Annotated in this window: 46 protein-coding genes (1 of these 46 running past the window's edge); 16 read left to right on the top strand and 30 right to left on the bottom strand. The window is 60.1% G+C overall.

What is annotated here, in order from left to right; genetic code table 11:
* The 3 genes from acnD to prpB all read right to left on the bottom strand — a co-directional run.
* On the bottom strand, positions 1-1504 hold the 5' portion of the coding sequence (gene acnD / locus LIG30_RS04820; RefSeq protein WP_152986014.1) for a Fe/S-dependent 2-methylisocitrate dehydratase AcnD. The gene continues 1094 nt to the left of window position 1, outside the view; the window shows 1504 of its 2598 coding nt (coding positions 1-1504); its start codon is at positions 1502-1504; the stop codon falls past the left edge of the window.
* 71 nt (positions 1505-1575) lie between these two features.
* Entirely contained in the window at positions 1576-2742 is a 1167-nt protein-coding gene (gene prpC / locus LIG30_RS04815; RefSeq protein WP_038710105.1) for a bifunctional 2-methylcitrate synthase/citrate synthase, read from the bottom strand.
* Positions 2743-2792: 50 nt separating this feature from the next.
* Positions 2793-3686 (bottom strand): methylisocitrate lyase, encoded by an 894-nt coding sequence (gene prpB / locus LIG30_RS04810; RefSeq protein ID WP_038710104.1) that lies wholly within the window; start codon positions 3684-3686, stop codon positions 2793-2795.
* Between the two features lie 171 nt (positions 3687-3857).
* Between prpB and prpR the strand changes: the two genes are divergently transcribed.
* Entirely contained in the window at positions 3858-5888 is a 2031-nt protein-coding gene (gene prpR / locus LIG30_RS04805; protein ID WP_038710102.1) for a propionate catabolism operon regulatory protein PrpR, read from the top strand.
* A 71-nt stretch (positions 5889-5959) separates the two neighbouring features.
* Here the strand turns inward: prpR and LIG30_RS04800 are convergent, their stop codons facing one another.
* A complete protein-coding gene (locus tag LIG30_RS04800) occupies positions 5960-6193 on the bottom strand; it encodes a flagellar transcriptional regulator FlhD (RefSeq protein ID WP_038710101.1) in 234 nt (77 codons plus the stop codon).
* A gap of 323 nt (positions 6194-6516) precedes the next feature.
* Here LIG30_RS04800 and LIG30_RS27430 point away from each other — a divergent pair, with 323 nt between their 5' ends.
* The 6 genes from LIG30_RS27430 to LIG30_RS04775 all read left to right on the top strand — a co-directional run bounded on the left by LIG30_RS27430 (position 6517) and on the right by LIG30_RS04775 (position 12438).
* Entirely contained in the window at positions 6517-6648 is a 132-nt protein-coding gene (locus LIG30_RS27430; RefSeq protein WP_268760683.1) for a hypothetical protein, read from the top strand.
* Between the two features lie 252 nt (positions 6649-6900).
* Entirely contained in the window at positions 6901-7785 is an 885-nt protein-coding gene (gene galU, locus LIG30_RS04795; RefSeq protein WP_038710100.1) for a UTP--glucose-1-phosphate uridylyltransferase GalU, read from the top strand.
* 8 nt (positions 7786-7793) lie between these two features.
* Positions 7794-8375, top strand: a complete 582-nt coding sequence (locus LIG30_RS04790; protein ID WP_038710197.1) for a phosphatase PAP2 family protein — start codon at positions 7794-7796, stop codon at positions 8373-8375.
* A gap of 101 nt (positions 8376-8476) precedes the next feature.
* Positions 8477-9742 (top strand): glycosyltransferase WbuB, encoded by a 1266-nt coding sequence (locus LIG30_RS04785; RefSeq protein WP_038710099.1) that lies wholly within the window; start codon positions 8477-8479, stop codon positions 9740-9742.
* A 31-nt stretch (positions 9743-9773) separates the two neighbouring features.
* Positions 9774-11183, top strand: a complete 1410-nt coding sequence (locus tag LIG30_RS04780) for a UDP-glucose dehydrogenase family protein (RefSeq protein ID WP_038710092.1) — start codon at positions 9774-9776, stop codon at positions 11181-11183.
* 259 nt (positions 11184-11442) lie between these two features.
* Positions 11443-12438, top strand: a complete 996-nt coding sequence (locus LIG30_RS04775; protein WP_160326679.1) for an acyltransferase family protein — start codon at positions 11443-11445, stop codon at positions 12436-12438.
* Positions 12439-12530: 92 nt separating this feature from the next.
* Here LIG30_RS04775 and LIG30_RS26770 read toward each other — a convergent pair whose 3' ends face one another.
* Entirely contained in the window at positions 12531-14849 is a 2319-nt protein-coding gene (locus LIG30_RS26770; RefSeq protein ID WP_038710089.1) for a hypothetical protein, read from the bottom strand.
* Positions 14850-14893: 44 nt separating this feature from the next.
* Positions 14894-16909, bottom strand: coding sequence for an acyltransferase family protein (locus LIG30_RS04765; RefSeq protein ID WP_051994870.1), 2016 nt, complete (start codon positions 16907-16909; stop codon positions 14894-14896).
* A 282-nt stretch (positions 16910-17191) separates the two neighbouring features.
* On the opposite strand from LIG30_RS04765, the gene LIG30_RS04760 reads away from it, so the two are divergent.
* On the top strand, positions 17192-18235 hold the full coding sequence (locus LIG30_RS04760) for an acyltransferase family protein (protein ID WP_038710088.1): 1044 nt from the start codon (positions 17192-17194) through the stop codon (positions 18233-18235).
* A 61-nt stretch (positions 18236-18296) separates the two neighbouring features.
* Complete coding sequence (locus tag LIG30_RS04755) at positions 18297-19466, top strand: glycosyltransferase (protein ID WP_038710087.1); 1170 nt, start codon at positions 18297-18299, stop codon at positions 19464-19466.
* A gap of 317 nt (positions 19467-19783) precedes the next feature.
* On the opposite strand, the gene LIG30_RS04750 is transcribed toward LIG30_RS04755, so the two are convergent.
* Positions 19784-20902: an acyltransferase family protein gene (locus LIG30_RS04750; protein WP_083493904.1), complete on the bottom strand. Its 1119-nt coding sequence runs from the start codon at positions 20900-20902 to the stop codon at positions 19784-19786.
* A gap of 225 nt (positions 20903-21127) precedes the next feature.
* Entirely contained in the window at positions 21128-21334 is a 207-nt protein-coding gene (locus tag LIG30_RS26010) for a hypothetical protein (protein ID WP_152986011.1), read from the bottom strand.
* Positions 21335-21427: 93 nt separating this feature from the next.
* Here LIG30_RS26010 and LIG30_RS04745 point away from each other — a divergent pair, with 93 nt between their 5' ends.
* A complete protein-coding gene (locus LIG30_RS04745; RefSeq protein WP_038710084.1) occupies positions 21428-21982 on the top strand; it encodes an acyltransferase in 555 nt (184 codons plus the stop codon).
* A gap of 734 nt (positions 21983-22716) precedes the next feature.
* Here LIG30_RS04745 and LIG30_RS25005 read toward each other — a convergent pair.
* From LIG30_RS25005 to LIG30_RS04670, 17 genes are all read right to left on the bottom strand, one after another.
* Entirely contained in the window at positions 22717-23835 is a 1119-nt protein-coding gene (locus LIG30_RS25005) for an acyltransferase family protein (protein ID WP_083493903.1), read from the bottom strand.
* A gap of 384 nt (positions 23836-24219) precedes the next feature.
* Entirely contained in the window at positions 24220-25356 is a 1137-nt protein-coding gene (locus LIG30_RS26005) for a glycosyltransferase family 4 protein (RefSeq protein WP_038710083.1), read from the bottom strand.
* 53 nt (positions 25357-25409) lie between these two features.
* A complete protein-coding gene (locus LIG30_RS04735; protein WP_152986009.1) occupies positions 25410-26912 on the bottom strand; it encodes an oligosaccharide flippase family protein in 1503 nt (500 codons plus the stop codon).
* Between the two features lie 144 nt (positions 26913-27056).
* Positions 27057-28208 carry a glycosyltransferase family 4 protein gene (locus LIG30_RS04730; RefSeq protein ID WP_038710080.1) on the bottom strand — a complete coding sequence of 384 codons (1152 nt, stop codon included), beginning with the start codon at positions 28206-28208 and terminating at the stop codon, positions 27057-27059.
* Positions 28205-29383 (bottom strand): glycosyltransferase family 4 protein, encoded by a 1179-nt coding sequence (locus LIG30_RS04725; protein ID WP_038710079.1) that lies wholly within the window; start codon positions 29381-29383, stop codon positions 28205-28207. Before LIG30_RS04725 ends, LIG30_RS04730 begins: the two co-directional genes overlap by 4 nt.
* Positions 29380-30834, bottom strand: coding sequence for a hypothetical protein (locus LIG30_RS04720; protein WP_038710078.1), 1455 nt, complete (start codon positions 30832-30834; stop codon positions 29380-29382). The genes LIG30_RS04725 and LIG30_RS04720 overlap by 4 nt, the downstream gene beginning before the upstream one ends.
* Before the next feature lie 222 nt (positions 30835-31056).
* Positions 31057-32136, bottom strand: coding sequence for an acyltransferase family protein (locus LIG30_RS04715; protein ID WP_038710077.1), 1080 nt, complete (start codon positions 32134-32136; stop codon positions 31057-31059).
* Positions 32137-32286: 150 nt separating this feature from the next.
* Positions 32287-33411, bottom strand: coding sequence for a glycosyltransferase family 4 protein (locus LIG30_RS04710; protein ID WP_038710074.1), 1125 nt, complete (start codon positions 33409-33411; stop codon positions 32287-32289).
* A complete protein-coding gene (locus tag LIG30_RS04705) occupies positions 33408-34565 on the bottom strand; it encodes a glycosyltransferase family 4 protein (RefSeq protein WP_051994868.1) in 1158 nt (385 codons plus the stop codon). Before LIG30_RS04705 ends, LIG30_RS04710 begins: the two co-directional genes overlap by 4 nt.
* Positions 34566-34571: 6 nt before the next feature.
* Positions 34572-35558 carry a glycosyltransferase family 4 protein gene (locus tag LIG30_RS04700; RefSeq protein WP_200929634.1) on the bottom strand — a complete coding sequence of 329 codons (987 nt, stop codon included), beginning with the start codon at positions 35556-35558 and terminating at the stop codon, positions 34572-34574.
* Between the two features lie 174 nt (positions 35559-35732).
* Positions 35733-38066, bottom strand: a complete 2334-nt coding sequence (locus tag LIG30_RS04695; RefSeq protein ID WP_160326678.1) for a polysaccharide biosynthesis tyrosine autokinase — start codon at positions 38064-38066, stop codon at positions 35733-35735.
* A 113-nt stretch (positions 38067-38179) separates the two neighbouring features.
* A complete protein-coding gene (locus LIG30_RS04690) occupies positions 38180-39367 on the bottom strand; it encodes a glycosyltransferase (protein WP_051994865.1) in 1188 nt (395 codons plus the stop codon).
* Positions 39367-40560, bottom strand: coding sequence for a polysaccharide biosynthesis/export family protein (locus LIG30_RS04685; protein ID WP_160326677.1), 1194 nt, complete (start codon positions 40558-40560; stop codon positions 39367-39369). The genes LIG30_RS04690 and LIG30_RS04685 overlap by 1 nt, the downstream gene beginning before the upstream one ends.
* Entirely contained in the window at positions 40557-41033 is a 477-nt protein-coding gene (locus LIG30_RS24995; protein ID WP_160326676.1) for a low molecular weight protein-tyrosine-phosphatase, read from the bottom strand. Before LIG30_RS24995 ends, LIG30_RS04685 begins: the two co-directional genes overlap by 4 nt.
* A gap of 116 nt (positions 41034-41149) precedes the next feature.
* Complete coding sequence (locus tag LIG30_RS04680; protein WP_038710071.1) at positions 41150-42529, bottom strand: undecaprenyl-phosphate glucose phosphotransferase; 1380 nt, start codon at positions 42527-42529, stop codon at positions 41150-41152.
* Between the two features lie 53 nt (positions 42530-42582).
* Positions 42583-44118 (bottom strand): mannose-1-phosphate guanylyltransferase/mannose-6-phosphate isomerase, encoded by a 1536-nt coding sequence (locus tag LIG30_RS04675; RefSeq protein ID WP_083493899.1) that lies wholly within the window; start codon positions 44116-44118, stop codon positions 42583-42585.
* A gap of 84 nt (positions 44119-44202) precedes the next feature.
* Entirely contained in the window at positions 44203-45456 is a 1254-nt protein-coding gene (locus LIG30_RS04670) for a GlxA family transcriptional regulator (RefSeq protein ID WP_235510191.1), read from the bottom strand.
* Between the two features lie 98 nt (positions 45457-45554).
* On the opposite strand from LIG30_RS04670, the gene LIG30_RS26000 reads away from it, so the two are divergent.
* The 3 genes from LIG30_RS26000 to LIG30_RS04660 all read left to right on the top strand — a co-directional run bounded on the left by LIG30_RS26000 (position 45555) and on the right by LIG30_RS04660 (position 46734).
* Entirely contained in the window at positions 45555-45794 is a 240-nt protein-coding gene (locus LIG30_RS26000; protein WP_152986008.1) for a hypothetical protein, read from the top strand.
* A gap of 299 nt (positions 45795-46093) precedes the next feature.
* Positions 46094-46495 carry a helix-turn-helix domain-containing protein gene (locus tag LIG30_RS27600; protein ID WP_442856840.1) on the top strand — a complete coding sequence of 134 codons (402 nt, stop codon included), beginning with the start codon at positions 46094-46096 and terminating at the stop codon, positions 46493-46495.
* On the top strand, positions 46492-46734 hold the full coding sequence (locus LIG30_RS04660) for a DUF6429 family protein (RefSeq protein ID WP_038710068.1): 243 nt from the start codon (positions 46492-46494) through the stop codon (positions 46732-46734). The genes LIG30_RS27600 and LIG30_RS04660 overlap by 4 nt, the downstream gene beginning before the upstream one ends.
* Before the next feature lie 1305 nt (positions 46735-48039).
* On the opposite strand, the gene LIG30_RS26765 is transcribed toward LIG30_RS04660, so the two are convergent.
* A complete protein-coding gene (locus tag LIG30_RS26765; protein ID WP_160326675.1) occupies positions 48040-48204 on the bottom strand; it encodes a hypothetical protein in 165 nt (54 codons plus the stop codon).
* Here LIG30_RS26765 and LIG30_RS04650 point away from each other — a divergent pair.
* Positions 48203-48703: a GDP-mannose mannosyl hydrolase gene (locus LIG30_RS04650; RefSeq protein WP_051994864.1), complete on the top strand. Its 501-nt coding sequence runs from the start codon at positions 48203-48205 to the stop codon at positions 48701-48703. The genes LIG30_RS26765 and LIG30_RS04650 overlap by 2 nt on opposite strands.
* A 21-nt stretch (positions 48704-48724) precedes the next feature.
* Here the strand turns inward: LIG30_RS04650 and LIG30_RS04645 are convergent, their stop codons facing one another.
* Entirely contained in the window at positions 48725-49783 is a 1059-nt protein-coding gene (locus tag LIG30_RS04645; protein WP_200929632.1) for a helix-turn-helix domain-containing protein, read from the bottom strand.
* Positions 49784-51379: 1596 nt separating this feature from the next.
* Complete coding sequence (locus LIG30_RS04640) at positions 51380-52228, bottom strand: ureidoglycolate lyase (protein ID WP_038710181.1); 849 nt, start codon at positions 52226-52228, stop codon at positions 51380-51382.
* A 385-nt stretch (positions 52229-52613) separates the two neighbouring features.
* On the opposite strand from LIG30_RS04640, the gene LIG30_RS04635 reads away from it, so the two are divergent.
* Positions 52614-53435 carry an IclR family transcriptional regulator gene (locus tag LIG30_RS04635; protein ID WP_038710065.1) on the top strand — a complete coding sequence of 274 codons (822 nt, stop codon included), beginning with the start codon at positions 52614-52616 and terminating at the stop codon, positions 53433-53435.
* 174 nt (positions 53436-53609) lie between these two features.
* Positions 53610-54161: a hypothetical protein gene (locus tag LIG30_RS04630; RefSeq protein WP_038710064.1), complete on the top strand. Its 552-nt coding sequence runs from the start codon at positions 53610-53612 to the stop codon at positions 54159-54161.
* Between the two features lie 714 nt (positions 54162-54875).
* Here LIG30_RS04630 and LIG30_RS04625 read toward each other — a convergent pair.
* On the bottom strand, positions 54876-57236 hold the full coding sequence (locus tag LIG30_RS04625; RefSeq protein ID WP_038710061.1) for a bifunctional acetate--CoA ligase family protein/GNAT family N-acetyltransferase: 2361 nt from the start codon (positions 57234-57236) through the stop codon (positions 54876-54878).
* Positions 57217-57671: hypothetical protein (locus LIG30_RS27115; RefSeq protein ID WP_235510187.1), on the bottom strand; the 455-nt coding region annotated here is incomplete at its 5' end. The genes LIG30_RS04625 and LIG30_RS27115, both read right to left, overlap by 20 nt.

Raw genomic sequence — 57671 nt, 5'->3', positions numbered from 1 at the left:
ACAGCACGGCGGTCGCGTACAGGTCGCGATCGACGATTTCCTGCTGGATCTTCGGATCGAGCGCGCCGGACATGCCGTTACAGGTCGTGCACGCGAACGCGACGATGCCAAAGCCGAGCTTCTCCAGATCCGGCAGCAGGTTCGCTTCCTTCAGGTACAGCTCGACCGCCTTCGAGCCGGGCGCGAGCGAGCTCTTCACCCACGGCTTGCGCGTCAGGCCGCGCGCGTTCGCGTTGCGCGCGAGCAGCGCGGCGGCGATCACGTTGCGCGGGTTGCTGGTGTTCGTGCAGCTCGTGATTGCCGCGATGATCACCGCGCCGTCGGGCATCTGGCCCGGCGACTCTTCCCACTTGCCGGCGATGCCGCGCGCCGCCAGATCCGACGTCGGCAGGCGCTTGTGCGGGTTCGACGGGCCGGCCATGTTGCGCACGACCGACGACAGGTCGAACGTCAGCGTGCGCTCGTATTGCGCGTGCTTCAGCGTGTCCGCCCACAGGCCCGCTTCCTTCGCGTAGGTCTCGACGAGCTTCACCTGCTCGTCGCTGCGGCCCGTCAGGCGCAGGTAGTCGATCGTCTGGCCGTCGATGAAGAACATCGCGGCCGTCGCGCCGTATTCGGGCGCCATGTTCGAGATCGTCGCGCGGTCGCCGAGCGTGAGGCTCGCCGCACCTTCGCCCCGGAATTCCAGATATGCGCCGACGACCTTTTCCTTGCGCAGGAACTCGGTCAGCGCGAGCACCACGTCGGTCGCGGTGATGCCGGGCTGGCGCTTGCCGGTCAGCTCGACGCCGATGATGTCCGGCAGGCGCATCCACGACGCGCGGCCGAGCATCACGTTCTCGGCCTCGAGGCCGCCGACGCCGATCGCGATCACGCCGAGCGCGTCGACGTGCGGCGTGTGGCTGTCGGTGCCGACGCAGGTGTCCGGATACGCGACGCCGCCCTGCGACTGGATCACCGGCGACATCTTCTCCAGGTTGATCTGGTGCATGATGCCGTTGCCCGGCGGGATCACGTCGACGTTCTCGAACGATTTCTTCGTCCAGTTGATGAAGTCGAAGCGGTCCTCGTTGCGGCGATCCTCGATCGCGCGGTTCTTCGCGAACGCGTCCGGATCGAAGCCGCCGCACTCGACGGCCAGCGAGTGGTCGACGATCAGCTGCACCGGCACGACCGGATTCACCTTCGCCGGATCGCCACCGCGCTCCGCGATCGCGTCGCGCAGGCCGGCGAGATCGACGAGCGCAGTCTGGCCGAGGATGTCGTGGCAGACGACGCGCGCCGGGAACCACGGGAAATCGCGCTCGCGCTTGCGCTCGATGAGCTGTTTCAGCGAATCGGCAAGGATCGCCGGATCGCAGCGGCGCACCAGGTTCTCGGCGAGCACGCGCGACGTGTACGGCAGCGTGTCGAAGGCGCCCGGCTTGATCGCGTCGACGGCGGCACGCGCGTCGAAGAAGTCGAGCTGCGTGCCGGGAAGGGGTTTGCGGTAGGCGGTATTCATCATGTGGGGGAAACCTAAGGTTTGACGATCGGGGAAGGCCGACCGCACGATCGGCCTCCCCCGGCGCCCGATCAGCGCTTCTCGATCGGGAGGAACGCCAGATCTTCCGGACCGGTGTAGTTCGCGCTCGGACGGATGATCTTGTTGTCGATGCGCTGCTCGATGATGTGCGCGCTCCAGCCGGACATGCGCGAGATCACGAACAGCGGCGTGAACATCGCGGTCGGCACGCCCATCATGTGGTACGACACGGCGCTGAACCAGTCGAGGTTCGGGAACATCTTCTTCGCTTCCCACATCACCGATTCGAGACGCTCGGCGATGCTGAACAGCTTCATGTCGCCCGCTTCCTTCGACAGCTTCAGCGCGACTTCCTTGATCACCTTGTTGCGCGGGTCGGAGATCGTGTAGACCGGGTGGCCGAAGCCGATCACCACTTCCTTGTTCTCGACGCGGCGGCGGATGTCGATCTCGGCCTCGTCCGGCGTGCGGTAGCGGTTCTGGATCTCATACGCGACTTCGTTCGCGCCGCCGTGCTTCGGGCCGCGCAGCGCGCCGATCGCGCCGGTGACCGCCGAGTACATGTCCGAGCCCGTGCCCGCGATCACGCGGCCGGTGAACGTCGATGCGTTGAACTCGTGCTCCGCGTACAGGATCAGCGACGTGTGCATCGCCTCGACCCACGACTTCGACGGCGCCTTGCCGTGCAGCAGGTGCAGGAAGTGGCCACCGATCGAGTCGTCGTCGGTTTCGGTCTCGATGCGGCGGCCGTTGTGCGAGAAGTGGTACCAGTACAGCAGCATCGAGCCGAGCGATGCCATCAGGCGGTCGGCGATGTCGCGCGCGCCCGGCACGTTGTGGTCGTCCTTCTCCGGCAGCACCGTGCCGAGCACCGACACGCCCGTGCGCATCACGTCCATCGGGTGCGCGGACGCCGGCACGCATTCCAGCGCGGCCTTGACGGCGGAGGGCAGGCCGCGCAGCGCGCGCAGCTTCGTCTTGTATGCGGCCAGCTCGGTCAGCGTCGGCAGCGTCTCGTGGACCAGCAGGTGCGCGATTTCTTCGAATTCGCACGCCGCCGCGACGTCCAGGATGTCGTACCCGCGATAGTGCAGGTCGTTGCCGGTCTTGCCGACCGTGCACAGGGCCGTGTTGCCCGCCGTCACGCCCGACAGGGCAACCGACTTCTTCGGCTTGAAGGTGCCGGCCGGTGCTGCTGCGTCTTTCGTCTCGCTCATGCTCGTGTTCTCCTGTGTTCCAGATTCGTATCGTGGGTGCGCGGGCCGGCTTACTTCTTGCCCTGCGCGAACAGCTGGTCCAGCTTGTCTTCGTAGGTGTGGTAGCCGAGGAACTCGTACAGTTCGGCGCGCGTCTGCATCGTCGGCACGGCCGCCTTCTGCGTGCCGTCGCGACGCACCGTCTCGTAGAAATTCAGCGCCGCCTTGTTCATCGCGCGATACGCGCCGCAGCAGTACAGCGCGATATCGACGTTGGCTTCGCGCAGTTCGTCGAGCGTGAACAGCGGCGTCGAGCCGAACTCGGTCAGGTTCGCCAGGATCGGCACCTTCACGGCCGCCTTGAAACGGCGGTAGTCGTCGAGCGACTTCATCGCTTCCGGGAAGATCATGTCCGCGCCGGCCTCGACGTACGCGACGGCCCGCTCGATCGCCGAATCGATGCCCTCGGCGGCGGCCGCATCGGTACGCGCCATGATCACGAACTGGTCGTCCGTGCGCGCGTCGACGGCGGCCTTCACGCGGTCGACCATTTCGCCGAGCGGCACGCATTCCTTGCCCGGACGGTGGCCGCAGCGCTTCTGGCCGACCTGGTCCTCGAGGTGGACGGCCGCGACGCCGGCCTTGATGAACGACTTGACCGTGCGCCCGATGTTGAACGCGCCGCCCCAGCCCGTGTCGATGTCGACGAGCAGCGGCAGGTTGGTCGCGTTGGTGATGCGGTTCGCGTCGGTCAGCACGTCTTCCATCGTGCTGATGCCGAGGTCGGGAATGCCCAGCGAGTTCGCGGCCACGCCGCCACCCGACAGGTAGACGGCCTTGAAGCCGACTGCCTCGGCCATCTTGGCCGCGTACGCGGTGATCGCGCCGACGACCTGCAGCGGCTGCTCTGCCGCGACTGCCGCGCGGAATTTCGCGCCTGCGCTTTGAAGTTGCTGATTGCTCATGAACGGCCTCCTGAGGGAATGCACGTTGAACAGCAATTACCGGGCCAGCCTGCGCACCGGCGCTAACTCACTGATTTTTAAGCGACTTGCATTGCGCGCCGTTCGCCTGATGATTTCATTTTGGAAATTCCATATTCCAAAAGTGAAATTGGACGTGCATAATCCGTGGACATGGACATCACTTCGATCAAGTTCGGCGGCCCCGCCGAACGCACGATCCGGCCCCGCATCTGGGCGGTCGGCATCAGCCGCCTGCTGACCCTGTTTCGCGACATCGCCGGCGAATACGATGACCGTGCCGACCTGCGGATCGTCGCGCGCGCGTACGAGGAAGCGATCGCCGCGATTGCCTCCGCCGGCGCCGCGCGGCCCGACGTGATCGTCGCGGGGGGCTCGAACGGCGGCTACCTGAAGGCGCGTGTGAACGTGCCGGTCGTGCTCATCACGCCGACCGGCTTCGACGTGATGCAGGCCCTCGCCCGCGCGCGGCGCGACGCGCAGCGCATTGCGCTCGTCAGCGTCGGCGACACGCCGCCCGAGGTGCGCCGCTTCGTGGCCGCGTATGGGCTCGACGTGGAGTTTGCGTCATATCAGTCCGCTCAGGAAGCGGAAAATTGCGTGCACGAACTGCGCGACCGCGGCATCGAAATGGTGGTCGGCCCCGGCCTCGTCACCGATCTCGCGGCCAGCGCGGGCATGGGCGCCGTGTTCCTCTATTCGCACGCGTCGGCGCGGGCCGCCGTCGACACCGCGCTCGAGGTCGCCTACGCGACGCACGCCGAGGCGCTGCGCCGCCAGCGCCTCGACAACCTGCTCCAGCACCTGCGCGACGGCGTGGTCGCGCTCGATGCGCAGGGGCGCGTCGAGGCGATCAACGAGCGACTCTCGCAGGCGTTCGGGGTCGAACCCGCGGTGGCGGTTGGCCGTGCGCTCGTCGATCTCACCCCCGAGCTGCGCTCGCTGCGCGCCGACGACGGCGATACGCTCGCGACCGTGCGCGGCGTGCGCTACGTCGTGCATCGCGGCCCGCTCGTCGATCGCGGGGTCACGTCGGGCAGCGTGCTGACGTTCCAGGAATCGCGCGCGGTCGAACGGCTCGACCGGGCATTGCGCTCGCAGCCGCATACGCAGCAGTTCTCGGCGCGCTACACGCTCGACGACGTGATCGGCGCGTCGGCAGCGATGACGCGGGTGCGCGACCTGGTGCGCCGCTACGCGAAATCCGATGCGACCGTGCTCGTGCTCGGCGAGAGCGGCACCGGCAAGGAAATGATCGCGCAAAGCCTGCACGCGCTGAGCGCGCGCCACAAGTATCCGTTCGTCGCGATCAACTGCGGCGCGTTTCCGGAGGCGCTGCTCGAAAGCGAACTGTTCGGCTACGAGGAAGGCGCGTTCACGGGCGCGCGGCGCGGCGGCAAGACCGGCCTGTTCGAGGCCGCGCATCGCGGCACGCTGTTTCTCGACGAGATCGGCGAAATGCCGCCTTCGCTGCAAAGCCGCCTGCTGCGCGTGCTGCAGGAGCGCGAGGTGATCCGTCTCGGCTCGACCGAGCCGATCCGCATCGACGTGCGCGTGATCGCCGCGACGCACCGCCCGCTGCTCGCCGCCGTCGAGGCCGGCACGTTCCGCGCCGATCTCTACTACCGGCTCAACATCCTGAACATCGGCCTGCCGCCGCTGCGCGAGCGGCCGGCCGACATCCCCGCGCTCGCGGCGGCGCTGCTGACCCAGTCGGCGCGGCGCGAGCCGCGGCTCGCCGACCGCCTGCGCGACAGCGGCGACGCCGCGCGCGTGCTTGCCGACGCGCAGGCGGTGCTGATGCGCTACCGGTGGCCCGGCAATGTGCGGGAACTGCAGAACATGATCGAACGGGTGGCGGTGGAACTGGCGGAGGAAGCCGGGGACGACGCCCTGGCCGGCGCAAGTGGCTCTTACGGCTCGAGCGGCTCAAGCGGCGCGTGTGGCGTGCTCGATCCCGATACGCTGCTCGCGATCGCGCCGGAGCTGTGTGCGGCGCAGGCCGAAGCGGGCGCGGGGGCGGACGATGCGCCGACGCTGCAGGCGCGCCGCCGGCGCGCGGAAGCGGACGAGATCCGCGCGGCACTCGATGCGTGTGGCGGCGACCGCGATCGCGCATGCGCGATGCTCGGGATCAGCAAGACGACGCTGTGGCGGAAATTGTCGGCGGCCGAGCGAGGTTGAGTGCGGTTGTGCCGGGTGGTGCGGGGGTACGCGGAGTTGCGCGTATTGCGTATTGAATACGGCCGAGCGCGTTACGCGCGCCCCGGTGCGGCTTCCAGTTGAAACGCGCAGAGCATGTCCGCCCGATCCGACAGTGCGCCGATCTGAGCGGGTGTAAGCGCGGCGATGCTGGCCGCCTTGTCGTCCGCGAGGCCGAACAGTTGCTTGCCGTACTCGGAATCGCTGCGGAGCACCCGCTGCGCGAACGCGAGATAGGCGTGGTTGAATTCTGCGATCGCGTCGAAGATGTCGTCTTGTTCGACCATGGCTGCTCCTGACCGGGTGGCGGCTGACGGCGGCTCCGTAGAAAATGGCTCCTGCCGATGACACCCGCATTGCGATCTTTGATCCTACGACATCGGGGTATGCCCTCTCCGCCAAAGTCTTGACGCATTCCGCCATCGGCGCTGTCGCCCCGCATCAGGCCATCCGTCGCCAGCGCCGATGCCATGTGCGTGCGCGGCCATCCCTTCCGGCAGGACCTGACCTTCTACAACTATCCCGACGATTACGCGCGCAGCCACGTCATCGGCAATCTGGGCGCGACTTATATTCCATCGAAAATATTCCATCGAAAGGCAATGTCGAAATGCAGGCCTACGTGCGCAATGTCACCGACGCGCGCGTGCTCGTCGCGGGCGAAGAGCATCGCTTCGACAATGCGTACCGTTACGCGTTCGCCGCGCCGCGGACGTTCGGGGTAGTCGCCAAGGTGTACTAGTAGAACAGCATTTTGACGGCTTGATCGAGATCATTCGCACATCGATCGGTATGTGCGATTCGCCGTTCTCGCGCTGAATGTCGGATCCTGACTAGATTCAGTCGCAGCCTTTCTTTTTCCTCCCCCTAGGATTTCACCTGATTGCACGCGCACCGGGCACAGGCGACGAAATGCGCCACGATGCGTGCGGACGAGTGCTGCCACACCGCGTGCAGCGCTTGCCTTCCTTTTCGAACCAATGGAACGCCCGCTATGTTGAAAGTGACGAAAGCCGTCTTTCCGGTCGCTGGTCTGGGGACCCGGTTTCTGCCCGCTACCAAGGCCAGCCCGAAGGAAATGCTCCCGGTGGTGGACAAGCCGCTGATCCAGTACGCGGTGGAAGAGGCGATCGAGGCAGGCATCACGGAAATGATCTTCGTCACCGGCCGCAGCAAGCGCGCGATCGAGGATCACTTCGACAAGTCGTACGAGATCGAGGCCGAGCTCGAGGCGCGCGGCAAGGAGAAGCTGCTGTCGCTCGTGCGCAGCATCAAGCCGAGCCACGTCGACTGCTTCTACGTCCGCCAGGCCGAAGCGCTCGGCCTTGGCCACGCAGTGCTGTGCGCCGAGAAGCTCGTCGGCGACAACCCGTTTGCGGTGATCCTCGCCGACGACTTGCTCGACGGCCCGACGCCCGTGCTGCGGCAGATGATTCGCATGTTCGACCACTATCACACGTCGGTGATCGGCGTGGAGCAGATCGCGCCGGAAGAGTCGAAGTCGTATGGCGTGATCGAAGGCAAGCAGTGGGAAGACAACCTGTTCAAGATGTCGGGCATCGTCGAGAAGCCGGAACCGTCGAAGGCGCCGTCGAACCTGGGCGTAGTCGGCCGTTATGTGCTGAAGCCGAAGATCTTCGAACATCTGCGCGGGCTGCGGCCGGGCGCGGGTGGCGAACTGCAGTTGACGGATGCGATCCAGGCGCTGCTGAAGGACGAGCAGGTGCTCGCGTATCGCTATGACGGCGTGCGGTATGACTGCGGGAGCAAGCTTGGGTATCTGAAGGCGACGGTGGAGTTTGCGCTGCAGCATCCGGAAGTGGCGAAGGATTTCGAGCAGTATCTGCAGATGCGGATGGCGGAGACGGTGGTGGCGTGACGCACGGCATGTGGGCCGCAATCAGCGACCTCGGCGACGCGGCGCTGACGCTGCCGCTCGCCGTCGTCTGTTTCGCGTGGCTCACGCGCTCGCTGCACGGCTGGCGCATCGGCGTGTCGTGGCTCACGCTGCTCGCCGCCGGGATGCTGATCGTCGGTACGACCAAGATTCTCCATGCCGGCTGCGGAATGGAAATCCATGCGATCAACTTCCGCGTCGTCAGTGGCCACACGATGCTCGCCACCACGGTCTGGCCGATGGCGTGCCTGCTGATACGGCACGACGGGTGGCGCGTTCGCACCCGCGCCGCCCTGCTGCCCGGACTCGTACTTGCGACCGCGATCGGCATCGCACGCGTACTCGCCGAGGTGCACACCGTCTCCGAAGTCATTGCCGGCTGGATGCTCGGCGTGCTCGTCACCGTGCTGTTGCTGCGGAAGTGGAAGCAGGCGCCGGTCCTGCCGCCGTGGCTGCGCCCTGTCGCGGCCGGTTCCGTGCTCGTCGTATCGGGCGTCGCATACGGACACCATGCGCCGATACAGGCTGCCATCGAGACTTATTCGCCGTTTCTGTGCACGCGCTTCGGATGATTGGCGGAAGCGGCCAGCATTCTGTCCGACCGTCACTAAGCGTATTCCCCACAATGCGCTTACACGCACTGCAACACCATTTGAATTCTCGCTGGGGCCCGATGAAGATCCTCGTCCACGGCATCAACTATGCGCCAGAGCTAACCGGTATCGGCAAATACACCGCGGAGATGGCGGAGATGCTGGCCGGCAAAGGTCATTCCGTGCACGTGGTGTCTGCACCGCCGTACTACCCGGAATGGCGCATCGCCAACGGGTACTCAGGCCGCCGCTACTCGATCGAGAACCGGAATGGCGTCAGGCTGTGGCGCGCGCCCCTCTGGGTACCGTCGCGGCCGAAGGGCGTCAAGCGAATCGCACACCTCGCCAGCTTCGCGCTCTCCAGCCTTCCGGTGATGTTGCGTCACGTGCTGTGGCGGCCCGATATCGTGATCTGCATCGCGCCCAGCCTGCTCAACGCGCCGGCCGGATGGCTCGTCGCCCGCCTGACCGGCGCTCACGCATGGCTCCACATCCAGGACTACGAAGTCGACGCGGCATTCAGCCCCTGCATGCTGAAGGGCTCGCTACTCAAGCGCACCGCGCACGCGCTCGAGCGCGTGCTGATGAAGCGCTTCGATACCGTGTCGACGATCTCCGGGAAGATGGTCGAACACGCGCTGCGCAAAGGCATCGATCCGCGCCGGGTCGTGCATTTCTCGAACTGGGCCGATACCGATTCGATTTATCCGCTCAAACGCGCGAGCGGGCTGCGCGCGACGCTCAACATTCCGGACGCCGCGAAGGTGATTCTCTATTCCGGGAACATGGGCGCGAAGCAGGGTCTCGACGTACTGGGGGCCGCCGCGAAGCGGCTTGGGCCACGCGACGACCTGGTATTCGTGTTCTGTGGCAACGGCCCCGCGCGCGACGAACTCATCGCGCTCTGCTGCGACCTGCGCTATTGCCGGTTCATCGACCGTCAGCCTGTCGAGCGGCTCAACGAACTGCTCAACCTCGCGGACATCCACGTCCTGCCGCAGCGCGCCGACGCGGCCGATCTCGTGATGCCGTCGAAGCTGACCGGCATGTTTGCGAGCGGGCAGCCGGTCATTGCGATGGCGAACCCCGGAACGGAGTTGCACGACGCCGTGTCCCGGCGCGGCGTAGTGGTTCCGCCGGGCGATCCGGCCGCGCTGGCGGCCGCGATCGGCGAGTTGGCGAGCAACGCCTCCGAACGTGCGCGCCTCGGAAAGGCCGGCCGTGAATTCGCGCAGGCCGTGCTGTCGCGCGAGGCCGTGTTGCGCGACTTCGAGGCCAGGCTGTGCGCGCTGAGCACCGTTTCGTCCAACAGCCAGGCGTCCGTCGCGCGACGTCCGGATTTCTGATAACGCAAGCGATTTCTCTACATAACGCAATATGAAGATCACCGTCATCGGTACCGGTTACGTGGGCCTCGTCACGGGCGCCTGTCTCGCCGAAATCGGCAACGACGTTTTTTGCGTCGACGTCGATCAACGCAAGATCGATATTCTGAACAACGGCGGGGTGCCGATTCACGAACCCGGCCTGAAGGAACTGATCGATCGCAATCGCGCGAGCCGGCGCCTGCAGTTCTCCACCGATATCGAGGCGAGCGTCGCACACGGCGACATCCAGTTCATTGCGGTCGGCACACCGCCCGACGAGGACGGCTCCGCCGACCTGCAGTACGTGCTCGCTGCTGCACGCAATATCGGCCGGTACATGGATGGCCCGAAGGTCGTCGTCGACAAGTCGACCGTGCCGGTCGGTACCGCGCGGCACGTCCACGACGCCATCGCGACCGAGCTGACCAAGCGCGGGCTGCGCCACGAATTCTCGGTCGTGTCGAATCCGGAGTTTCTGAAGGAAGGCGCGGCCGTCGACGATTTCATGCGGCCGGACCGAATCGTGATCGGCACGGACGACGACGAGGCCGGCGAGCACGCGCGCGAGCAGATGAAGCGGCTTTACGCGCCGTTCAACCGCAACCATGAACGCACGCGCTACATGGACGTGCGGTCCGCGGAGTTCACCAAATATGCGGCGAACGCGATGCTTGCCACGCGGATCTCCTTCATGAACGAGCTCGCGAATCTCGCGGACCAGGTTGGCGCCGATATCGAATCGGTACGCCGTGGCATCGGCTCGGACCCGCGAATCGGCTACGACTTCCTTTACGCGGGCGCAGGATACGGCGGCTCTTGCTTCCCGAAGGACGTGCGCGCGCTGGTGCGCACCGCTGCGGAATATGGCCGCTCGCTGCGGATTCTCGAAGCAGTCGAGGAAGTGAACGACGCACAGAAGAAAGTGCTGCTCGGCAAGATTACCGGGCGCTATGGCGACGATCTGTCGGGGCTCACGTTCGGGCTGTGGGGGCTGGCGTTCAAGCCGAACACCGACGACATGCGGGAAGCGCCGAGCCGCGACCTGGTGGCTGGGCTCCTGAAGCGTGGCGCCAGCGTGCGTGCGTATGACCCGGTGGCGACCGACGAGGCGCGGCGCGTGCTGGCACTCGACCTCAGTGACGATCCTGAGGCTCATTCGCGGCTCGCGTTCGTGGCGTCGCCGGAAGACGCTGCGGCCGGCGCCGACGCGCTTGTGATCGTTACCGAGTGGAAAGTGTTCAAGAGCCCGAATTTCAACGCGCTGGTCGAGCTGCTGACCGAACCGGTGATCTTCGACGGCCGGAATCTGTACGAGCCGGAGACGATGGTCGAGCTGGAGATCGAGTATTACAGCATTGGGCGGCCTTACGTCGAGGGCGTGCCGGGAACGGCGAGGACGTTGCGGGTAGCGAGGGGGTAAGGCGATTCGACGCGGCACGCGTTCTGCACCGACATCCTGCTGCTACCACGACGCGGAGCAAATTGGATATCGGTGCAGTCCGTGCGCAATGCAAGCAGAGATGTGTCGGCGCAAGGTCACCAGGAAGTCAGCCGCATGGCGCTGCAACCGCTAGGGAGCCGCGTGAGACATAGTCCGGAGCGAACCGCATACAGTGACGGAGGCTCTGCACCGACTCGCGGTGGAATAACCGGGATCATGTGGAATTATGAGAGAGGAAATGCGTACACGAATTGAATGGATCGACTCGCTAAAAGGAATCGGAATTATTAGCGTGGTGGCGGGCCATACAATCCAGAACGGTTCAGTCGCAACGCTTTTCTTTCTCTTCCACATGCCTCTCTTCTTCGCGCTGAGCGGCCATCTATTCAATCCAAATACGAATCTCCGACAGTACCTCTCGAAGGGCGTCCGGCACCTTCTGATTCCATACGCGTGCTTCCTCGCGATCCTCTTCCTCCCAACACTTCTCAATTCCGGAACGCCGATCAACTTTCACAGCGTCTCGCACCTTGTAGCGCGGTTCATGTATGGGGGTGCTGCATTGGTCGAGTTTGAAGGGCCATTCTGGTTCGTTACATGTCTGTTTTTTACACAGCAGATATGCAACTTTCTTATCGTGAAGTGGAGGCCGCAATCAGTCTCACTCATCATGATTGCAGCATTGATATCTGGCTATGCGAACCAATATGCAGCTGCTAATTTGCGGTTTCCTCTCGCAATCAATGTCTGCCTCGTTGCAATGCCTTTCTTTTACTTGGCGTACAGAATACGCTCACTTGACGATAACAGAACGTTGGTGGCTATATCGTCCGCAATCTGCATAGCCTCAATTGCAGCAATGCGACACTTTCCGATCGCCTATGACATGAAGAACACGAACTATGGCATCCCCCTCGCCTCCTTCGTCGTTGCATATGCGTGGTTCATCACATTGCGTGCCGTCGCTCGGGCGACGACGAGGATCCCCGGCATCTCGAAGGTGATTAGTTCGTTCGGCGCAATGTCGATGGGCATCATGTTCACCCATCAATTTATTCAGATATCCCTGTACAAGCACGGTGTACACAATGATCTCGTGCGCTTCGCCATTGCCCTATGCGCAACATACGCCGTCTCGAGATGCATCGAATCGAACCATCTGGCGGCGCGCCTTTTGCTCGGCATTCAGCGCGGCAACCGCCTGCCATTAACTCCGAGCCACGAATCTGCATAGACAGTAGCTCCACCAGCATGTACGGGCAACGTTGCGAGCCAGTACTTGGCCGGGGCACTGCTTTGCCCTTGCACCACGCATAGCCGGTAGGACTAACGCTGAAGCGGTCCGGCGGTGTCGTCTCCACCGATACCGCGACACCATGCCCGCGTCGATGCTATACCATCCTTCACGCCCGGGCGACTATTGAATTTCTCATTCGCGATTTGGATCCAGTCGACCTTCGGATACAGATTCTCCAGCCAGTCGACGATCTTCCGCTCGGTCTGATGCAGGTCGTTATGGCAAGTCATCCGTGGCAGCATCACGCGGATTTGATCGATCAAATCCTGATTGCTGTGGTTGTACCCAAACCGCTTCTCGGTCAGGCTGTTGACGACCTGCTCGGTCGTGACGAGCGGACTGAGGCTGGCGTCCGTGATGACATCGCGCTTCGGCTCCGCGGCCGCATACCACTCCTCATTCGAAAACGACCTGTTCTTGACCAGCCATGCATTGAACTTCGCATTCTCGATTGCCTCGACAACCGGCCGTGCCAGATAGCGCGGCGGTGTAGCGATGGCAACCTCGTCGCCGAGCCTGAAGACGTTCCAGCCGCTGCGGCTGCCATAGACATAGGACAAGCCGTTATCGCGCCCCTGCATCGCCTTGAGCGTCATCGCCAACGCGCGCAGATATTGTGATTCGCCGGTCACCGCCTCCGTCTCGCGCAGCGCCCCCGGAAAGTAGCCCCAGTCGAGCGGATTGTTGCCGAATTCGTGTCCCATACCGGGGTTCAGGATGAGCTGCAGCCAGTACCAGACGTCGCGCAGATACTGCTCGCCGAGCTCGTTGCCGGTCACCGCGCAGCCCGAATGCCCAGGCGGCGCGCACGGATTAGCGATCGTCTTGTCGATCCCAAAACCGAAGCCCGGGGAAGTCGAGAATAACCCCGTGTACGCCCATCCTCTCGGTTCGATGCGCGAATTCGCGAGAGTCGACGGAGCATTCTGGTTGTTCTCGTAGATCGCCCTCATCTTGTCGTCGAGATGAAACCCCTGCTGCAACTGCCAGGTCCTCACGTTCTTCCACAACGCGATCGAATACAGTGCTTGCGCGACCGTCCTGGCGTTCTGTTTCTTGACCCAATCCGGACTCAGCACGGGATTGCTGAATCGTCTCGCCAATTGATCCATCAGACTCTTGTAGCCGTTGTCTGTCAGCGCAATTTGCTTGCCCTGATCGTCGACGACTGCCACGACCTTGGTCAGCTTCGCCACGTTCCCGTTCTGACTGCTCAGCAGGCGAAACGCCCCGTCGAAGGCGACCGCCATCCCGGAACGTTCGAATTGCGCATCGCCGCCTACCGCCTCACGCAGCGAAATGGATGGCAGCCAATGGTTCCAGTCGGGCAATGGCAAGTCGATCGGCAATTCGCGGATATTGGTGCTTGCGAAGATGAGTTTGTCCGGCGTCCCATGCGGGTTGTCGGGGTTCAAAAAAGCCGACGGCAAGATCGGCGTCTTACGTGCATCCACGAAACCTGGAAACAAGTACCGCATCATCTGTGCCTGATCGTCCAGCACGGCTCCTTCCATCCCACCACCGGCTGCCCATTCGTCAACCGGCACCCGGTCAAGCCCAGCCGCCGGCTGGTATGGAGGAAGCCATGGCCGGCCGTTCTTCGACTGATAGGTGGCCAGATTCCTGATGTACGACGCCAACTGCTCACCCTGATTTTCGGACAAGCCGTGAAACAGCGATCGACTGATAATGCTCTGGTTCGAATAGTTGAAATACTTGAGATCGCTACCGTCGGTCGCATGGCAATCCGCGCAGTGCATCCGCATGGCGCCGCTGCTCAGCGGACTGCGCACCAGGTCTTGCTCCGTGAAAAGCCGTTTGCCCTCTGCGATGTCGCGCGCGTTGTTCAGCGGGGCAGTCCATCGCTCCGGTCGGTCATCCGCAACGGAATGGGCGGCGAGAACTGATTTTCCGTCAGCGCCGAGGAGATCCAGCTTGACCACGCGAAATCCGCTGACACGCGAATCGATCCGCAACAGCGTGAATGTCAGATTGACGTCTCCCGCGTTAACGGAAACGGGAATGATCACCTTGTAATAGGAAACGTCGGAGCTTCCAATCGGAAAGGATCTCGCCAAGCCGGGCCCGACAATTTTTACCGTATCGTTTTTGATGACGATCGGCGGCTGATCATTCACCTTCACCGCCGCCTGCCCCTCGATCTCGATGCCATGCAAGGAGAGCGCCAGGAACCTCGCCGGCGCCAGTGTTTGCACGGCAACCTGCACGGCGCTCCCGACGGGATACATCACCTCGAGCGGAAGAATGACCGGCTGCCGCGCCCAGCCAACGGCCGGGCATAGCAACAACAAAAAAGGCAGCAGCAAGCGTGTAATGACGGTGTTCATTTTCCGCGCCCGATTGTCGCTGGCAGCGCGACATTGCGCTCCCATCAATGATAGGAAACGTTCATATTGCCGACGCCATCACCTGACGACCTTGCGTCGAACAATTCGCCGCGAATCCGTTCGGCCAGCACTCTGGCACCCGCCGATGTGAGGTGATTGTCGTCGAAGTACATCGGCGTGTGCTTGTCGGCCCAGAGCGTGCATTGCTCGCGACACAGCGCCTGATACGTGGAAACGTACGGAATACTATCCTGCACAAGCCTGCGGGAGAACATCGCGTCCATTTCCCCTCGCTCCCGGCGCTCGTGTCGAGCGACAAGCGTGTCGTCATTCGCATAGATGCTACGCGCCAACAGCCGCGGCAACATCTGGTCAAACGCAGGGGTCGGCCCCAGCACGACGACACGCTCGGCGTACTGCCCAAGATACCTCGCCGTCGCAACGACGTCGTTGATGTCCTGATTCGCCCAGTTCCCCGACAACACGATCATGTCGGGCTTCCGTGCCGGCACGAAATCCGTCAACACATATCGAATCAACTGCGTGCAGCGCTTCGGGCCTGTGGTGTTCAGCAGAGGCTTGCATCCGGATGCGGTGGCCTGCAGAAAATTGACACCGGAATAGACCGATGAAAATCCCGCCCAGAGATCGGCGGCATGACTGTCACCAACAAGCAATACATTCTTCTTGGTGGAACTCGTCTTCAGGCACGTCCCGGTGTCGAACGGCAGATTCCTTCCGTGATCCGGGATCATGAAACAGGTTCCCGCACGCATCTCGCGATCTGCGTCGTAGTTCAGGTACGCCAGAGTCGACTGCACACTTTCGGGAATCGTACGCAGCGCAGCGTTTGCCGCCGATGCCGAAATTGTGACAATGCAGACCGACGCCATCGCGGTTGCGCCCCACGCAAGAACCTTCCTGTTGCCGTCGGCACGCGCGCGCCGAAACGGCGTCTCGACAAATCTCCACGACGCCCACGAAGCGAGCACGCAGACGGCCAACAGTGCCAGTCTCGCGGTCGTGCCAGGCATCGGAAACGAATCGGTATAGAAAACAAACAGGGGCCAGTGCCACAGGTACATCGAATAGGAGATCAATCCCACCCATCTAAACGGGGGACTGGCAAGCAGTCTCGCTACCGCGGTACGCGCATCAGAACCGGAATAGATGATCAACGCCGCGCCAAGTGTCGGCGGAATCGCAGTCAAACCGGGGAATGGAGTTTGTGGCGTGAGCAGCTTGATGCTTGCGAAAATCAGCGCCAGACCTGCGACGCCAAGCAGTTCCGCCAGCCAGCGATTCCGCAGTTTCGGCAAACTGCCCATTGCGACCAAGGCGCCGAGCATCAATTCCCAAGCGCGCGACGGCAGTAGATAAAATGCAGCGCTCGGGTCGACCTGAACCGTACGCACCGCCTCCGCAAAGCTCACGACGGCAACCACCAGGACAATGAGCACCTGCAGCCGCCGGCTCTTCTTGCGCAACGCAAACAGAACCAGCGGGAATACGACGTAGAACTGCTCCTCTACTGACAAAGACCAGGTGTGCAGCAGCGGATTGTGTGCCATGCCGGCATCGAAATATCCACTCGACGAATAAAATATAACATTTGAAACAAAAAATATCACCGAGACGATATAGCGCGACAGATCGTGCACGTCCGCCGGGAAGCCCTTGATCAGGGTAATGCTCAAACAGAACGCCAGTACCACAAAAAGTGCCGGAAAAATACGGCGCACTCGACGACTATAAAATCCCGCGATACTGTATGTCCCACCATCCATTTCCCGTACAAGTATCTGCGTAATGAGGTAGCCGGAGATAACAAAGAAAATATCTACCCCGACAAATCCTCCGGTACCGAATTTCAGGAAATGAAAATGGAACAAAATCACCGGAATAACAGCGATTGCGCGCAACCCGTCGATATCCGCGCGATAACCGTTTGCTGCATGAGCAACGCCGTAGCCGCCTCCGAGGGGGGACTTCTGTGTAAGCACTGGCAACCTCACGAATTCGCAGGCGCACAGCCACGAGCGCCGCATGTTGAAGGCCATCGCAGGCTAGCCGCGCATCGGGCGAACCGGAAGACAAAACCCTGGGCGAATCCGCCACGCACGTTGCACGATTCATGCGGGGATGAAATCATCGGTTGTCGCATTGCCGCACTCGTCCAGATGAGCACTTGGTGCGGCCAGTACGAATGGCGTGTACGCACAACATTTTGTCCGATCGTCATGTCGTTCGTTGCGGCACCACATACGTCTTGTCACCATTCTCGATCCAGAGGGATACGAGCATTCCTTCGGCAAGGGTCCAATGGCTTTAGGCGAACACAGATGAATCACCAACACGGTGTTGCGGCCGACTCGAGCGCTCGGCGATCAGCGGTCGTCGATATGGCGAAAGGAATTGCCACCATATTGGTTGTCTATGGACACTGTCTTCGGGGGCTCGTTGCCGCCGGCGTCGTCCATACCAACTCGTGGCTCGTAGTGACGGACTACGTCATCTATACCTTTCACATGCCAATCTTCTTCGTGCTGTCCGGAGTGTTCTTCAAGTCGTCAGCGCTGAAGAATCGACGCGACTTCTGGCTCAATCGCATCAAGTCCATCGTCTACCCGTATGTCCTTTGGTCGCTCATTCAGGGTGGCATAAGAATTGCACTATCGGGCTCGGGTGCCGTCAATAATGATATGGAATTCGACCGCTTGCTCGACATATTCTGGTCGCCCATCTCGACCTTATGGTTCCTTTACGCGCTGTTCTTTTGCAACGTGATCTGCTTCGCCCTTTTGAGGGTGAGAACGGCGGCGCTGCTGACCGGCGCGCTCTGCGCCTTCATCGCGAGTCATTTTCTGGCCACCGGCGTGGTCAATGACATTTCTTACGGATTGCTGTATTTCGTATTAGGCATGTTCGTGCGTGAGCACAACTGGCTGTCCAATGTTGCACCGAGCTGGGGTAGAACCGGATTTCTCGCCTGCGCCTTCATTGTGGTCGCGTTGGGGCTCGACAACGCGGGTGTGCAAGATCGCTTGGCATTCCCGGCCGCACTTCTGGGTATCACCGCGACACTGACGCTATGCGCTACCCTGGAGAAGGCTGCCCTGGCAAGGCCGATCGCCAATGCATTGAATGTCATCGGCCAGTTCTCCATGCCGATCTATCTCATACACATCCTAGTGCTAGGCTTCACGCGAACTCTTCTTCTGCGACTCTTGCACACCGACAATTTGCTGGCTCTAATTCCCGTGGCCGTTACGGCTGCGGTGTTGATCCCGATCGGAATCCAGTTCATGGCGATGCGCGTGAGACTGAATGATTGGGTCGGTCTGCCTAGTTCATTGAGGGCTGCCGGAAGAAATCCTTCTGCTTGAGCCACGCATCACCATGATGCGGTGCTCAGGATTGCCGCCTTATCCAACTTCTGCCTGCGCCATGAAACTACTTGCGATAAGCCACCCTTGTGTCACGCCGATCAACCAAGCATTCTTTGCCGCAATAGAGCAATTCGCGGCGTGCGAAGTTACGCTGATCGTTCCGGAAACGTGGAACAGCAAGTACGGAAAAATCGAAAGCGTTGAGCGGCTGCCGTCTTTCCGTGGAAAAATCATCACGATCCCGGTGCTTTTCAACGGCAACATCCCGATTCACTTTTACAGGGGATCGATTCAGAAGATAATCAAGCAGGTATCGCCCGACTTCATATTCGTTCATCACGATCCTCACACGTCGGTCGCGGGCCAGTTCATCCTCGAAAACAGGACCTCGATTCCGTTCGGCTTCTACGCCGCGCAAAACATCAACAAGAGCTATCCGTTTCCGTTTTCCTGGTTCGAGAAAAAAATGTTTTCCCAGGCGTCGATCGCGTTCCCGTTGTCGCATTCGGTGCTCGAGGTCTTGCGAAGCAAGGGCTATCGGAACGACGCGACGGTTTTGCCGCTGCCATTTGATGCATCGCTGTTTCAGCCAAATTCGGAGCGGCGGCAACGCATGCGCTCTTCTTTGGGAATCTCGCCGGACACCTTCATCGTCGGTTACCTGGGACGTTTGACTCCGGAAAAAGGGGTCGATCTGATAATTGACGCCCTTCTGCAGTTGCAGGACAAGCAGTGGGCCGCGGTCATCGCTGGAAGTGGCCCCGAGGAGGAAAAGCTGCGGACGACCGCGCAGCGGGCCGCCCAACCGTCGAGATTCCATTTTGTTGGTTACGTTCCACACGAACAGGCGGCAAGTATCCTCAATTGCTTCGACGTGCTTGTTGTGCCGTCTCGCACAACGAGTAGCTGGAAAGAGCAATTCGGCAGAGTCATCATCGAAGCGATGGCTTGCGGCGTGCCAGTCATTGGCTCCGACTCTGGCGAAATTCCATTCCTGATCGATCAAACCCAAGGCGGAACGACGTTCACCGAAGACGACCCGACTTCGCTCGCGCGCCGCATCAGCAACATCATCGACAATCGTGAGTATCGGGATGAGCTGTCGGAACGCGGATTAAGGTCGGCCCAGGAACACTTCACAACGCAGAGCATCGCACGCCAGTTTTATCGTTCCGTTTCCGAAGTGATCGATTCATCGAGGGAGAAATTGTCGACGAAGACCGCCTGAGCAGTCTCGATCGCACTGCAGCGCCGGATTATCGCTCGCAGACCACGCGTGATACTGCGTCGCGAACTGGAGCAATAGAGCCTTACGCCATCGACGGTGCGCCCTTGTAGTCGCGATTCGCCCTGTCGCTTGCGCGGGCGAATCAGGGCTCGACGAATCAATCGGCAGCTTCGCCGGCAAGCCGGTATGGCGGTGAAACCTGTGGATACAGGCTCTTCAGCCGCCGCCAAATCGCATCCTTGTCCTTTGCGTCGTGTGTGCACTGCACATGAAGCATTGCCGTGATCAAATGCGGCAACGATGTCAGTGCGTATCGATCAGTTTCGCACTTCCGACACAGCTCGCGAAATACCCCTAAAATTATATTTCAAAATAAATTTTCTGGCAGGCATTTCAATAAATTGATATCCCATCGCCGCAACAACCATCGTCACCAGCAAATATGAAATAAAGAACATGGGCATATTTCCTCGCATCAGCCCCTGAAAATGATTAACCCAGAAATGATTGATTATTTGATGAACCATGTAAAGAGCAAAGCTCGTCTCGCCAAGATACACAAAAATTCTATTCTTCAGAAACACAGACACGCGCCCCCGTCCAACGGCAAACATAAGGATCAAGGCTGAGTACAACGGGAAAGGTCCGCAGAACTTTTGCCAGTCAGCAAAAGAGCGGGATACATCGAAAGCGGCATCATAAATCTGGCGCCAATAGACGATCATGGCAGAAATCGCCGCGATCAACGCAACCTCAATGATCGTAGCCAGCAGAGCGTTGAAATTTCTCTGGCTAATTTTTTTGAAAATCAGATACACCACCATTCCGGAAATGAACTCCATCACTCGAGCGACCGGATTGGTATACAGCAACGTAAAGGTCGACACACCGTTAACCGTTGGATTGTAGGAATCTATCCGATAGATCTGGCACAATGCAATCATGAGCACCACCACAACAACCGAAAGCATCCACTTCCAATGCCACGTCTTGGAGAAATTACTTGCCAGGAATGGAAACAGAAGATAGAAGGCAAATTCCGCAGAGATACTCCAGGCGACACCATTGAAAGAAAAATTATAACGAGGTAGCGGAATCCAGCCCTGGACCAGAGTAATGTTGGAGAGCACAATTGTCCATTCCGGCAAATGAAAATGGGGCTTCATTAACACCATGAACATGAATACCGCAGCAACGTGCATCGGCCACACTCGTGCAAAGCGAGCCAGAAAAAACTGGCGCATCCTGCCATTTTCAACGGCTTCCCCATAGACATGGAACAGGATAAAGCCCGACAACACAAAAAATAACGAAACACCGGACGCAAGCGGCCCCCAATCGTGGGTCGTAAATATTCTTTCATTAGCATGCGTTGCGACAATCATCGCTGCCGCAAAAAAGCGAAGGGAGGTGAGTGCCGGAAGTTCTTGTCGCATGGATGAGTCGGCATAAACAGTGGTGCAGAGGATGAAGATGCGTCCCCAATCCCCCGGAATAAGAGAACTGAACTGCGCTCCGCGCCTCGAGGCCCAATCAAGCCGGTCGCATCGTCCATACGGTGTCTTAACGCCGGCATGCGGTTCTCGTGTCACAAGGTCGGATGGCGACAGTCAGACCGTCATCGACACTACAGTCGACCGTTACTGTAGTGTAAGAGGCGGTCATGCTCCGGAATCGGACAATATCGTGTAGCTGGCCGCCATCTGTGACCAATGCCCCCATATTCGACCGAGAATTGTTACCATCACGACTAGCGTGGCAAGCATTCCTGCCTTTATTTTTTCATTTTGTCGAATCAGCTTTTTCGGCAACGGCTGAGCTTGAATCCCAGCCTGGCGAGGCGGCCCCAACGTAACAATACGTTCCATCGCCGCCGATACCGATGTTCGCATACGACTTGTTTTACAGATTCTATAAAACAATTAGGTTTTTATTTTTTCGTTACAAGTGGAGCGGCAACAATGGGATTGCTATTTCGATGCCTGAAATCGCTGTGGCTGGAACTGAGAGTTTACGCCTCAAATCATTTGATCGCGTACATTCCCCTCCACTGGATTCGGCTGGGATTCTACCGACGGCTGATGCATTTCACCATTGGCAATGGAAGTTCCATTCATCTCGGTGCATGGACGGATGCTCCGCGGAAACTCTCCATCGGCGACGACAGCACCATCAACCAGAACTGCCGACTCGATTCACGCGGCGGGCTGCACATTGGCAATCGAGTGAGCATCTCGGCGGATTGCATCATTCTTTCCGCTGATCACGACGTGCATTCCCAGACGTTCGAAGGTCGGATCATGCCGGTGATCATCGAGGACTACGTGTTCATCGGGACGCGGGCCACTGTCCTGCCCGGCGTGACCATCGGCGTGGGGGCAGTGGTTGCGAGCGGCGCAGTCGTTACCAAGGACGTTGCACCGTATTCGATCGTGGCGGGTGTCCCTGCGCGTCAAATCGGCAGCCGTCGCTCGGACCTGAGTTATCGGCCGACTTATCGGCGCTGGCTGCATTAAGCCTCCATTGCATAATGCCGGCGCATGTCAAGCTAATTGTCGCCTCACTCAAGCAGCCAAAGGCCATTTGTCTGCGTTGAGCGCCAATGTTGCCACGACCGTGCCGCGGTTCGGATTGTTCGCGCGGGCCTTCTCGCGTACAGTGCGGACGCGCCGCGAGAAACGCACGATCGTCGCCGGCGTGACGCTGCGTAGGCGTCACATAGCAGATGCCACGATGGCGATGCTCGATTCAGCGAAGCCATGCGGCGCGCCAAGTGGGCGGCATGTTCGGCAGCGTCGCTGACATACACGCTCCAGCACACGGCCTTGCGGCTGACAAATCCCGGATCAAGTACCGGTGGAAATCGACCGGTTGCGCACTTGAACGCTCACAGCTCAATATCCAATCCGGGTACCAGCGAGTCTTGCAGCAGCGCTACGCAAACCTTCGAGCTCGACCGCATCCAATTGCGCCGGATCTCCCATGACCATCATGTGAAGCGCGTCGTTGCCACGTCGGTCGAGCCGAACTCTCCAGGTATATGCGGCTTGTCACGCCCTCGCTCGCCTTGGCAACTTCGGCGGGCGTCTTGCCCGCCTATATCACCCGACCGGTACGGCCACGCCGTTCGCGTAGCCTCATCCGTCTTGGCCATCAACCGAGTTCCCTTGCTGCGTGACGACTGCATAACGCGCCATCAGATAATCGGTTGCCGTAGATTAAGTAAATTTCAATAAGTTTCGCTGCAGAATCACTCTGTTTTTGCGCCAGATGGCTCGATAGTTGGACGATGCCCATTTTTCCCAAGATTGTCTTTTAACCGCAGGAACGGCACCTCAACAAACCAATAGCTTACCGCTGCGGCAGCAAACGCTTGCAGGATATTCAAAGGAAACTCCATCCGAACCGGCGAGTCAAATCCATTAAATAATTGCTGCCACAAATATAAGCTGAACGAGATTGTACCTACGAAAACGAACAAGTTATTCCTGAGAATTCGCGAAAGCCAAAATTCTCGCCTATCGATAATCGTCACAATGACGATTCCAACGATCGCCGCCTCGATCGTTTTCCCATAGGTGGCCGACCAATATCCACCGACCCAGCGCGAAATAAACGGTATCACGAAAAACAATACCACTACGAGGCATGTGACCGACGCATTCGCATATCGCTGCGAATCGAGCCATGCCTTTATTTTGTCGTACTTAAATGAGATATAGCACCCGATTAAAATCGGATCCACCCCCGTATGGAGCATCATGGCAAGTTGTCCTCGCAGCCCGGGCATTGCGAAGTAACTTGCCATCCTCACTAGAGGTTCAATCAGGATCATGGCAAGCAAGATGCGGTCATTACGACTCTGTAGCATGTAAATCGCGAGCGGAGGCCAAAACCAGTAAAATTGCTCCTCTAGAGCTAAGCTCCAGAAGTGCCCGAGATACCAAGCACCGTCTGGGTGAGCCGCACTTGTTGGACCTAGGCCAAGCAGCGCGGAGTAATTCCAAACATGTAGGGATGCAAATAACAATTGCCGCGGATCAACGTCAATCTTCCCCGCGCGAGCCAAAAGCGCGATCGAGATAATGAAAATATAGAATGCAGGCCATATCCTTAATGAACGCCGCATATAAAACTTGAGAAAATTTATTCGCCCGGTTGCACGATATTCATATTTGAGCAGAGTGGTAATAAGAAATCCACTCAGAACAAAAAAAATCAAAACCCCTTGCGTACCATTGGAAAACAATTTCAGCGGCGCCAGCCATCCTACATATCCTCCTGGCACCGTGCCTTCCGCATGACCAAGCACGACCATGGATACAGCGATACACCTCAGGCCTGTAAGCTCAGGAAGCCTATTTTTCATCCTAGTTTCCTCGCCATTCTCTTTCTGGTTGGATTAGCAAATTATTCTATGCCCGTTATTTTTGATAGGATTCAGAAATACCAAAATATATGCAGATTGCCACAACCAATCTCTGCGCCAAAGAAAGCAGCGATGTTAAGTCGGATCGTTGCTTGCCCGCCAAAGTGCATTTAATAATGCAGCCCATCCGATATAAATCTGCATCTCAGTCATTGACGGTAAACGCGTAATTTTTGTCGTTTGGTAACCGGCCCTTGTTTCAGGAAGTACTGGTCAAGAAGCTCGTTGTCTGCTGCTCGCAGCAGACAACTCGAAGATCTCAGGGTGACGCATGATTCGTTTGCCAGCGCAATGCGGACAACGACCGTGCACCGCGTCGGCCGCTTAGTCTGCATTGGTCCGCGAGCCCGCTACCGCGACAAAGAGTTTCCAGTACCTAGCGGTCATGTGCTGCCAGGTATTACGTTGTGCAACCCGTAGTGCACCATCCCCCAAGCGGCGACGCCGCTTTTCGTCTTCGCTGAGTAAGCGCAGCACTTTCGCGATTCCGTTCGTGTCGTCCGGATCCGCAAGCACGTACCCGGATTCCTTTGAAACCAGTTCTGATGCTCCGGTCGTTCGCGCCGTCACGACCGGTAACCCCGATGCCATCGCCTCGAACACGACGAGTCCCGACGTTTCATAACGTGACGGAAAAACGAAAAAGTCGGATGCGCGCATGATCACCGGAAGATCTCGCCTATAACCCAGGAAGCGCACCCGGTTCTGCAGCCCCAATTCTTCGACACGTTTTGGAAAAGGACTTCCGGCCGTGCTACCAACGACGGCGAGGTGCAGACTCGGCGATTCGGTCAATGCAGTCAGTACACTGTCCAGGTTCTTCCTCGAAGTCCGGATATCCCCCGCGAAGAGCGCCAGCGGAACGTCGATTGGCAGTCCCAATGCTTCACGGTCGGCTGGCCCCGGAGAAAACTCCGTCGTGTCGACACCGTTGCCAATTCCAACGATCCTGGTTTTTTCGATCCCGATCGAAGCAAGCTCACCCGACACATTACCCGAAATGCCTACCACCCACCTTGCGTTTCCAAACACCCGCCGCTCGAGAAAAGCGTTCAATGATGTAAAGCATCTCTGGTACAGCGAATAGAGCGAAGTTACCCGACGAAACGGATAGTACTTCGACTTCAGCCAGGCACCGTGGACGAAATGCGCAACATTGATGTCGTGCTTCGCATAATAAACAGCTCCGTTGCACAGCAGCACGTCAAAATTCAGTTTCTCGCGCTTAACCAGCAACGTGGCACTAATCGCGAAATGAATTCCTTTGAGGAGATTAGTGACCTTATCGAGTCCTCTGATCCTAATCCACTCGATGCCGAGGTCGGTGAGGTCGGAGCTGACCTTGTCTGCAATCAGCACCACTTCCGCGCCCTGGCTTTTCGCATACTTGGCAATTTCGTACGTGACTCTGCCTTGCCCGTCTCCCGGGAATACGTTGTGTGTGATGATCCCGACGCGCATATAACGATCTCCAACTTTGTGCTTTTTCCGCGATGTTTCCGTCAACCGATTTTTCAAAATTTCGACTTGGCGCCTGCGGTCAGCCGCGCTACCCGGAGCTTGACGATTGACGTAACCTCCGCCGGCGCCGTTACCCAAAATACGCACGCGAACGCCAGAATACTCACCGAGATTGAAGCGATCGAGCGCAACACCAACCCTTCCACGTACAGCCCTGCGGCATATCCCGCCGCACATGACGCCACCACCGGCAACGCAATCCAGAACAAGGATCGAAGCACGCGTCCGGCACTACCAGCTCGCATCCCGGAAAACGCCAACGGGGTGCAAATCGTGTAAGCAATGAGGTACGCAATCGGCACGCCGATGAATCCCAGCCAGTACACCAACCCTATGCCAAGGGTGACGTTCAGCACGCTTCTGATCGTTGTCAGTCGAACCGCGTGGCCGACGTGCCCGAGCGCACTCTGCGACTGCACGACGATCCAACTGATACAGTCGACACCAACGGCCAGCGCGCAAAGGATGAGCGCCGGAATCGCGGGTGCCCACTTTTGCGTATACACCAGCGGCACCAATGAATCCGCGGCAGAAAATATTACCGAAAACCAAAGCCCGGAAGGAATGAGAAGCCAGGTCAGGTAATGACGCAGGATTCGCTCCGCCTCCTCGGGTTGATCCTGCAGTCTCGCGAAATGAGGAAACGACACTCTCATCACCGCATCGACGAGTAGCAGCGGTTTCTTCCCATTGCTGGATGCCCAGTTGAGGTAACCAACCGCGTGCGGGCCGACCAGAGGACCGACTAACAGAGGAATGATCCACGAGCTCACGGAATTCATGATCGTCTGCAACTGGTAAGGCACACCGAATCGCAGAATTCTCGCGGCAATACCCTTGTCGAAAATGAAGCGTATCGGCCACGGCGCCGCTACATACGCGAGCAACGTGCCAAGCAAACTTCGCACAACAAGCGCGGCAACCAGACTCCACACACCAAAGCCGCACAGCGCCATCAGAACCGCAACAGTCTGATATGTCAGCGTCTCGGCGATCTCAATTCGAGCAATCATGTGGAACGCGAGCTTTCGCTCGAGCTGCAGCTCGCTCATCGTTTTCCACGTCGTCAGGAACAGGTTGAGGCTGATCGCACGTATCAGCCAGACCAATGCTTCCGGTTGATGCGGATACAGCTTGCCGATAAACCCCGCGCCGATGTTGAGGAGAATGACGACCGAAACGATAACGATCTGCTGCAAAGTGAACGCGACGCTGAGATCCCGCTCGACAATCTCTTGCCGGTTCTGGACGAGAGATGCGCCGAGGCCGAAGCTTCCGAATTGCGCGATTGTCGTGACGAAGAATGTCGCGATGGCAAACAAGCCGAAGTCCGCGGGCACCAGATGCCGAGCAAGCACCACCCCCGCGCCGAACGTAAAGACCTGCGTGAATATTTGACGCGACATCATCGTCCGGATCCCGCTCTTCGCGCGCGCGTGGATCTCGTCATTCCGATTCGCGTCTTCCTGCACTTCCGATTCGATCACTTTTTCCATGATTCCCAACTCGTGAGCCCGGTCCTTGCGCAAGGCTCGGCAACGGTACGCCGATCAGCGTGACGGGCAATCAGCGATGGCACGAGCTGTCGTGCTGATGTCGACGGCAGGCCAAAGCAGCCTGGTTGCACGTGCGGCGCCCGTCTACCGGACATCGTTGACGACATTGCTGATACGCGTCAGCATCTCATCCACCGAAAAGTTCTGTCGAGCGTGAATCGCCGCGCTATCCGCCAATCGATCAGCCAGCGGCCGATCATCGATCAGCCTCTTGATCGCGCCTCTCAATGCGGCCGCGTCGCCCGGCGGCACGAGAACCCCTGTCACGCCATCGTCAATCAATTCGCGCACACCGCCCGCCGCCGACGCGATAACCGGCTTGCCGGCCAACATGGCCTCGACCACGACCCGACCGAACGGCTCGGGAGACGTGGATGCATGTATTGCAATGTCGATCGCTCTCAGCAATTCGGGAACATCGGAACGGAACCCGAGAAAATGTACCCTGTCGGTCAATTTCAGCTCTCCGACACGCTGGCGCAGATACTCCTCGTATTTCTCCTCGCCGAACAGTGCAGCACCCACGAACACCACGTGCACGCCCGGCAGATCGCGCAATGCATCCAGCACGACATGCTGCCCCTTCCAACTCGCAAGCCGGCTGAACACCCCGACCAGGGGCGCCTCGCCGCAGGCAAGCGCGCGACGAAGCTCGTTCGAGCCACCTGAGTCGGTGCGTGCAAACGTCGACAAGTCAAATCCATTGTGAACGACTCGCACCTTGCTCCGCTTTCCGCCAGCGCTCACGAACGCATCGGCCGTTGCCTGCGAATTGGCGATCACGACAGCCGCAATCCTGTTCGCCAGCAGCGTTGCGACACCGCGCAGCAATGGACTGAAATGATCGGCCGTCAACATGTCACGCAAATGCCAGACACAACGTTTCCGCGTGACGGCAGCCACGATCGCCCCGATCACAAACGCCTTCTGAGAATTTGCGTAGAGGACGTCAAAATCTCTCGCCTGCGTGCCGAGATTGCGCACCATCGCGTACATCGATGGCACAACCTGCATCAGTTGCAGCACGCCGCTGTCGCGTCGCGCGGAAAACAGATTTCCGACGTCCGCTAGCACATGGACGGGCACCTGCGCGTCTTCAAGACGGTGGCGGAAATCGCCATCCTCGAACAGAAACACTTTCCGATCGCCCTGCCAGCGCTTTGCGATATCAAGAAGCGATAACTCTGCGCCGCCCAGTTGACCTGATTGATCGATAAACAGGACGTTGGATTTCATTCTTGAAGCGCCTCTTCATAAACTTTGCGAATTCTCAATGCGATCTCGGGCCATGAGAAATTCCGTCGAACATATTCCTTGCAGTCGCCGGAGTCCGGCAGACGCAAACTTCCCGTCAGCGCACCAACAAGCGCGTCGGAAATGAATTCATGTCCGGCCCCCCCGAGGACGAGATTCGGCGACAAACCGGATACGGCTTCCGGCAATCCGCCCACCGGCGTGACGAGCACCGGCGTGCCCGCCGCCAACGACTCGAGCGTGATCAGTCCGAAACCCTCCAGAGCGACAGTCGGAACGACCGACAGGGTTGCCGCCCGGTAACAGATGGGGAGTTCCTCATCGCTGACGTATCCGACCAGGCGCACGTTCTCCGAGAGATCCAATTCGTCGACGCGCCTCTGCAGTTCGGAAGCAAGCGGCCCTTTGCCAACGATATGCACCAGCACCTCGGGCACCCGCTTCCGAACGTCTGCGATCGCCCTGATGAGATTTTCATGCCCCATACGCCACGCGAGGCGCCGAACTACCAGAACAATCGGACGATCCAGGGGCCAACCGAGCTGACGCAGCGCCGCCGCCTGAGATAGTTCAACATCGAACTTGCTCGCATCGACGCCTCCCGGTATCACGCGAATGCGATCGCGACGGATTCCAAAGCGCTCGTGCAGAATCGATCCGAATGCTTCGGATAACACGATATGCCGCGACGCACGCCGGTAAACCGTTCGCTCCAACAGAAACTTGCCGGTCTGTGCAATACCGCCCTGGCCTTCCGCCGCACCTTCGTCGCACCACGGCCCGTGAAAATGCGCGACAAGCGGACGGTCGCGCATCGCACCCAACGCAGGTGCCGAGTACAGCGCGAAGTGCGCCGCAACGACGTCTGGCCTGTATTCGGCAACACGCTTGGCGACCGCTTTGCGCGCCCGCCATAAACGAGTGGAAATGGAAGCGTCGCGCGCAGCGAACGCGTTGACACTCCAGTTCTCACCGCGTTCGCACTCGAATGCTCCGCATACCAGGCCCGCTTGATCCATGCCAGCATTCTTGCCGCTGGCGATGAGGTCATAGAAGTATCGATTCAAGCCGCCCGCTTGCTCGGGAAACCAACCCATCCCTATTTGCAGGGCGACCAGCTTGCTGTGGGACTGGCCCGCGCGAATGATCCCGGTCATGCGGCCACCTCGCTCTCTACCCGCTGGCCTCTCGACTCCCTCGCCGCGGAGAACCTGAGCGCCGCACCACCGGCGATGCGATCCAGTGCACCGATGAGCAGCCAAGTTACTTGATTCTTCGCGTAATCTCCCGCGCTAAGCACGGAAAATATGGAAGAGACCAAGATACCGAGAATGATCAATGCAGCGAATGAACGTTCCTTATTCCAGTAGCTAAGGGAAAGCTGACTGATCCGCCACAACAATACGACATAGACCAAGCCACCAAAGCAACCGAGCGATAGAAACATGTTCGAGATGTCGACCTCGGTATTTTCTGTCTCGCCTCCGAACTTACCTGCCGCAAGCGTAGTAGCGCCCAGTCCGTGTCCGAGCGGGTTTCTGAAGCTTTCGGCAATGCCGTAGCCGATCATCGCAAGGTGGATTTTCCCGGTGGACTTCTTCTCGTCGAGCGGGTTGGCCAACCCCTCGGACTGATGCGAAATCAACGCCTCCGATGCGCTTCCTTTTGCCGCCTGCTGCGACTGATCCGCTCCGAACAAGATTCCGGCGATGCCGAGAACCAGCGCAATAACGATTCGAGGCGCCCACGTCGCCTGACTTCTTCCCATCGCCGCCCAAAGCGCCGCCATCGAAAAGACACAGACGAAAATCGCGCTTCGCATCCCTGCGAAGTAGAGCGCCACGAAAATGAACGGCATCAGCAGAATCAACGGGCTACGCCGCTTCAACCATGCACACCAGATCAATACGATCGCAAAAACGAGAATACGGCCATATTCTGCTGGCGAAGTCAGGAACGAGACGGCCCGGCGCAACCCGTTCAGATCCACGACTCGATCCCAATGTGCGGCAACCAGCCATGCCTGCTCGTAATCGAAGTAACCGACAAACGTCTGGTACATCCCCAAAATTGCCGCAAGCACCGCGACCGGAACGACAATTTTCATGGCCAGCATGACCACGGTCGCTTCGGTAAAGTAGGTTCGCCCGATCCAGAACGACAAGACGGGGATCAGATAGAACATCGCACCGCCGATGCCGATCGCCACCCCGCCTTGCAGTGGATTGAAGATCTCGATCACCATAAAACCGATGAGAATGACGACGAGCTTCGAGATCCGCGTATCGTTCTTCAAATTTCGGCCGACCAACAGAGAAAACATCATGACCAGCACGGCGGCAGGCGCAATCAGCAAGATTGGATCAAATCCGCCGAAGCCGTAAATGAATCCCACATATCTGCGCAGTTCCGCCTGAAAAAATTGCAGCAACACTAGACCAATCGCTCCCACAAGCGGCCGAGCCAATGAGATGCCGCAATACAGCAGCAGCAGGAATAAGAACAAGATCAGCCGCCCGTTCAACGGCTCGAACACGATCGGAATCGCGATGGCGATAACGAAGCTCAGCGGTATCAGGAAAAATTCAACTGTTAGTGATCTGTTCATCGTTGGCTGACCTCTGCAATCTCGAAGCGGACATCGGGTAGGCCGACGCTTGCACGTAGCAAATGATGCAACATCAACTCCGCTCCTCCGCGCTGGCCCCCCAGGGGCATCACGATTCCCACCCTGACAGGTAACGCGTGTTGCTCGCGGCCGATCCCTGGCAATTTATTTTCCACAAAATCCTCTGAAAATCAGGCGATATTCGATAGCACGGCCCAACGATTAGCTTGCGTCTACTGGAGCACCCCGCGGCCGCAGCAACCAGCCTCTCAATTTCCATTGGCATGACATTTCAAATATCCGATATGTCATTGTCGAAGCAACGATCACCGCCGATAACAGCACAAACTTACCGGCACTTCCCTTTATCGAGGCCTCACCAAACAGATATCCAGCAGCAAGCGCCATCGGGATATGGATCAAATAAATAGAAAACGAGATCTTCCCCAGCCACAATATCGGCCGCGCGTTAAGCAAGCCATTCTCGGTCGATCGGCATGCCGCCACAGCCACGGCCAGTGCGGCGAAACAATAGAAAGTGAACGACCAGCGTGGTGAAATATCGACGACGAAAAACAGCACCAGCCCGATGCAAGCGAACCACCCGGCCCATTTTCCGGACAACACCCGCTTGCAAATGGGAATCGACGTCACGTGATAGACGCAAATGCCGAGCGCGAAACCCACCAATCCGTTGAGCAACCCGGCATTCAACCCCAATGCGACGTTCGCGGGCGGATAGGTTCTCACGATGTTCATGAAGAAAATGCTTGCGACACCGACCAGCAAGGCGGTAATCACGAACAGCTCCCTCGCGGCGAACACTCTGGTTACCACAAAGAATATGATCGAACACCAGAATTCGACGGAGACGGACCAGCTCGGAAAATTGAAACTATAGAGATTTGGATTCAACCCAATATTTTGCACGAGGAAAATATTCTGAGCAAAAATAATCCAGTTTATTTCCCTCCCAGATGCAAAATAAACCGCAACAGCCAACAGCAACGAAGCAATATGCAACGGGTACAAACGAGCAAACCGCTTAACGGAAAACTCATAAAGCCCGACCGACTTGCTTCCGTAATAATTGGAATGCGCCAGAACGAATCCGGAAATCACAAAGAAAACGTTGACCGCATACGAAAAATTCAAACCCAGACCAACTCGATGAAAGATATTCTCCACACCGTAATGCCCCATCGCCACGCTCAGGCACAGGATTCCACGCAGCCCCTCGAGCTTCATGAACTTCCCTGACTGGAGAGCTGGGCTGGCCGGGCTGGAATACACTGCTTTCATGGAGACCTTTCGCAAATTCAATTTCAGGAGCGAACGACAAGCTCAAGCACTCGCGTGAGGTGTCTGACTTCCGTTGCGCATCCATCACGCCATGCATAGCGCGCCCACCCAGCACGTCGCTGTGCGAACGCTGCTTTACACGGCTTTGGTTCAACGTTTCCGATCGAGATTGACAGTAAGGATGTCGACCAACCGCGACCAATCGAAATGCTGGCGATAGAGCGCGCGCCCCGATTCCGCGACCTTTTCTCTCAATTCCCGATTCCAAGCCAGCTCTAGCGCGGCCTTCGCCAAACCACCATGATCAAGCGGATCACTCGCGAGAAACGACGCTCCTGCGGCACGTTTGAGCATGGCGTCGCTATTCCGGCCGATCGTCGTCACCGTCGCAACCCCGTGATCGAGACCGGCCATGAACGAGCCCCGGCGCGTTGACACACCGTCGATGAAGAGCGGCAACGTGACATCCATTGCCGATACGAGTCTCGATACCTCACGGGGATCAAGCGCGGTTCCGCCCGCAATTTTTTTTCCGGGTAACAATTTCTTGAGCGAATCCGTTCCGCCCCCCGCACAGATCAGCGACACGTCGATCCCCTGACTGGCGACTGCATCGACAATCTTCGGCACTACGTCAAACATTCGGTCCGGATGCGCGGACCCGAACACGCCCAATGCGACCGAGTGCTCCGCGATCCCCAACTCATCGCGAACCGCGCGCCGATCCGCACCGACCACCGGGATGTTCGATCCAACCGGGAGGTGCACTACCAGCTTGTCCGGATACCAGCCTGCCAGCAGCCGTGTCCATTTTTCGATTGACACAAAGATCGCGTCCGCGACTTGCCCCAGCCGCCAGAGCTGCAGGCGCTGCCAAGTAGTCATGATTGCGAACTTCCATGAAATGGAAGGAACAAAACATTCGTGCACGATCAGCGCCACTTTGATGCCGGGGCACGTCTTCTTGATCGTCGAGATCACCGACGGCAACTGCAGATTCAAGCCCCACCGCCCCCACGCAAACGGGTTGTACTGCAGCAGTAGCCATTCCGGCGGAGCTTTTCTGACTTCGTTCAGCAATTGCTTGACACCCGCCCGGGTGCTCATTGAGAAGCAAGCGGTCGTCTTGACCGGCAACGCGTCGATCGTCTGCGCGTCAGCCGTCAGAATCTCCACATGATGCCGATCAGCAAGCGCCTCCGCTAGAAAACGCGTGTGATCCCCGATACCGTCAATCGCCGGAGGCAATTTTGGATAGGCAATTTGAATTCTCATGATTGGCCGAACGTCCCAGCGATCGCGGATCGATACAGCCCCTCCAGTTTTTCGACGTGTGCAGCCAGCGTGAATCTCTCATTCACTATCTTTCTGCCATAGGATCCAAGTTGCTCCGCATACGGCCGATCCAGCGCCAGTCTTTCGATCGCATTCGCCAGCGCAACTTCGTCGCCAGGAGCGACAAGCAAACCGTTTTCGCCATCGCGGACCACCTCCGGCATACCGCCGACCGCGCTGACGATCACCGGCCGCCCAAACGACATCGATTCAAACGCTACCGTCCCGCCTGGTTCGTGCCACATCGACGGAAACACGATTGATCGCGCCGCGGTAAGCAGTTCCGCCACACGCTGCGGCGACAACCAACCGTGAAATGTCACGCGACTGGCGATACCCAGTGACTTGGCAAGCTGGATCATCTCCTGCTCGTCCGGCCCGCTTCCACCGATATCGAGATGTACCGGAACCTTGGTCCGTGCAAGCGCGCGCAGCAGCCACTCGACCCCTTTCGCAGGCGTGATCCGCCCTAGAAATACAAGTCTGGGTACACCGCTATCCGGGATCGGGCGCGCCTCGGCGACAGTAGGGCCCATCAAATGGAGCACCGCGATCCTGTCAGCCGAATACCCGGCCGCAATCATCCGATTCTTCAGGAACTCGCTCACCGTAATCACCGGTATCGCCGACAGCGTGTGCCGCTCTTTCCAGCTCCGCTCGATCTCTTCGACGATTTTGGCCGGGCGCACGCTGCCGCACCGACCAAGCACGTGACCTACGCTACACCCGACCAGTCCGGCGACTCGACTGCAAGGACGTCCGAATGCCCTAAGAAACTGAGTTCCGCTCGGACAGTATGGCGCGTGCCCATGAACCGTTCGCACGACGCGACAGCTCCCACCGCCGGGCGCACCGGAAACTTCCGTATGCAGATGCAGAATCTCGATGCCCAACTCATTCGCAGTCGCATAGAGATGATCGGTATCGCGCACAATCGTCGGGCGCATTGACGCATCGCCGTCGCTTTCGGGCGCGCGGGTGTCGAAGAAGTGGACCTCATGCCCACTCGCCCGCTGCGCATCGCTCACACGGCGGATGTATGTCGCAATACCGCCGGGATGCCAGATCCCCGTCATGTAGTGGCCGATTTTCATGTCGCGTCAGACCGTCTCACGATAAACATCACGAATGCATGAAATCAGCGCCTCCAGATCTCCGGTTGGAAAGACGCTTCCATCCACACCTGCCTCCACATACTCTTTCATGCCGGTATCACTCGAAACAATCACGGGAACGCCACATGCTTTCGCCTCCATCGGTGCATACGCAAAGCCATCCTCATACGTCGGGTGGACACAGACACTTGCTTGCAACAAGTGTGGCAACGGATCGCCCGCACGCAGCTTGATGCGCGCATTTCGCGCACACGCGCTGCGCAAATAAGCCTTCATGCCCCGTGTCGCCCATCCGCCGACAAGAACCAACTCCGCATTCGGGATCGACAGCCTCTCAAACGCGTCGACCAGCAGCGGGATGCCCTTCGCGACCGTCAGACTGCCGACGTAGACGACGCGGAACACGCCATCGAATGGTTTGCGGCCCGCCGGCGTGAAGCGATCGCTGACGGTCAGCGGCACTTTGACCAGCTTTTCAGCAGGTACCCCCTGCGCGACGAACGACTCGAACGTATAGTCGGTCGCGACATGGATCTGATCGGCCAGCTCGTATTCGCGCAACGTCTTCGCGATCTGCGCACGATTCAACCAGCTCGACTCGAGCGGGTAGCGCTTGATCGCCAGCCGATGTTGTGTCGCCACATTCGACACATGGCTGTTCGCCGCAACCAGTATCAGACGTGACGTACCGAGGCGACGCGCCTTCCTGAAACTGTGCAACGCCTGCCCCACGAAGGCGACCAGCGACTCCGGCGCCGCGGCCATGGCGGACGCTACCGAACGATCGAATGCATCGACGTGAATGAAGCTCTTCCAGCCCGGCGAATATCGAGCCGGAGACCAGCGCAAGAGCGCCGCCGCCAATCCCGATGAAATCGCCTGGCCGATTTGCTCATCGCCCGTGCGTGGACGAGCGCAGCTATAGCCGCCGAGCTCCCCGTTTTCCCGGGCGTGTTCGACCAGGTGCGCCAAGTGCAAACCAAGACCGCCGGCGCCGTATGGGGCGTTGCATGATATCCACTGACCGCCCGACCTCGGCGCTGGGGTGTTCGATCTCAAAGCATTCTCCGTTGCCATGGCGAAGCGTCATTCGCGAATGCTGTCCGTGCGGTCAAATCGCGCTTCGCAGCATTCGCGGCCGAGGCACTATCGATCGCGCCTCTTGTTACCCTTCACGTCATCTCGCCCCAGAATCGATCGGACGACGGATTTCAACTTAGGCACGAAGCCTTCTGAAACCTCGCTGGTATATTCGTAACCGTACGAGTATGCGTAGCCGTACCCGTAGCCATAGGAACCCGCTCGCGCACCGACCTGGTTGAAGATGAACCCGTCGCACTTGACCCCGCTCGAATCGAGCCGCGCAAGCGCTTCCTGAATTTCCCGTTCCCGATGCTCGCCCGACTTGAGAACCAGCAGAATCGTGCCCGCCGTCCGTGCGATGACTGCGGAATCGCTCACCGGGAAGATCGGTGCGGAATCGATCAGCACATAGTCGTACTGCTCCGACAGCGCCTTGATGACCATATCGAGGCGCCGGTGCATGACCAGCTCCGCCGGGTTCGACGGAAGATCGCCGCGAGGAACCACGTCCAGCAAGTCGATCTCGGACGAACGCACTGCCGCGCCCGCGTCCGCCGCATCGGCGATCAGTTCTGACAGCCCGGGATGCACGGGAACCTGGAAATACTCGTGCAGCCGGCCGCGTCGAAGGTCGGCATCGACCACCACCACACGTTTGCCGGACAGTGCAAGCACCGCACCCAGGTTCGTCGCGACGAACGATTTCCCGATATTCGGAATCGGTCCGGTCACCATGATCACGTTGTTCGGCGCGTCGAGCATCTTGAACTGAAGCGACGTACGCAGCGCGCGGAGTGCCTCGACCGCACGATTCTTCGGATCGAATGCCGCAAGCACGCCATAGCCCTCGCCCTGCCGCAGCCTGCGGGTAATTTCACGTTGCTCCGATACATACGGAATCGATGCATAGGTCGACACGCCGAACCTGCGCTCGAGCACGAAAGGATCGTCGACCCCCCGCATCAGCATACGTTGCGCCAGCACCAGCCCAACCCCGAGCGCGAGGCCGAGGAAAATCGACACGCCCGTGATGAGATCCGTGCGCGGGCTCGCAGGTGCGAGCGGTTGCAACGGAAGTTCGAGAATCCGCACGTTCCCGATCGTGCCGGCCCGAGAGATCTCGAGCCCCTGGATGGTGCTGAGCATCGCCGTATACAGCTGCGTGTTCGCCTCCAGATCCCGAGTCAAGCTAAAGACCTTCTGTTGCACGTCAGGAAGCCCCTGGGTGCGCTTGCTCAATTCCGCGATCTTTGCGTCGAGAACGCCGATCTGGTCGTCCACCATCTTGACGGCGGGATGCTGCGGCGTGAATCGCTGAATCACCTGCATGCGATCCTGCTGCAGCTTCAGGCGATCCGCCTGGAGCTGCACCGTTTCCTGCAATACCGTCCTGGTTTCGCCGGTGATGTCGACCAGCGAATTGCTCTTCTGATATGCCGCCAGCTTTTCCTGAGACTTTGCGAGTTGATCCTTGAGCAACGGCAACTGGCGCTTCAGGAAGTCAAGTGACTGCTGTGCATCCTGCGACCGACGCGCGATGTTCTGCGCAAAATACGCCTGTTGAATGGCTGCAACGACATCGGTCACGAATTCCGGCGACGAACCCTTGTACGTAATTTGCAGAACGCCGGAACTGCTTCCCTGCTCGGCAACCATCAGGTATGGCGAGATCTTGCCCAACGCCTCCTGACGGGTGACCTTTCGCACGGTGAACTCGGTGTGCGGGCGCGCCACGAACCCCGACACCAGAAGCTCGACCTTGCCGTCCGCGCTGGTCGCAAGCTTTCCGGTGATGCCTCTGAGCACGACAACACCCAGGCTGTCCGTCAGCACATAGTGTCCCGCCTCACCGGCCGTCAGGGTAAAACTGTGACCAATCCAGTCATCCGGAACATCAAAGCGCGTTACGACGAATTTCTCGCCGCCCCACGCGAATTTCCCCAGGCCGAACGGCGCGGACGACGGCTTCGGAAGGTTCTGGCGCAAGCGCTGAACAGTATTTCCAATGACCGGAAATGCCTTGGGTGCAGTGGAAATCTGCAGATTCAGCTTGTCCACCACCTGATCGAGCACGACCCGGCTCTGAAGCACTTGCAGTTCCGCCGCCGTCTGCGCGGGCGCCCCGGTCAGCAACTGCGTCAACTCCGTCAGTGTCGAGTTTGGCCCTCCGGCCGACGCTTCGACCTGAACCAGGCCAGATGCGACGAATACCCGCGGGCTCATCACGCTGACAACCTGCCCCAGTAGCGCCACGATGACAGCGGTAATCAGGATCGTGACCATTCCGTTACGGAGCAGATCGACGAACTCGCCAATCGAAATACCCCCCTCATCGTCACCCGCGTAAAGTGACTGAGCCGTGCGCCTCTTTTCCAGAGGTGAGCTGATCTCGGACATGGATCTAATATTCTTCAATTGGAATCTATATGTATTGCCAATATCGAACGCTTTACTGATTTGCCGATATCGCATCCCGGTACTGCGAGCAATGCTCCCTTATGCCGTCGGCTCTACACCGACCGTTCAGGTGGATGCCGGGCGTCCCTTCCTGGCGAGACACTCAAGCGCACGAAGTTTTCCATCTCATCCATAAACCGTTCCTCACTGAACTTGCGAGCTTGAGCGGCGCAATCTTCCGCACTCCACTTCACGGCCTCGAACGCATCCAGCGTCTCGTTGATCGCGTCCGGCACCTGCGAATGAAAAAACATCCCGGTCTTTCCAGGAATAATCGTTTCGAGCGCTCCGCCCCCACCATAGGCGAGCACCGGCTTTCCGCATGCGTTCGCTTCGATCGGTGCAATGCCGAAATCTTCCAGACCAGGGAAGACGAACGCATAGGCGTCGCTCATGTATCGCTTGACTTCGTCACGCGATACACGCCCGGTGAATTCGACGTTCCCGGCGGCCATCTTCTCCAGATTCACACGATCCGGACCGTCGCCAACGACCACGAGCCGGCGCCCATTTTTCGAAAATGCCCGCACCGCAATATCGATGCGCTTATAGCCGACAAGCCGCGAGACGATCAGGTAGTAACCCTTGTGTTCCTGGCGCGGCTCGAAATCACTCACACGGACTGGCGGGTAGATGACGACCGCCTTCCGGTTGTAGAAATCCCGGATTCGATCCTTCACGCATTGCGAGTTCGCGACAAAAAACGAAATGCGTTGCGCGGCCCGGTAGTCCATCATGCGCAAAATAGCCAAAATCGGCTTTACGATCGCGCGCACCGTCCGGCTCTTTATCTCTTGATCAAGATAGGAATCCTGAATCCAGAAGAATCTCGGTGGAGTATGACAATAGCAGATAGACGTCGTCGACTGCGTAAACAGAGCCCACTTCGAAAATCCGCTGCTACTCACGATTGCCACATCGGCATTGATCTTCCCCAGCGATCGGAAAGCCAACGGAAACAACGGAAAATATTTCTTGAAATTCCGGTTAATCGTCGGCAAGAATTTTAACCAGGTATCCACAAGGCGCGCACCACGCAAGTCGTCCATCAGCACACGATGATTGACCACGCTCGTATATACGCACGCATCGGGGTACATCCGGTGCAATGTGGCAACGACCTGCTCGGCCCCGCCCATTTGCACCAGGTAATCATGAACGATTGCTGTCTTCATCGCGAATACCGTTTCATTAGCGCAGAATTGCGTGATACGTGCTTTTTCATTCAAGCCGGCACCCATTACTTTGCCGTGGACGCTGCCGCATTCATCAACGAAGCGCTCGGGAGGAGTTGGTTGATCACGCGACCCCAACGGGCGATTTTCGCGGAGTCGACAAACACGACGTCCCTCGATTTCAGCTCGAAATGCTCTGCCAGCACCAGCGCATCCGCCGAACTGGCGTCCAAGTGATAAACGGTCGGAATTTTTCCTTCGGCGCCACGCAACACATAGATCTGGCCTGTGTTCGACGTGATCTGATCGTTACCACCGGCTTCGGCGAGCGCTTCCGACAGCGAATAGTGTCCGAGCGGAACTTCGAGCGACGACGCCCTGCGCACTTCACCGAACACAAAAACCTTCTCCTGACGACGATCAGGAATATTCAATACGTCGCCGTTCTGCAGCACGACATCCTGCGATTGATCGCCGCCGGTGAACATTTTGTAGAGGTCGATCGACAACGGCCGCCCGTCACGCGTCAGCGTCGCCTGATTCTGGGAAGCATTCGGGTTAAATCCACCGGCGGCCAACACCGCGTCGCTTACACGCAGCGGCACGTCCGTAATCGGCAGCACGGCCGGCGCTTTAACCTGCCCCGTCACATAAGCCTTCTTGCTGCGAAATGCCGCCATCGTTACCTCGACCTGCGGATTGAGAATGTATTTCCTCAGGCCGTCCTCGATACGCTTGCGCACGTCGAGCATCGTCATGCCCGCGACGTGGAGCATGCCGATGTACGGATAAAAGATGGTTCCGTCAGCCGCCACGAGTCTGCCGAAATCGCTGCCGGATTGCGTCGCGCCGACCACCGCGACACCCGATTGGGCAGTCATTCCGCCGATTGAACTCGGCGTGTTGAGCTCCGGATGATCCCAGACCGTCACGCGCAAGATGTCGTATGGCGCGATCTTGTACGAGTACGACGCCTCCTTGCCTCGAACCACGCGCGGTTTGGCGGCCGTCTCATCCTTGCTATCGCGGCTCTGAAGGTCCTCGATCGTGCCCGGGGTAATTCTGATCAACTCCACCTGACTGTTAGGTTGCGTTCCCGGCACCATCACCGGGCGGCCGTCGTCAGGTGCGACGAGATCCATTTTCATCCCCGGGCTCGCACATCCGGCCATGACAAGCGCCGCGACGCTGGCAATAGCGGCATTTTGCAGCATAGATTTCGCCGCTTGTTTTGACGATGTTGTGACGACGTTTTTCATATATTGATCAGTCCGGTACGAAGAAGTTGTTGCGCCCACTGCTTGCATCCTTTTTCCAGTTTCTTCGTTACAGTCGTGAAGACCGCTTCGTTTTGTCCAACAGGATCTTCAACTTCCTCTTTACCGCTCCAGTGACCAATCAAAAAACTCCTTCCAATGGTGGTTGGAAATTGCTCACCCAGATGACGGAGATGATTCATTTCCATTGCCAAGATGACATCCGCCCGATCCACGTCACGCACGGCCAACCGCTGAGACCGCTTGTTCGGATCGATTTGATAACCGAACCGGCTGGCCATGGATTCGGCAATCGCGTCGGGCGGAAAGCCAGGCGGCGCGCGCAATCCGGCAGAAGACACCGTCACGCCGGCATATTCTTGAAGCAGGTTTCGAAGAATGACTTCCGCAACCGGGCTTCTGCAAATGTTGGCGGTACAGATAACAAGAATATCCAGCTTGCCAGTCTGATTCATTTCATATCCGCATACGTCTATCGAACAAAGTCTGACCTCCATCGAACGTGAGTCACATCGCCCTGAATATTGCGAGGAAAGTCGAGGCGACCGATGTTCAATATCGCGAACCAGATTCAATAAGCATTGCTACCTGACAGACCTTTCGCGATCGTCGCCATGACAATTCGCATATCCAGCGCGAACGACCAGTTGCGCAGGTAGTACAGGTCGTACTCCACCCGCTTCTGCATTTTCTCCAGCCGGTCGGTCTCGCCGCGGAAGCCGTTCACTTGCGCCCAGCCGGTAATGCCGGGCTTGATCCGATAGCGGTGGATATAGCCTTCCACCACCTTCTGATAGATGTTGTCGTGCTCGATCGCGTGCGGACGCGGCCCGACCACCGACATCTCCCCGCGCAGCACGTTGATAAACTGCGGCAGCTCGTCGAGGCTCGTCTTGCGCAAGAAACGGCCCAGCGGCGTAATTCGCTTGTCGGTCTTGGTCGCCTGGGTCACCACGCCGGCCTGCTCGGTATGCACACGCATCGAGCGGAACTTGTAGATCTTGAACACACGGCCATCCGCGCCCTTGCGGTACTGCTTGAAGAACACCGGGCCGTGCGACGTCAGCTTGATCCCGAGCGCGATCAACGTCATCAGCGGCAGCAGCCCCAACAACGCCACCGCGGCGAACAGACGGTCGAAAATTTCCTTCTGCACCATCGCGTGGCCCGGCAGCGGCGAAGCAACGAGGTTGATCGCCGGTGCGCCGACCAAGTCGATCATCGCGCCGTCGAACAGCGCGACGCTGCGCATGTCCGGAATGAAGCGGATGTTCACGAGCTCATCGCCGAACTCGTTGACGAAGCGCAGGATCGTCGCCTCTTCCGACAGCGGCAGCGCGAGCCATATTTCCTGCACGCCCTGCTCGCGCACGTACGCCGCGAACTGCTCGAACTCGCTGAATACCGGCACGCTCGAGTTCGCGTTGTTCACCACAGGACGCAGATCGAAAATCGCAGCCGCGCGGAAGCCGCTGGACGGCGATTCGTCGAGGTTGCGAATCACCTGCTGGCAATGCTGGCCGTAACCAACGACCGCCACATTGCGCAGGTTCATGCCCGCCTGACGCACGCCGCGCAGCACCGTATGGGCGACAAGACGCGAAGCGATCAGCGCACCGCCGGTGATCGCTGTCCAGTACACGAACCACAGCCGCGACACCACATCCGCGCGATGCAACGTGAACATCAGAACGATCGCGCACGCCTGCACCACGATCCACGCGAGCGAGAACCTTCCCGCCAGGCGCAGCATCGACCGGCCGCGCCACGATTCGTACACGCCGAACGCCGGAAACAGCACCAGCGAGAGCGCGACGGCAAGTGTGACGAGCGCGCTGTCGTAGCGGCCATCCGAGAGCATTTGGAAACGGAACTGCGAAGCGACCAGCGAACCCGCGACAATCAACACGACGTCAAAGACGCGCGCCAGCACCCCTTGTAGTCCGAACATTTTCAATCCCCCGTCTGTAGCTGAATTACGCGATTACGCGAATCGGCAACAAATCACGCACGACCGTATGTGTCGTCGAACCGGACGATGTCGTCTTCACCGAGATACGAACCCGACTGCACTTCGATGAGTTCGAGCGGCAACTTTCCCGGGTTCTCGAGCCGATGGGTAACACCCAGCGGAATGAACGTCGACTGGTTCTCGCTGAGCATGAATTGCTCGTCGCCGCGCGTGACCAGCGCGGTGCCGCTTACCACGATCCAGTGCTCGGCGCGGTGGTGGTGCAACTGCAGGGACAGGCGGCCACCCGGATGCACGACGATGCGCTTCACCTGGAAGCGGGCGCCATGGTCGATCGAGTCGTAGTAGCCCCAGGGCCGCCGCACCTTCCGATGCGTGTCTGCTTCGGGCGCCTGTTGCGCCCTGATCCGGCTGACCAGCCCCTTCACGTCCTGCACGCGGGCACGATCCGCAACGAGCACGGCATCGTCGGTCTCGACCACGACGACATTGGTCACGCCGACACACGCCACCAGGCGGCCTTCCGAGTGCGCGAAACTCGACGTCGCACCTTCGAACACGACCTTGCCTCGCGCGACGTTGCCGTCTGCATCCTTGTCCAGGGCTTCCCACACGGCATCCCACGAACCAAGATCGGACCAACCGGCGTCGAGCGGCACGACGACGCCATGCGCCAGCCCGGCTTCCGACGCCAGGCGCTCCATCACTGCGTAATCGATCGAATCGGACGGCGAGCGCTTGAATGCTTCGGCATCGGGCCGAAAGAACGGGCCGTCGTCCGTGCCTTGCGCATAAGCAGAGATGCACGAGGCATGCATGGCCGGTTGCAAACGTTTGAGCGTGTCGAGCCAGACGCTCGCGCGCACCACGAAGATGCCGCTGTTCCACCAGTACTGGCGCGACTCCAGATATTGCGACGCGAGCTCGGCAGCCGGCTTTTCAACGAAGCGTTCGATGCAATGCGCGCCGGAGCCGAGCTCCGCACCGAGCTTGATGTAACCGAAGCCTGTATCGGCCCGGGTCGGCGGCACGCCGAGCGTTGCGATCGCGCCACGCTGCGCATGTTCGGCAGCAAGCGCGATGGCGCGATGAAACGCGGGAGTATCTGCAATCGCATGGTCGGCCGGCATGGCGACGATGATTGCGTCCCCACCGTCCGCGTCCGCAACCGCTGCCGCCAGCGTCAGCGCCGGTGCCGTATCGCGGCGGCCGGGCTCGACCACGATGCGAGCCGCGATGCCGCTCGCGCGAAGCTGTTCCGCCGTCACGAACCGGTGCTCATCGCCGCACACGATGATGGGTTCGGCCACCTGACGCGATTCGATGGAGAAGCCCTTCATCCGCTGGACCGTAGCCTGCAGTAGCGAATCCGAACCGAGCACGCCGATCAGTTGCTTCGGGTATTGCTCGCGCGACATCGGCCAAAGCCGGGAGCCGGAACCGCCCGCCAGCACGACTGGCACGGCGCGGATCGCAACGTCAGCAGCTTCGGCGTGATCCACCGCGCCGCCCACGGACGAATCGATCACATCGTGCTGATCTTTCTCACCATCGATGAACGTCGACATAATTTGCACTCCTATTCGCTCTGCATGAAATCCCGAGGACGAATGCCCACGCGATGGAACCACGCTCTCAACCGCGGTCGTGGACTACTTATTGCTATCCGGCCTTTCCCTTCTGGCGCGCGCTCGATATTCGGAGGGCGTTCCCGCCATACGCTTCCGGAAAATCTTCGCGAGCCGATCGCCGTTGAGCCAGCCACATCGCTTCGCGATCGTATCGATCGCGAGGTCCGTCTCCGTCAACAACTGCAGCGTGCGTTCGAGACGCACCTGCAGAAGAAATTCAGACGGTGTCACACCGATTTCCTGCTTGAAAAAGCGTAAAAAATTCCGCTCGCTCATCGCGGCGACACGTGCAGCGTCGCTCACCGATATCGCCTTTTCACAGTTCTGCTCCAACCACTGCGCCGACGCGTTCACTTTCTCTGCCGACGTCATTCCTCTTTCTTCCGTTGCCGCTGGCGCCAGCACTGCGGCATCGTCGAGCGACAAACGTCCTGCAATCTTCCTCGCGGCATAGATGCCGAGATCGCGCTGCACCAGTTGCAACGCAGTGCCTTCCGGCTCGTACCTGTCGCCGTGGTGGTTCGCGGTATGGCCCACAGCCCAGCGATGCAACGTCCCCGGATCCTGCCGTCCCGGCAATAGCTTTCCCCAGCGCCATCCAGCAGCTTCAAGCAACACACGCCCTTCGCCGATCGCCTTGACGACCGCCGTGAGCGGCAACACCCTGCGCAACCAGTCGATCACCCGCCTGTCGCGCGCCGCCCGCATCGCCCCTTCTCCACCTGCGATGAATAGCGCATCGAATCCCATGGCGCGCTCTGCATCGCAGGGATAGGTCCGCACGCTGATGGATGAGGACCACACCATGCTTCCACCTTCGGCGGAGTAAAACCGGACTTCGTACAACGGTTGGCCGTTCGAGCGTGAAGCGTGAATCTCGTTGGCCACCTGGAACACTTCAGGAATCACACCGGTCGTCAGCAGCGAGAAGCCATCGAACAAGACAACGCCAATGTCCCGGATTCTTCGCCGTACCGCATTGCCTTCATCGGACGCGGCTTCGCCTTCCGGATTGCCGAGACGTATGGACACGATAGAACTCTCTTGGACGTTGACTCGAATAGCGATGCCCTGATCGAAGCGGGCCTTCCCTGCCCTGTTGCAACGCATCATACCTAGCCCGCCGGATGGCGTATTAAGGCTGACGGATGCGGACAGAATGTTGGCGGAATAATCCGCGGGATTTCCCGGATCCGATCGGGTACGCATTTTTCGCGCACTACGAAGCGTTGTGAGCACAATGCGGTTTGTCGTGTTCGAGTTCGGCACATTCATTCGCATCGGATCCGATTCAGCCCGCCTCTGCGCGAGTGCCCACGTACTTATTTCCGGACGGGAAATTTTTCCGAATCGGGAAGGGCCCCGGCATTCGCATGATTGAACTCAGCGACGGAGCGCGTCACGGAAGGAGACAGCCGGCCATTGCTTGCCTTCCCCTCGGCGCAAGCCTTGTGGCGGCGTGCGCGCGCTTCTCGACCCATGTCAGTCATTCGCACGGGCCGGAAATGCGCGGGACGATCTCGATGCGGATTCGCTGGATCGACGTCGCACGCCACGATTCTCACCGGTCAATTGATGCGCAATATCCGTTTGGCATAGGCTTTTCGCATTGATGCTTGTCTGATGTCATGACGGAATATCGGCATAACCGTACTGTGCGGGAATCGGGAAAGATTCGGATCTTGAAACACGCACGAGCTTTCCCTGCATCCGGATTCCGGGCTGACGGGAGCCGCCAGCCATGCGCAAGAAAACTGCTAGCACTTGTCCGCCATCATCCTCTTCATGCCGCAACGGAATGATGCGCCGCAACAGGCATTTACAGCGGTTTGCTCAAGTGTTGTGTGGCTAGTCCTGATGCGCGGAACTCGTATTGAGCGAAACGGAGCGTGATCAACTCACGGCCTTGACGATGCGGCGCAAGACGGCGCACGCGTTGGCATTGCGAGCCCGAATCGTGCTGGCGTGCGCCGATGGCACCGATAACAAAGCGGTCGCGGCGAAGCTGCGAGTCACTCAACAGACGGTGTCGAAGTGGCGCGGGCGCTACGTGACCAATCGGCTGGATGGCCTGCTCGAATCCGCGTCGTGGCTCAATCAGCCCGAACGCTGGTTCGCCACGCTCACCGAGCAATACATACGACGTGGAACGCATCGCTCGACACGACAACTCGAAGAGGCCATCCGGCATTACCTCGACGTCTATAACGCGGAGCCCCGGCCCTTTGTCTGGAGCAAGTCCGCCGATGACATTCTCGCGAGCCTGGAGCGGTTTTGCACACGGGTCCAGAAGGTCTCAGGAAGAACGCCATGAACATTGACACAGCTGCGATTGACGACGCCGTCCTCGCGCTCCTCTATTTGACCGTGCACGACTGCAATCGCGCCTGGAAGAGCTTCGATTGGGACGTACTCGACCGACTTCATGAACGCGGCCTCATCGACGAACCGGTCAATAAAGCGAAATCCGTGATCCTCACTGAGGAGGGTTTGCGCGAATCCGAGCGCCTCTTCAAGCAGCACTTTGTCACTGCTGGCAGCAAAACCAATTAATGAAACGAGTTTCTAACTCACGACACTAGGCAGGTGCCGCGGCTGCGCACATGCACAGCCGGGTGTGGAGACTACGCACGAAAGAAGCCGGCGCAGCCGTCAGTTGCATTCGCACACCTTCGAAGCGTGCGTGCGCGAAGCTTCTCACAACATCGCGGCGCTTGCGATGAATGATGCGATGCCGGCCGGCAACGCCAACACAGAAACCAGCGCCATTCGCCTCAGCAAACGCGCTCTCGCGGTCTCTCTCGCGCCACGCGCCCGATGCGATTGAAACTCGAGCATGATCAGGCCACGGCCGTGCCGCGAACCCACCCAGAATGCAGACCTGAGACTGAAGAGCACATAGATGACGATCCACGCGAAACACAATCTCGAAAGAACTAGGAAAACAATACCCATATCGCTCCATCCCCGTATTTTATAAGCACATCCGATCCGTCAAGACGCATCCGGCCTCTTCTCACCAGAATACCTTGCGGCGCAGCATTCAGACTCGACAATAGTTTTTCTCAATCCGCCAATCACATTGACGACTATTTACCAATATTTACTATTAAAGACTTTGATCGCGCACCGTTGACACAAATCGACTCATTGCGTACACGTCGACGCACAAGGCGTGTGACTGACGCGTTGCGTGTCGAGAGGAATAGACCAATAAGACGTCGCGTAGAGAATCGGGAACGTGGAGAGGGGTGCAGCGCGTGCGCTGCCCGGCAGACGCACGCCTCGTCGCACCTGCAGCGCGCTATCGACACGACGTGCAGAACCGCAGGCGGGAACTACATCAACAGGCCGACTGCCGGGCGCATAAAATTGCGCGCGCGAGCACTCGACCTCAAGAATAAAAAGGCCTGTACGCCCGAGGGCGGCAGGCGAAATTCCGAGGAGATTCCGGGGATAATGCTCTCCTCGAAAGGCCAAGACGCAGCTTAGCTCGGAAATGCGGCGCGCCGGCACGCTGTGGCGGACGCAACCACGATTATGGCCGAATGAAATTCCGTTGCATTCGAAACCAACGTTTGCACCGCATCCGGCGCGAAACGACTTCAATGACCGCTACGATTTCTTTGCATCTCCATTGCAGATCCGTTTCGATATGCACTTTCACTTCGGTATCCGACAGACTCTTCGAATTGTCTGAATGCTGCAATGTTTTGGCCGATGTCATGCAGGATTAACGCCCACCATCTCATTGGCGATTCCATCTGTCGATCGATCCGCGCGTTCCGCTTCGTAGAATCAACCAGCAGGCACGCATGCGGCTCGGAGCGCATTCGACATGCGGCGTCGCCCCGATCGTCATCGATCGGATAACGGATTTTCAGCGGCACAGGCATGCACCGGTAAACTGGCGTGCAGCGAGGAGACATTCAAGGTCACGCCGCGTGAGCGACGTGCGTCCCGTTTCTTCCACGGCCGCTTCTTCATCAAGATTTCCTGAATCACAAAGGGCGCGTTCACCATGCTTCCGATCGAATCCTTCCTGAGCGTTGTCGACGCCACGCCGCTCGTTTCCATCGACCTGATCGTCCCGAACGGCGAAGGCGGCTATCTGCTCGGACAGCGCGTCAACCGACCCGCACAGGGGTTCTGGTTCGTGCCGGGCGGACGCATCCGCAAGAACGAGCGTCTCGACGACGCGTTCCGCCGTATCGCGCATGACGAACTCGGTCGCACCGACCTCGAGCGCGCCGACGCGGAGCTGCTCGGCGTGTACGAACATTTCTACGAAGACAGTTTCAGCGGCAAACCGGGTATTTCGACGCACTATGTCGTGCTCGGCTACAGGCTGCGCAGCACGGTCGAGCTCGACGCCCTGCCGAGTGCGCAGCACAAAGCCTATCGGTGGGCGACTGCAGAGGAAATCCTGAGCGACGCCACCGTGCATGCGAATACGCAGGCCTATTTCAACGTAACGGCGGCACGCCAGGATCTGGCCACGCCAATAACGGGCTTGCGCTAACTGCTGGCGACGCAACGCACGCTACGAGGCCTTCTTTTTCAGCCAGTTGGTCATGTCGATGCCGGATGCGCTCTCCGCCGTCGACATCATCCGGCTGCGCGCAGCCGAGCGATACTCGGTCGGCGACATCGACAGATGCTGGCGAAACAGCTTCGCGAGGCGATCGCCGCTGCCGAGCCCCGTGCGGCGGGCCACCTTGTCCGCCGGCAGATCGGTCTCGACCAGCATGCAGCACGCCGTCTCCAGCCGCACGCGCAACACGAACTCGGTCGGCGTCACGCCGATTTCCTGCTTGAAGCGCCGCAGGAAATTCCGTTCGCTCATCGCGGCGGCCTGCGCGGCGTCCGCGATCGAGATCCGGTTCGCACTGTTGACACGCAGATGATAGGCAGCCGCTCGAATCAAATCACTGGCGCGCGCCTCGCGCGGCCCGAATGTCACGCTCGCGAATTTCTGGATCGCACCGGGCATCATGCTCGCGACCAGGTCCTGCGCGATCTCGTATCCCATGTCGCCGCCGACGATCGACAACGCGGTCTGGAACACGCTCTGGTCGCCGTCCCCGGATGTGCGCGGCGACATACCATCGGTGGCGGGCGCGAGCATCGACCGAATCATCAGCTGCGCATCGGTGCCGTCCTTCCTGGTCAGCTGTAGCTGCGTCAGCAACTGTTCGCCGCCGCCGCCGCCCTTCACGATCCGCGCGCAATGATGGGCGTCACGCAGCCATTCAACCGTGCGATCGTCCATCGCGTGCGCACTGTTCTGTCCGCCAAGGACGAACATCGCGTCGACCGCGCCAGGCTCGGCCCGGTCGATCGCCTCGGTCCAGATCTGCACGCCGGACGACGAGCGCACTGGGCCGCCACTGGCGGAAAAAAGCAGTAAATTATAGCGATCGTTGAATGCGGACTTAACGCGGCCTAATTGATTGGCCAGCTCGAATACCTCCGCCAGCGTGCCCATTTGCATGACGGGGAATCCGTCGAGCAAAAGCACGATGATTTTCATGCGTTGGTGCCCGTCGCGAAATTCGCGACCACGGCTCACGCTATCCCCCGCCCTCGAAACGTTCGACATGTAAAACATCGCGCTGGCCTCTTTTAAAAATTATTCGCATCGAATCATATTCTTTCTACTGACGTTAGGAACAATCCCGTCCGATTTCGCCATGTTGTTGGCGGAACAAGTCAAGGGGCGAGTCATGCTCTTTCTACTGACGCCAGAAACGACTTAGTCCGATTCCGCCATGCCATTGGCGGAATTATCCAAGACGCGAATCATGGACAATTTGATGTCACATCCTTCGAAAAAACGGCTTCTACGACGACACACGCCATTGTATTGACGCAAAAATCTGAATTTATGCGGTTTTTCGCCGTTCCACCCGGGGAAAAGCACACGCAGCATCCCTTCCTCCGCTGCCTGGCCCATAGATATCGTTTAGCGCTTTACCGCCATCCGTGATGCGTCCCCTGAAATGGGCGAAGTAATTATTAGCCCACATGTGGCGGGCGGCGGCTCGCCTGAAATATTCAGCGCCAGTCGCATGCTCTTGCTGCGTTAAGCAGCCGCGACAGCATACACCGCAAGAGCGATTTCTAAAGCAACAAATTAAATATATGGTTCTCGCAAACGTTCAAATGGCATGCTCATTTAAGCGTGCACGATATTGACCGCGCGCTCTCGTCCGAAGTGTAAGCGATTCATCGATTCGCGTGTTTCGCAACACCCTTTACGCAACTTACTCGATCATGTCGTATGAATGAGACAACGGGCGTCCCTGAACGCAGTCCTGATGCAGGCAGACATTGTTGACAGCATAGGTACTCAGGCTGCAATGGAAGCCGTCAAAAAGCTCGCCAGGTATGAAGCACTTGTTTGCCAACGATGCATTTGACCGGACGGCACTTATGGACAAGGCCGCAATCCTGGATTACATGGTCGCCGTGATTTTTCAAACAGGCTCCCGGAACAGCTGCTGCCACGGCGGGCGGCCGGTTTGCGCGCCTATGGACGCGGCGCCGGCCGAGGCGCAAGCATTGCGGTACCCCCTGCGGGGCCCATCCGAAACCCTGTGTGTGACGCATGAACTGACGGCCATGGAGCCGACTTATGCCCCGCAAACGTCACGAAGGAACGACAGTAGAACCGGGCAAGGGTCCGGTGGTGTTCCTCGACGCCTTGTGCGCTAAGATCCCCGACGAATGCGCGGTCCGCAACAAGGCCATCGATCTGACCTGCCGTGAGAGCGGTCGCCGGACCAACAGGCCGCCGCCCCCGGCGAGCACGCAGCCAGGAAAATGGAAGACGGGGCTGCGCATCGGAGAAAGGGGGTCGGATAATCTACTATATGCGCCCAGTCTATCCGCTGGTTTGCGAAAAAAGCTGACAAGTTCTGACATTGGCCCCGGGTCGCCGGCCCGGAATCGGAAAACCCGGCGAGCTCAAGAAACACCTCGAAGCACTCGAACGCCGGTCTTTCGACTCATCCTTCCAGTATCTTCACCACCCTGACATTTCCGGCAGTCTGACCGTGACACAGGGTTGTTCTGCGTGATGTCCCGCACGTATGGCGCGGGACAAGGTCACAGTCGTTCGATGTGGCCGCAACGAGATGAGCCAGCGCATCGCAGTGCGCCCGACCGCGACGCGGCCTGGACGGGCGCTCGGCGGTCAGCCGGCCGCTCGTGTCTGCTGGCGCTGCTCGCCGAGGCCCCGGATGCCGAGCCGCACCGTCTGCCCCGGCTTCAGGAATACCGGCGCGGGCTTGATGCCCATCCCGACGCCCGGCGGCGTGCCCGTCGAGATCACGTCGCCCGGCTGCAGGCTCATGCAGCGCGACAGATACGCGATCAGTTGCGCGACCGTGAAGATCATCGTGCGCGTGTTGCCGTTCTGGAAGCGATGCCCGTCGACCTCCAGCCACAGATCGAGCTGCTGCGGATCGGGCACCTCGTCGCGCGTGACGAGCCACGGGCCGATCGGGCCGAACGTGTCGAAACCCTTGCCCTTGTCCCACTGTCCGCCGCGCTCGAGCTGCCATTCGCGCTCCGACACGTCGTTGACGACGCAATAGCCCGCTACGCAGTCGAGCGCGCGCGACGCGTCGACGTCCTTGCACGCCGTGCCGATCACGACGCCCAGCTCCACCTCCCAGTCGGTTTTCGTGGCACCCTTCGGGATCTCGATCCCGTCGTCCGGCCCGCACACCGCGCTCGTCCACTTGCCGAACACCACCGGCTCCGCCGGCACCGGCATCCCCGACTCCGCCGCGTGGTCGGCGTAGTTCAGGCCGATGCAGACGAACTTGCCGATGCGGCCCACGCACGGGCCGATACGCGGCTCGCCGGACACGAGCGGCAACGCGGCCGGATCGAGCGCGCGCAACCGCGCGAGCCCTGCGTCGGACAGCACGTCGCCGGCGAGATCCGGCACATGGGCCGACAGATCGCGAAGCCGGCCGTGCGCGTCGAGCATGCCGGGTTTTTCCTGGCCGGGCGGGCCATAACGAAGCAGTTTCATCGCACGCAATCCCTGTTTGTTGATCGAAAGCGACAGGATACCGGCATCACGCATCGGCGCGGCAAGACGCAGGAACGTGCCGGCATACGCGCAGCAGCATGAAGCAAAAAGCGCAACCCGGTGGCACGTCGAACAAACCGCACGGGCCCGTCATCGCGACCTGAGACGCCGCGAACGGGCACCTTCAATGCGGCCATCGATCAACATTCATGCATGCCTCCTGCTTGTCATCGAGATCTGCCATAGATGCGTTTTGATTCAGACCCTAACCACGGCGCTCGCCTGCTCATGGGGGCGTGACACACGAACGCCGCCAGACCGGGAAACGCGCATCGCATACCGACCGTGTGCGTGCGCGCGACCCACGATACCTATACCAACATCAATGCAAATCATGAATGACACGCGTCTGTGTACCGACGCACACGAAGAAAACGGGGAAATCGAGCGCTATCGCGCGCCCGCGCTCGACAAGGGGCTCGACATACTCGAGCTGCTGTCCGAACAGCGGGAAGGACTGACCCGCACGGAAATCACCAAGGAACTCGGCCGCAACGCGAGCGAGATCTACCGGATGCTCGAACGGCTCGTCGCGCGCCGCTATGTGACACGCTCGACGGGCGGCGACCGCTATACGCTCAGTCTCAAGCTGTTCGCGCTGGCGCACCGGCACCCGCCGATGAGCCGGCTGGTCGCCGAGGCGTTGCCGCCGATGCAGCGATTCGCGAATGCCACCGAGCAGTCATGCCATCTGTCCGTCTACAAGCACGGCAACCTGCTCGTGGTCGCCCAGGTCGACGGGCCATGCCCGTGGGGCCTGTCGGTCAAGCTCGGTGCGCGCATCGGGCTTGCCGATACCGCGTCGGGACGCGTGATGCTGGCGTTCCAGGCGCCCGCGCAGCGCGCGCAGATGCTGTCGGAGCACCGCCAGGTCAACGGCGCGCCGCTGCCCGACGAACGCGAACTGGTCGACGCCTGCCACGCGATCCGCCATACGGGCTTCCTGCGGCGGGAAAGCCTCCAGGCGCTCGGCGTCACCGACATCAGCTACCCGATTCTCGGCCCGTCCGGCCAGGCGATCGCCACGCTGACCTGCTCGCACCTGCGCCGGATCGACATGCCTGGCGCGCCGTCGCTCGACACGGTCGACGAGCACCTGCGCGACACCGCGAAGACGCTGTCGATGTACCGCGCCGCCGTGAACTGACCGGCGCGCGGCCGCGCGCCAACGCCGCCCGGCCGATGCGCGGGAGCCCGCCTTCGACGGCGGCCACCCGGCGGACGCGGCATCCGCCGCGCGGACGTTCCGGGCGCGGCGCTACGCTAAAATAGCGGCCCTCTCAAAAACGACGCCCGCCGGCCATGCCGGCAGGCGTATCCGATGGATGTCATGGCCAAACTTCTGACCGATCTCGAATTCCAACGTTTCTCCGAACTTCAGCAGAAGCAGGCGAGCTTCACGATCACGCCCGAGGAGGCGGACGAACTCCGCGACATCGTCGCGCACGCGCAGAAGAAGCGCGACGACCGGAGCGCCGCGATGCAGGCGATCGAAAACTACATCGCCCAGTTCGACATCACGCCCGACGAGCTGTTCTCGCCCGAGCAGATCGGCGAGGCGGCACGCACCTACGGCCTCATTACGGCCACGAAGAAGGAGCGCACGCTGCCGCCGTCGATCACCTTCAACGGCAAGCCGTATCAATGGACCAAGACGCTGCCCGACGACGTCCGCGCCGCGCTGTTCGACGCGTTCAAATCCGGCGAATCGATCAAGCGCTTCATGGCGATGCCGAAGGACACGGCCCGCTGCGCGCTGACGATCGCGCGGCTGGAGCGCGAAACCGGCGCGGTCTATGCGGATGCGCTGCTCGACGAACTCGCGATCTCCCGCGAGCAGGTCACCGAAGCAGCGGCGAAGCTGGCCGCGTAAATCTCGCGGGCGGCGCCCGGCCGGGCACCTTCCGGCCGGGCGCCCGGCGACCGATGCCGCGCCCGCGGAGAGCCGCACGCGATGCGTCCGAAGGCGCTCGCCGACGCTTCCAGGCTCACCCAATCGTCCCGCAAAGGCTCACCCGGCCTTCCCGGAAACGCTCACCAGGCCTTCCCGAAAAATCTCACCCATCCCTCCCGCAAAGGCTCACCGAGGCCTCCCGCAGAAGCTCCCCCCCCTGTCCCGCATCGGCTCACCAAGGCGTCCCGCAGAAGCTCACCCGCCTGTCCCGCATTGGCTCACCCATGCGTCCCGCAGAAGCTCACCCGCCTGTCCTGCATTGGCTCACCGACGCTTCCCGGAGAAGCTCACCGGGCGTCTCCCGCAACGGCTCACCAAGGCTTCCCGCATAGGCTCACCCCGCTTTCCCGCATAGGCTCACCGGGCCTTCCTGCAAAGGCTCACCGCACTTTTCCACACAGGCTCACCGCACTTTCCCGCAAAGGCTCACCCGACACTCCCGTAAAGGCTCACCGGCCTCTCCCGGAGAAGCTCACCGGCCTCTCCCGGAAAGTCTCACGGACGTGCCCCGCAAAGCCTCACCGACGCATCCCGTAAAGTCTCACCGATGCCACGACCACGCCCGGCGCGGCGCACGTCACCGGCATGCGCGCCACGCGATGCGGCGGCCCCGCACAGTGCGGGCCACGCCGCTCAGGCCTGCAGCTTCATCCGGAAACCCACGATGCCGGGCTCTTCCGTCGGCGTGATCTCGAAGCCGCACGCCTTCGCCAGCGTAATCATCGCGACGTTCTCGCGCAGCGCCTCGCCGATCATCCATACGGTGCCGCGCGAACGCGCATATTCGATGATGCGGGTCATGAGCAGCCGGCCCAGCCCCTTGCCCTTCTGATCCGGGCGAACGGAAATCGCGAACTCCGTCGTCTCGTTGTCCGGGTCGGTCACGGCGCGCACCGACGCCAGCGTATGCGCACGGCCGCGCGCATCGTCGACCGACGCGATGAACGCCATCTCGCGGTCGTAATCGATCTGCGTCATGCGCGCGAGCTGCGAGTGATCGAAGCTGCGCACCGCGCCGAAGAAACGCATCCGCAGATCCTCCGGCGACATCGCCCCCAGCAATTCGTTGTGCGCGGCCTCGTCTTCGGGACGAATCGGCCGGATGGTCATCGTGTCGCCATGCCATTCGAGCGTCTGCTCGAGATGGCGCGGGTACGGCATGATCGCGAGCCGGCTGCGGCCCGGCGCGAACACGATGCGCGGCGCGACCACCCGCACGCAATCGGGCAGCACGCGCAGCGTGACCGACATCGCCACGACCTCGCGCACGTCGCACACCACCTGCGACAGCGCCGTCAATGCATCGAGCGCGGGCTCGATCGACACGCGTCGCGCATAGGGCGAGCGCTTCATCACCGCACGCGCGAGCACCGTGTTCAGCGGCGGCAGCCCGTAGACGACGGACGGCGCGGACACGCCGTCCGCGGACGGCACGGCATAGCGGAACACCGGGCCGAAATTGGCGTCGTCGTGCATGTCGACCGTGATGTCGACGATCGCGCCGCCGGGCGATTCGTCTGCCGACGCCGCGCCGTGCAGCCCGAAGTGGGACAGCCAGCGCGCCGCCGCGTCGCCGTCGAGTTCGCCCTGCCCGGTTTCCAGCATCCGGCGCGCGTCGGCCTGCGCCGCCGCGACGGCCGACGCCGGCTGCCGCGTCGTGGCCTCGGGCGTCTGCATCAGCAGCTCGCGGCCGAGGCTGTAATCGACGAGCCGCGCGTATGCGCGCGCGAGACGCTGCGGCGTCGTATGCACGGGAATGCCGCTCGCATGCAACGCATCGCGCGTCGCCGCGTCGACCGCGCCAAAGAAGCACGCGAGAATGCCGCGATGCGCATGCTTGCGCGACTCGATCAGGACACGCGCCACCGCATCGGCCGGCGCGCTGTGCGACGTCGAATGCACGACGAACAGCGTTCCGGCCTGCGCGAACGGCTCGAGCGCCTTGATCGCGGTGCCGAAATGCTCGGGACGCGCATCGCCGCCGAGCACCAGCGGGTTGGCGGACGCGGCCACGCGCGGCAGCGCGGCCGACACGGCTTCCGACACCGCCGACGGCCATTCGGCCAGCACGTCCCGCACCGCAGCGACGGCATCGATCGCGAGCTTCGCGACGCCCGCGTCGCTCGTCACGAGCGTCGCCGCGCCGCTCGTCGCGACGCGGCCCACGCCGAGCGTCTCGATTTCATCGAGCAGATCGTCGAGCGCATCGACGCGCACCATCCCCGCGCGCTGGAACGCGGCCGTATAGAGCGCATCGCCCGGATCGCCGCGGCCGGTGCGCAACGCAAGCACCGGCTTGTTGCGCGCAGCCGCCCGCGCGGCCGACATGAACTTGCGCGCGGAGCGCACGGTGTCGAGTTCGAGCAGGATCGCGCGCGTGCCGGGATCGCTCGCCAGGTAATCGAGCACGTCGCCGGCATCGACATCGGCCTCGCCGCCGAGCGCCACCACGTGCGAGAAGCCCAGCCCGCGCGCATGCGCCCAGCCGAGCACGGCGTTCGTCAGCGCATTCGATTGCGATATCCATGCGACGCCGCCCGCCCGCGCCGTATACGCCGGTGCGCCGAAATGCGCGTGCCGGGCCGGCGACAGCACGCCGAGGCTGCCCGGCCCGACGATACGGAGCACGAACGGCTTCGCGGCGGCGAGCGTGTGGTCGAGCGCGGCACGATCCGCGTCCGTGCGCGCTTCGCCGACGATCACCGCGACGCGTGCGCCCAGGGCGCCGAGCTTGCGCACGATGCCCGGCCACGTCGGCGGCGGCGTGCAGATCACGGCGACCGACGGCGGCGCGGGCAAACGGTCGACATCGGGCACGACCTTGTAACCGTCCAGCTCGCCATACTTCGGATTGACCGGCCATACCGGCCCTGCAAACGCGCCGTCGAGCACGCGCGACCACACCATCGCGCCGATACTGCCTTCACGCGACGACGCGCCGACGACCGCGACAGACTTGGGTTGGAACAGCGCATCAAGATGGCGAACGGTCACAGCGGCTCCAGGCGATGAAGAGGAAGACTGTCGAATCCGGACATGGCCACGCGAGCCGCCGCCCGATCGACGCGAAACCCAAGCATAGGCGAACGGCCTGCTGCTGCCTATATGCCGAACAGCCTGTCAACCGACACGGATCAAGCGGCGCGCCATGCAGCGGCACGCGGCATGGCGTCGCTGCCGCGGCAACCGGCCGCACGCCGGCCACGCCCGCGCCAATCCCACGCAGCGCCGCCGCCCCGTGCGTCGAAGGTGAGGATCTACGGGAAGCAAGGTGAGGATTTTCAGGAATGGCGAGCGACATCGCACCCATGGGCAAAAGGTGATGCGCGGGCTCGGCGAACATGCACCGCGCCTGTTGCGCGAAGCCCGGCACGCGATACGTCATCGTGATGCGGATTGCCTGAAATCCGCACCCTACGCCGCGCAATC

Source organism: Burkholderia sp. lig30 (assembly GCF_000687455.2).
In the GTDB taxonomy this organism is placed as follows: Bacteria; Pseudomonadota; Gammaproteobacteria; order Burkholderiales; family Burkholderiaceae; genus Burkholderia.
Note: the sequence above shows the minus strand (reverse complement) of the source record. Positions and strands in the feature narration are given on the sequence as shown.

Excerpts from the sequence above, each read along its gene's own strand:
- prpC (WP_038710105.1), bottom strand. The coding sequence starts at position 2,742 with ATGAGCGAGACGAAAGACGCAGCAGCACCGGCCGGCACCTTCAAGCCG.
- prpB (WP_038710104.1), bottom strand. The coding sequence starts at position 3,686 with ATGAGCAATCAGCAACTTCAAAGCGCAGGCGCGAAATTCCGCGCGGCA.
- prpR (WP_038710102.1), top strand. The coding sequence starts at position 3,858 with ATGGACATCACTTCGATCAAGTTCGGCGGCCCCGCCGAACGCACGATC.
- LIG30_RS04800 (WP_038710101.1), bottom strand. The coding sequence starts at position 6,193 with ATGGTCGAACAAGACGACATCTTCGACGCGATCGCAGAATTCAACCAC.
- LIG30_RS27430 (WP_268760683.1), top strand. The coding sequence starts at position 6,517 with ATGCAGGCCTACGTGCGCAATGTCACCGACGCGCGCGTGCTCGTCGCG.
- galU (WP_038710100.1), top strand. The coding sequence starts at position 6,901 with ATGTTGAAAGTGACGAAAGCCGTCTTTCCGGTCGCTGGTCTGGGGACC.
- LIG30_RS04790 (WP_038710197.1), top strand. The coding sequence starts at position 7,794 with ATGTGGGCCGCAATCAGCGACCTCGGCGACGCGGCGCTGACGCTGCCG.
- LIG30_RS04785 (WP_038710099.1), top strand. The coding sequence starts at position 8,477 with ATGAAGATCCTCGTCCACGGCATCAACTATGCGCCAGAGCTAACCGGT.
- LIG30_RS04780 (WP_038710092.1), top strand. The coding sequence starts at position 9,774 with ATGAAGATCACCGTCATCGGTACCGGTTACGTGGGCCTCGTCACGGGC.
- LIG30_RS04775 (WP_160326679.1), top strand. The coding sequence starts at position 11,443 with ATGCGTACACGAATTGAATGGATCGACTCGCTAAAAGGAATCGGAATT.
- LIG30_RS26770 (WP_038710089.1), bottom strand. The coding sequence starts at position 14,849 with ATGAACACCGTCATTACACGCTTGCTGCTGCCTTTTTTGTTGTTGCTA.
- LIG30_RS04765 (WP_051994870.1), bottom strand. The coding sequence starts at position 16,909 with ATGGCCTTCAACATGCGGCGCTCGTGGCTGTGCGCCTGCGAATTCGTG.
- LIG30_RS04760 (WP_038710088.1), top strand. The coding sequence starts at position 17,192 with ATGAATCACCAACACGGTGTTGCGGCCGACTCGAGCGCTCGGCGATCA.
- LIG30_RS04755 (WP_038710087.1), top strand. The coding sequence starts at position 18,297 with ATGAAACTACTTGCGATAAGCCACCCTTGTGTCACGCCGATCAACCAA.
- LIG30_RS04750 (WP_083493904.1), bottom strand. The coding sequence starts at position 20,902 with ATGCGACAAGAACTTCCGGCACTCACCTCCCTTCGCTTTTTTGCGGCA.
- LIG30_RS26010 (WP_152986011.1), bottom strand. The coding sequence starts at position 21,334 with ATGGAACGTATTGTTACGTTGGGGCCGCCTCGCCAGGCTGGGATTCAA.
- LIG30_RS04745 (WP_038710084.1), top strand. The coding sequence starts at position 21,428 with ATGGGATTGCTATTTCGATGCCTGAAATCGCTGTGGCTGGAACTGAGA.
- LIG30_RS25005 (WP_083493903.1), bottom strand. The coding sequence starts at position 23,835 with ATGAAAAATAGGCTTCCTGAGCTTACAGGCCTGAGGTGTATCGCTGTA.
- LIG30_RS26005 (WP_038710083.1), bottom strand. The coding sequence starts at position 25,356 with ATGCGCGTCGGGATCATCACACACAACGTATTCCCGGGAGACGGGCAA.
- LIG30_RS04735 (WP_152986009.1), bottom strand. The coding sequence starts at position 26,912 with ATGGAAAAAGTGATCGAATCGGAAGTGCAGGAAGACGCGAATCGGAAT.
- LIG30_RS04730 (WP_038710080.1), bottom strand. The coding sequence starts at position 28,208 with ATGAAATCCAACGTCCTGTTTATCGATCAATCAGGTCAACTGGGCGGC.
- LIG30_RS04725 (WP_038710079.1), bottom strand. The coding sequence starts at position 29,383 with ATGACCGGGATCATTCGCGCGGGCCAGTCCCACAGCAAGCTGGTCGCC.
- LIG30_RS04720 (WP_038710078.1), bottom strand. The coding sequence starts at position 30,834 with ATGAACAGATCACTAACAGTTGAATTTTTCCTGATACCGCTGAGCTTC.
- LIG30_RS04715 (WP_038710077.1), bottom strand. The coding sequence starts at position 32,136 with ATGAAAGCAGTGTATTCCAGCCCGGCCAGCCCAGCTCTCCAGTCAGGG.
- LIG30_RS04710 (WP_038710074.1), bottom strand. The coding sequence starts at position 33,411 with ATGAGAATTCAAATTGCCTATCCAAAATTGCCTCCGGCGATTGACGGT.
- LIG30_RS04705 (WP_051994868.1), bottom strand. The coding sequence starts at position 34,565 with ATGAAAATCGGCCACTACATGACGGGGATCTGGCATCCCGGCGGTATT.
- LIG30_RS04695 (WP_160326678.1), bottom strand. The coding sequence starts at position 38,066 with ATGTCCGAGATCAGCTCACCTCTGGAAAAGAGGCGCACGGCTCAGTCA.
- LIG30_RS04690 (WP_051994865.1), bottom strand. The coding sequence starts at position 39,367 with ATGGGTGCCGGCTTGAATGAAAAAGCACGTATCACGCAATTCTGCGCT.
- LIG30_RS04685 (WP_160326677.1), bottom strand. The coding sequence starts at position 40,560 with ATGAAAAACGTCGTCACAACATCGTCAAAACAAGCGGCGAAATCTATG.
- LIG30_RS24995 (WP_160326676.1), bottom strand. The coding sequence starts at position 41,033 with ATGAATCAGACTGGCAAGCTGGATATTCTTGTTATCTGTACCGCCAAC.
- LIG30_RS04680 (WP_038710071.1), bottom strand. The coding sequence starts at position 42,529 with ATGTTCGGACTACAAGGGGTGCTGGCGCGCGTCTTTGACGTCGTGTTG.
- LIG30_RS04675 (WP_083493899.1), bottom strand. The coding sequence starts at position 44,118 with ATGTCGACGTTCATCGATGGTGAGAAAGATCAGCACGATGTGATCGAT.
- LIG30_RS04670 (WP_235510191.1), bottom strand. The coding sequence starts at position 45,456 with ATGAATGTGCCGAACTCGAACACGACAAACCGCATTGTGCTCACAACG.
- LIG30_RS26000 (WP_152986008.1), top strand. The coding sequence starts at position 45,555 with ATGATTGAACTCAGCGACGGAGCGCGTCACGGAAGGAGACAGCCGGCC.
- LIG30_RS27600 (WP_442856840.1), top strand. The coding sequence starts at position 46,094 with ATGCGGCGCAAGACGGCGCACGCGTTGGCATTGCGAGCCCGAATCGTG.
- LIG30_RS04660 (WP_038710068.1), top strand. The coding sequence starts at position 46,492 with ATGAACATTGACACAGCTGCGATTGACGACGCCGTCCTCGCGCTCCTC.
- LIG30_RS04650 (WP_051994864.1), top strand. The coding sequence starts at position 48,203 with ATGCTTCCGATCGAATCCTTCCTGAGCGTTGTCGACGCCACGCCGCTC.
- LIG30_RS26765 (WP_160326675.1), bottom strand. The coding sequence starts at position 48,204 with ATGGTGAACGCGCCCTTTGTGATTCAGGAAATCTTGATGAAGAAGCGG.
- LIG30_RS04645 (WP_200929632.1), bottom strand. The coding sequence starts at position 49,783 with ATGTCGAACGTTTCGAGGGCGGGGGATAGCGTGAGCCGTGGTCGCGAA.
- LIG30_RS04640 (WP_038710181.1), bottom strand. The coding sequence starts at position 52,228 with ATGAAACTGCTTCGTTATGGCCCGCCCGGCCAGGAAAAACCCGGCATG.
- LIG30_RS04635 (WP_038710065.1), top strand. The coding sequence starts at position 52,614 with ATGCAAATCATGAATGACACGCGTCTGTGTACCGACGCACACGAAGAA.
- LIG30_RS04630 (WP_038710064.1), top strand. The coding sequence starts at position 53,610 with ATGGATGTCATGGCCAAACTTCTGACCGATCTCGAATTCCAACGTTTC.